Genomic DNA, 55,785 nt, shown 5'->3' on the forward strand with positions numbered 1-55,785 from the left:
GTAGTCGCTGAGTTTGGCGAGGTTGCATTTGAACGCGTAGTGGTAGGCCACGTCGAAGCGGGCGAGGGTGGGGAAGAGGCGCAGGTCAGCTTCGGTCAGTTTGTTGCCCACGAGCGTGGGGTGCGCTGAGAGGTGCTGTTCCAGATCATCCAGCGTGTTGAAGAGGTCAGTCACGGCTATGTCGTAAGCCTCTTGCGTGCGGGCGAAACCCGCGCGGTAGACACCGTTGTTGATCTTTGCGTGGATCAGGGTGTTCCAGCGGTCGATCTCGGCCACATGTTGTGGCGGGCACAGTTGGCGGTTGGTGTCGAACGTCGTTGCGAGCATGCGCACAATGTCCGCGCTTTCGTTCGAGACGATCTGTTGCGTGTCTTTGTCCCAGAGCACTGGCACCGTTATGCGGCCCGTGTAGGTCGGACGCTGGCGGGCGTAGACCTGATGCACCGCTTGTGCGTCTAGTTCGGTGTCGGCGTATTCTCCTTCACTATCAAACACCCAACCCTGATCGGTGCGGCGCGGTTTTGCGATGCTGATGCTGATTGCGTCCTGCAGGCCCAGCACGGCCCGGACCAGCAAGGTCCGGTGTGCCCATGGGCAATTCCACGCGACAAAGAGGTGGTAGCGGCCCGCGTCCGGCGTGAAGGGGCCGTCTGTCGTGATCCAGTCGCGCAGGGTGCTCTTGGCGCGTTCATAGGCACCGTTTCTTGTGGTGCCGGGACCGGGGTCTTCGGCCTCGTACCTGCCTTCGATCATCACGCCCATTGTCGTCTCCGCCTTGTTTGAAGGTAAGCTAACAGAGCGTAGGGCGCGCGCCACGCACGGGCGGGCTGCGTGCGCGCACAGGGTGGCCTTGCCCCGCCCGCGGGCAATGTCCTATAGACGCCCGGACCAACGAATTTGCGAGACAGGAGGCGCGCATGGCCGGCCACTCAAAATGGGCAAACATCCAGCACCGCAAGGGGCGTCAGGACAAACTGCGCGCCAAGCTGTTTTCGAAACTGTCGAAAGAGATCACAATCGCCGCCAAGATGGGCGACCCCGACCCCGACAAGAACCCGCGCCTGCGTCTGGCCGTGAAAGAGGCCAAGGGGCAGTCGATGCCCAAGGACAATATCGACCGCGCCATCAAGAAGTCGATTGCGGGTGAGGGCGAGGATTACGAGGAAATCCGCTATGAGGGGTATGGCCCGAATGGCGTGGCTGTCATTGTCGAGGCGATGACCGACAACCGCAACCGGACGGCGTCGACCGTACGCTCGACCTTTACCAAGAATGGCGGGAACCTGGGTGAGACCGGCAGCGTGGGCTTCATGTTCGAGCGCAAGGGCGCGGTGAGCTATCCGGTTGAGGCGGGCGATGCCGACACCGTCATGATGGCCGCCATCGAAGCGGGGGCCGAGGATGTGGAGAGCACCGAGGACGGGCACGTGATCTGGTGTGCGGATACCGACCTGAACGAGGTGTCCAACGCGTTGGAAGGGGATTTGGGCGAGTCCGAGTCCACCAAGCTGATCTGGCGCCCGACCACGACGACCGAGATGGACCTGGAAGGCATGCAGAAGTTGATGAGGCTGATTGATGCCTTGGAAGACGATGATGACGTGCAGAACGTTACCACCAATTTCGAGGCCAGTGACGAAGTGATGGCCCAGCTTGAGGGGTGAGTGCGGTTACACCTGTGTGACTGTATGGCTTTGCTAAATTGCTCAAAGCCTCTGTTTGACCTGCGCTTTGCACAGGTTGGAACAGGCTGAGATAACGCAAATGCTGTTATAGTCAGTGAGCCTGACTCGGGAAGTCGAAAGGCTGCTCCGCAGACGAAATCGTCACTCATTCAGTTTGCTGACCAGACCGGGCTCAAGTCGAAGGCGCTGGTCCAACACAGGCCCGTCCCGGCGGGCTGGTGTTTTGACTGCTGCCCCGAACAGAACTTCTGTGGAATGTGCTTGGCGACCATAATACGCTACCGAATGTTCGATGCGACACCACCCCAAGGGCTTGCGCTGGGCACGTTCAAGGTCGACTATGCGGACAAAGCTGCCATTAAACATCGAATGGCAAAGGTCAGTTTTGTGAATGAAAGTTTTTACGTCTAGCCGAAAATACTTTCGAGATTTCCGATTATACTAATCAGCAGGGCTACGCCGCAAATCAGGATCGCCAGCCAGAACACATACTGCAACACAAGCGCTGAAACGCCGACTCCAACGGCCATATATGAAAGCCGGTGTGGTTCATTCCGGTAAAGCCCTATCCCGCCGAGCACTACCGCGATGCCCGCCACGCAGAGCGCGGCAATTGTAATGAGTTGATCGTAGTCTTCGGGTGGCGGACTGCGGTCCGGGGCTGGTTCACCCGCCACTACACGTGCCGCAGATTGCACTATGTCTGCTGCAATTTCGCCAATGATGGCACCGCTACTCTTCTCTGGTGGCTCAAAAAACGCGGAAAGCTGAATGAGAATGATGACGAGACTTGCAATACCCAGCAAAAACCCAGCCAATCCAAATCTCGCTGGCCGCTCTTCGACTGTCTGATCCATCGCATTGCCCGTTCGTCAGTTCGCTGGGCTGCGATAAGCGCCAGAGACGGCGAAATTATGGCATCGGAACTCAACTGTGCCAGCACCGATGCCTTGTCGAATAGAAGAAACAGCCATCGTTAGCGAACGCAGCATCGTACGCTTTGGGCTCAAAGCAGACGGTCTCGGCATCGAAGACATCCAGCACGCCAACCTCCTGAACCCGAAAAAGCAAAACGCCGCCCTGTCGCTGGGGCGGCGTTGTTCTTGTGCCTTAGGGGCTGTTCTTCTGCGGATCAGAAAAACAGCTGGCGGGCGACCTGGCTCCAGCTTTGGGAGCTGTCGGCATGTGGGGCTGGGGTCTGGCGGCGTAACCGGCGCATCAGCCCTTTGAGATCGTTCAAGCGCGTGCGCGCAGCAGCACCGCCGGCGCGGCTTTGCACCGACAGGATCTTTTCCTGTGTTTGCAGCGCGGCCTCGATCAACTCGAGGTCCTGCTTGGTCAGATCGACGGTATGTGTATCGTCAAGCATCGGATTTCATCCTTGTTATCGTTGACCAGCATATGGGGTCTGTAAGGTCATACGCCAATCATCAAAGATCAGATCAACGTGATACCCGCATCAGTTGACACCTGCTGGCAGTAGTAAGGCATGTCGTTGCACGCCGGTCGGAGGGATATAGGGACTGTTTCCGCAATATGCTCTGCACATTTTTGCAAGGCTGATGTGCAAAAAGTGTATAGCTCGGGCAGGCTTGCGCACTGCAGTTGATTTGGCTACGTCTGAACGCCTTGCAATTTGAGCAGTCACATGGCGTCCTTCCTTCCCGGTTTTTTTCTGTCTTTGTCGTTGATCCTAGCGATCGGAGCACAGAATGCGTTTGTGCTGCGGCAGGGTTTGCGGCGCCTGCACGTGTTCTGGGTGTGTCTGACCTGCGCGACCTGTGATGCGGTTCTGATTGTTGCCGGGGTGGCGGGTTTTGGTGCCTTGGCAGAGGCGGTGCCGTGGTTTGAGCCGCTGATGCGATATGGCGGAGCGGCGTTCCTGATCTGGTATGGCTGGCAAAATGCGCGGTCTGCATGGAAAGGGCGCGCAGTGTTGGACGTTGCAGGCGAAAACACCCAGAGCCTGAGTGCCGCGATTCTGACCGTGCTGGCCCTGACCTGGTTGAACCCGCATGTCTATCTGGACACCGTTGTCCTGATCGGGTCGATCTCGTCCCAGTACCCGGACCGGTTGATTTTTGGCGTCGGGGCGGTTCTGGCCAGCTTTACGTTTTTCTTCTCTCTGGGCTATGGCGCGCGGCTGCTGGCGCCGCTTTTTGCAAACCCGCGCGCGTGGCGGGTGTTGGACGGAATCATCGCTCTGACCATGTGGGCCATCGCGCTCAAGCTTCTGCTGCTTTAGCGGCTTGCCCTTGGGGCGGGTTTCGGGGTTCATGCGCGCATGACCTCTGCCCCATCTCGTCCGCTGGTCGGCATCTTCTGGATGCTGGTGACCGGCTTCTGCTTTGTCGCGGTGACCGCATTGGTCAAGTATATGGGCGACCGCATTCCCCCGGCTGAGGCGGCGTTCTTGCGCTACCTGCTGGGTCTTGTGTTTCTTTTGCCAATGTTGCCCGCTCTGCGAGAGGCGCGGTTGACGACACGGCAGTGGCGGCTGTTTTCCTTGCGCGGCATTTTTCACACCGGCGGCGTGATCCTGTGGTTCTTTGCCATGACGCGCATTCCCATCGCCGAGGTGACGGCGATGAACTACCTTGCCCCCGTCTATGTCAGCATCGGTGCGGCGCTGTTTCTGGGCGAACGCCTCGCCCTGCGCCGGATCGCGGCCATCGTCGTAGCCCTGATCGGGACGGCGGTCATCCTGCGCCCCGGATTTCGCGAGGTCGCGCCGGGCCATATCGCTATGCTGTTTTGCGCGGTGAGCTTTGCAGGCTCATATCTGTTGGCCAAGATCATGGCGGATGAGGCGAAGCCTGCGGTGGTAGTTGCAATGCTCTCGATCGTGGTGACCGTATGTCTGGCGCCTTTCGCTTTGGCCAATTGGGTGATGCCGACTGCGACCGAGTTGGGTCTGTTGTTTCTGGTCGCCTGTTTTGCGACTGCGGGGCACTACACGATGACCATGGCCTTTGCTGCGGCACCCGTGACCGTGACGCAGCCTGTGACCTTCCTGCAGCTTGTGTGGGCCGTGTTGCTGGGTGCGGTGGTTTTTGCCGAGCCAGTGGACATTTGGGTGATCCTTGGCGGGGCGCTGATCCTGGCGGCTGTGTCATTCATCACATGGCGCGAGGCCGTGTTGAAGCGTCGCCCGATCACGCCGCCCAGCCCTGCAACCAAACTCTAACATTATTATTGATTGACTGATCAATAAAAAACCTGCAATGTGTGCCGCATCTTTGGAAAAGGGGATGCGCGTGCCGAAACTGGGGATGGAACCGATCCGCCGGGCGGCGTTGGTAGAGGCAACGATCGCCGAGATCGGAGAGGCCGGGTCGCTGGATGTGACCGTGAGCCAAATCGCCAAACGGGCGGGCATGTCGTCGGCGCTGGCGCATCACTATTTCGGCGGCAAGCACCAGATTTTCCTTGCTGCCATGGGGCAGATCCTACTCGACTACAGAGCCGAGGTGCTGGAAGCCCTGTCCAAAGCCCGCACGCCGCGCGCGCGGGCCGAAGCGCTGATTGAAGCCAGCTTTGCCCCATCCAGTTTTGCGCCCGCGACCGTCGTTGCGTGGATGACGCTTTATGCCCATGCCACCACACACCCGGAAACCCATCGTCTTTTGATGCTGTATCAGAAGCGCCTGCGGTCGAACCTGACCCATGCGTTGCGCGGGATCGGCGCGGACCCACGCAAAGATGCAGAGATGTTGGGTGCGCTGATTGATGGTCTGTACCTGCGGGCGGCACTGGCCAAGGATGAGACGGGCGACTCTGCCAAGGCGACAGCGCTGCGGGCCCTTGATATGCTGACGGGACCACATCAATGACTCGGCCTAACATTCTGATTTTCATGGTCGACCAGCTGAACGGCACACTTTTCCCAGATGGCGCTGCGGATTGGTTGCATGCGCCCAACCTTAAGAAATTGGCCGCCCGGTCGACCCGTTTTCGCAACGCTTACACCGCCTCGCCGCTTTGTGCGCCGGGACGTGCTGCATTTATGTCTGGCCAGTTGCCAAGTGCCACGGGCGTCTACGACAATGCGGCCGAGTTTCCGTCGTCAATCCCGACCTATGCGCATCATCTGCGCCGCGCGGGCTACCAGACATGCCTGTCCGGCAAGATGCACTTTGTCGGTCCCGACCAGCTGCACGGGTTTGAGGAACGGCTGACCACCGATGTCTATCCGCCCGATTTTGGCTGGACGCCGGACTATCGCAAGCCGGGCGAGCGGATCGACTGGTGGTATCACAACATGGGATCGGTCACTGGTGCGGGTGTGGCCGAGATCACCAACCAGCTCGAATATGATGACGAGGTTGCCTATCACGCGACCCGCAAGATCTATGATCTGGGCCGTGGGCACGATCCGCGCCCATGGTGTCTGACTGTCAGCTTCACACACCCGCACGACCCTTATGTGGCGCGCAAGAAGTATTGGGATCTCTACGAAGACTGCGCGCATCTGATGCCCGAGGTCGGCGCGATCCCGTATGAGGATCAGGACGCGCATTCACAGCGCATCCTTGATGCCAATGATCGCGACAACTTCAACATCTCGGACGAGGATATCCGTCGGTCGCGCCGCGCCTATTTCGCTAACATCTCTTATCTCGATGACAAGATCGGTGAGGTGCTGGAGGCGCTGGAGGGTACACGGCAGGAGGCGATCATCCTGTTCGTGTCCGATCATGGTGACATGCTGGGTGCGCGCGGGTTGTGGTTCAAGATGTCCTTCTACGAAGGGTCGTCGCGGGTGCCGCTGATGATCTCTGCCCCGTCGATGGCGCCGGGGCTGGTGGCGGATCCGGTCAGCAATATCGATGTGTGTCCCACTTTGTGCGATCTGGCGGGCGTGGACATGTCCGAGGTGATGCCGTGGACCGCCGGGCAATCGCTGGTCCCGCAGGGGCAGGGTGTTGAGCGCACCGAACCGGTGGCGATGGAATACGCGGCCGAGGCGTCATACGCCCCTATGGTGTCGCTGCGCTATGGTAAGTGGAAGTACAATCGCTGTACGCTGGACCCCGATCAACTGTTTGATCTTGAGGCCGATCCGCATGAGTTGACTAACCTTGCGGATGTGCCGGCCCATCAGGGCACGTTGACCCAGTTGCAGGCCAAGGCGGACGCGCGCTGGGATCTGGACCGTTTCGACGCAGATGTGCGGGCCAGTCAGGCCCGCCGCTGGGTGGTCTACGAGGCGCTGCGCGAGGGTGGCTACTATCCATGGGACTACCAACCGCTTCAGCAGGCGTCCGAGCGCTACATGCGCAACCACATGAATTTGAATGTTCTGGAGGAAAATCAGCGCTTTCCGCGCGGAGAATAAACCATTGCATGAAGGTCCTTGGTGCGGGGTGGCGATGGATCAACAAAAAGGCGCCAAAGCCAACGGGTCAACAAGGAGGGACCTTACCTATGCTCACGACGATTATATCTTTCGGGGTGTTACTGGCCTTTGTGCTGGTGGCATTCATCACGATCAAATACTGGAATGTGCGCCTGACCGGGCCGCAGCCCGTCAGCCTGTTCGTGTTCATTGCAATCCTGTTCACCTCGGGCCTTGATGTGGGCCTGATCATGTTTCCGATTGCCTTTGACTTCCCGCTTTATGCCGACACGGCGACGGAACCTGCCTATGCTTTCACGAACCCGCTGGCGCTTGAGTTCGGGTTCTGGGGCTTTCTGATCTGGGCGTTCTACTTTCTGACGGCATTCTATTTCTGCGCCATCGAGCCGCGGGTGAAGTTCTTTGAGAACGGGTTGGTCAAGCTGATCAACAATCTGGTCATCATCACGACCTGTGCCTTCACCGGTGCGCTGTTCCTGATCTACATGCCCTACTACATCCCCGAAGTTGGCGACGGCGAAACGGTGATCCCGGCGTTTTATATCATCTGCTTTGGTGTCATCCTTGCTGCATCGTATTCATCGACGGACATCAAATATGTGAAGATTCTGTCCGTCGCATCGACCCTTGTGTTCTTTGCGTTGATCGCGGGCATGTGGGTCAACGGCCGCATGGGCTTTGGTGAGTTCCTGTCCACGGGCAGCAACATCGGCGGCTACTTCGCCAACATCCACAAGTTCATCATCCCGCTGACGGATTATCACGAGTTCTATCTGTTCTGGTGGTTCGCATGGTCGATCATGATCGGGCAGTTCACGTCGCGTTTCGTAGGCGGTCTGACCACGTGGCAGCTGCTGGGGGCGTTGTTGATCTTCCCGTCGATCCCGCTGGGTGTTTGGTTCACGGTGGCCTACTGGTATCACCTGAACGCCATCGACATGACCGGGCTGGTCAACTGGTCGATGACCGTTGTGGGTATCTTGTTCGTGATCAACTCGTTTGACTCGTTGATCCGGCTCTACACCGACAACCTGAATGTCACCGCCGACCGCTTTGGTAAGGTGCAATACGTGCTGGGCAATGCCGCCCTGCTGTTCGTGCTGACCCTGCTGTTCCAAGGCCAGTGGTTGCAGATCCAGTGGGTCGGCACCGCCGTCATTGGCATCTACTTGGCGTGCCTTGCCTGGGTGCTGATGCGCCGTGACACGCTGGATGACCTGAGCAGCGTGCACGCGGCCCCGGCAGAATAGACATCGCGGGGGCGGTGGGCCTGTCCCGCCGCCCCATTCAACACATGAGGATTTGAATGCAAACCCAACCGACGGCGAGCCATTTCATTGGTGGCGAATATGTTGAAGATACGGCCGGAACACCAATCGACGTGATCTATCCGGCGACTGGTGAGGTGATTGGCCGGGTGCATTCCGCGACACCTGCTATTGTAGATCGGGCGTTGGAGGTTGCACGCGGCGCGCAGGCAGAGTGGGCGGCCATGACTGGAACCGAGCGGGGCCGCATTCTGCGCCGTGCCGCCGACATCATGCGCGAACGCAACCATGAGCTGTCGGTGCTGGAGACCTATGACACCGGCAAGCCGTATCAGGAGACGAGCGTTGCAGATGCGACCTCTGGTGCGGATGCGCTGGAATATTTTGGCGGCATGGCCGCGACCCTGACCGGCGAGCATATCCAGTTGGGTGAGGATTGGGTCTATACCCGTCGCGAACCTTTGGGTGTGTGTGTTGGTATTGGGGCGTGGAACTATCCCACCCAGATTGCGAGCTGGAAGGGGGCGCCTGCGCTGGCTTGCGGCAACACGATGGTGTTCAAGCCGTCGGAAACCACGCCGCTCTGTGCCTTGAAGGTCGCCGAGATTCTGCATGAAGCGGGTGCGCCTGCTGGCGTTTACAATGTGGTGCAAGGCCTGGGCGACGTGGGCGCGGCGCTGGTATCTGACGCCCGTGTCGACAAGGTGTCGCTGACCGGTTCGGTGCCGACCGGGCGTAAGGTCTATGCTGCTGCGGCGGCCGAGATGAAGCATGTCACCATGGAGTTGGGGGGCAAGTCCCCGATGATCGTCTTTGACGATGCCGATATTGAGAATGCGGTATCGGGGGCGATCCTTGGCAACTTCTATTCCTCGGGGCAGGTCTGTTCCAACGGAACGCGGGTGTTCGTGCAGAAAGGCGTCAAGGAGGCATTTCTGGCGCGGCTGTCCGAGCGGTTGGGGCAGGCGGTGATTGGCGATCCGCAGGACCCTGCGACAAGTTTTGGTCCGATGGTCAGTGAACGCCAGATGGAGATCGTGCAGGGTTACATCGCCAAGGGGCAGGATGAAGGCGCGCGGCTGGTCTGCGGTGGCAATCGGCTGCAGCGTGATGGCTTCTTTCTGGAACCCACGGTGTTTGCCGACGTGACCGATGGCATGACCATTGCTCGCGAAGAGATATTTGGCCCCGTCATGGCGGTGTTGGATTTCGAGGATGAGGGTGATGTGATGGCCCGTGCCAATGACACCGAGTTTGGTCTTGCCGCAGGCGTCTTTACCCGTGATCTGGCGCGCGCGCACCGTGTGGCTGCCGGGTTCGAGGCGGGCACCTGTTACATCAACACGTACAATGACGCGCCGGTCGAAGCGCCATTCGGCGGGGTGAAGGCGTCGGGTGTGGGGCGCGAAAATTCCAAAGCGGCCATTGAGCACTATAGCCAGGTGAAATCCGTCTATGTGCGCATGGGCGATCTGGAGGCGCCGTTTTGAGAACGCCCTTTTTCGGCAAGCCGCCCACCCACCCACCCCGTCTTGCCGAAAAAGGGTGGGAAGGGGGTGACCTGGGCATGCGTGTTTATGTGAAGGATTTTTGCTGAGAGGTGCTTGAGGGCGCGATCTGCGCCTCAAGACACCTGTTCGATGATGAGATGTGATGCCCCGATGCCTCAAGGACAAGCCGCGCGCATGCGCGGTGCTGCGCATCCTTGACCCACCGCGGAATCACGGAAGGTGAGACATGGAAGCAGATTATGTCATTGTAGGTGCCGGGTCGGCCGGCTGTGCTGTGGCCTACCGGCTGGCGGAGGCCGGAAAATCGGTGCTTGTGATCGAGCATGGTGGTACGGACGCCGGGCCGTTTATTCAGATGCCTGCGGCGCTGTCTTATCCGATGAACATGAAGCGGTACGATTGGGGTTACAAATCTGAGCCTGAGCCGTATTTGGGTGGACGCCAGCTGGTCTGTCCGCGGGGCAAGGTGGTCGGTGGGTCTTCGTCCATCAACGGCATGGTCTATGTGCGCGGGCATGCGCTGGACTATGATCATTGGGCGGAGAGCGGGGCCGATGGCTGGGCCTATGCCGATGTGCTGCCGTATTTCAAACGCATGGAGAGCTGGAACGGCAATGGTCATGGCGGCGATGCGGGATGGCGCGGCGCCGAGGGGCCGCTGCATGTCACACGGGGGCCGCGCAAGAACCCCCTGTTCCGCGCCTTTGTCGAGGCAGGGCGGCAGGCCGGCTACGAGGTCACCGATGATTACAACGGGCAAAAGCAGGAAGGCTTTGGTCCCATGGAGCAGACGGTGCACAAGGGGCGTCGCTGGTCGGCGGCGAATGCGTATCTCAAGCCCGCGCTGAAGCGGCCCAACTGCGATCTGGTGCGTGGGCTGGTCGAACACGTGGTCATGGAAGACGAACGGGCCGTGGGCGTTGCCCTTGCGAGTGGCAAGGTGGTACGGGCCCGGCGCGAGGTGATCCTGGCTGCGTCGTCTATCAACTCGCCCAAGATCCTGATGCTGTCGGGGATTGGTCCGGCTGCCCATCTGGCCGAGCATGGGATTGACGTTGTGGCGGATCGCCCGGGTGTCGGGGCAAACCTGCAAGATCATCTGGAGATGTACATTCAGTACGCCTCCAAACAGCCGATCACGCTCTACAAGCACTGGAACCTGTTTTCCAAAGCGTTCATTGGCGCGCAGTGGCTATTCACCGGCACGGGGCTGGGCGCGTCGAACCAGTTTGAAAGTGCTGCTTTCATCCGCAGCAAGGCAGGCATCGCGTATCCGGATATCCAGTACCACTTTCTGCCCATGGCCGTGCGCTATGACGGGCAGGCGGCGGCCGAGGGGCACGGATTTCAGGCCCATGTGGGGCCGATGCGGTCGCCGTCGCGCGGGGCTGTGACCTTGCGGTCTGCCAACCCTGCCGACGATCCGGTGATCCGGTTCAACTACATGAGCACGGAGCAGGATTGGGACGAGTTTCGCACCTGCATCCGCCTCACGCGCGAGATCTTCGCTCAGGATGCTTTTGCGCCGTTCGTGAAACACGAGATTCAGCCGGGTGCTGCGTATCAGAGTGATGACGAGCTGGACGACGCGATCCGGGAACATGCCGAGAGCGCCTATCACCCTTGCGGGACGTGCCGGATGGGGCGCGCCGATGATCCGATGAGCGTGGTCGATCCCGAAGGGCGCGTCATTGGTGTCGATGCCCTGCGCGTTGTCGACAGCTCGGTCTTTCCGCGCATCACCAATGGCAATCTGAACGGGCCGTCGATCGTGACCGGTGAAAAGATGAGTGACCATATCCTTGGGCGTCATCTGCCGCGCAGCAATGACGTGCCTTGGGTGCATCCCGAGTGGGAGACTGCGCAGCGTTAAGTATTGCTGAACAAACCGTTTGAAGTCTGGGCGTGACGTCTCCAAGTAAAGGGAATGTTAAGACTTTGTTCGGTGCTTGTTCTGTTGATGTTGCCCACGTTGGCCTGGGCCGATCTGCGCGGTGTTGTGCGTATCATTGATGCGGATACCGTGGATGTGGGCAAGATTCGGGTGCGTTTGCACGCCATTGATGCGCCGGAGCAAGATCAGCTTTGCCAAACCGATCAAGGTGCCGATTTTGCTTGCGGTGCTTGGGCCACGGCGCGGGTTGTGGAAGCCTTTGAGGGGCGGCGCGCCACGTGTGATCATGTGGACAGGGATCGCTACGGACGGGTGGTGGCCAGATGTTCGATGCAAGGCGTGGATATGGGCCGGCATATCGTACGCGAGGGATGGGCCTTTGCCGCGCGTGCCTATGGTCTGGACTACGATCTGGACGAAAAGGTCGCGTATGTCGCGGGCCGGGGATTGCATGCGTTCCAGTTGCAATCGCCCACGCAGTTTCGGCAGGCACAGGCGAAAGGCCGTGTGCCGCCGCACCCGTCCTGTGCGATCAAGGGCAACATTTCCGACAATGGGCGTGTTTTCCATATGCCGGGCCAGAGGTTTTATCAGCAGACAGAGATCCACGAAGCCAGCGGGGAGCGGTGGTTCTGTTCCGAAGCGGCGGCATTGCGGGCCGGGTGGCGCGCCGCGTCGTACTGACGGCTGACGCCCATCGCCCCTAGTTCACTGTGTAGGGCAGCAGACCGCGGGTATCGGGATCGACGGACAATTGCCGTTCCAGAGGGGGAACGGAGCGCTGGTGGCAGGTCTTGCGTTCGCAGATCCGGCACGAGATGCCGATGGGTTCGAAGGCCTCGGTGCGGGTTATGTCCATCCCATCCGCATAGACCAGTTGTCCTGCGTGCTTGACCTCGCAGCCGAGTGCAATCGCATAGCGGCGTGTGGGCGCTCCAAACCGTCCCCCGGTCTTGGATACGTCGCGCGCGAGGCTGATGTAGCGCACTCCATCCGGTGTTTCGGCCAATTGGCGCAGGAAGTGCCCCGGCTGTTCAAAAGCGCGGTGCACGTTCCAGAGCGGGCAGGCGCCGCCGAAACGTGCGAATTGCAGGCGCGTGGCAGAGTGGCGTTTGGTGATCGTACCTGCCTGATCGACCCGTACGAAGAAGAAGGGCAGGCCCTTGGCCCCCGGGCGCTGCAAGGTCGACAGCCGGTGGCAGACCTGTTCGATGGAGGCTCCGAACCGGGTTGCAAGTTGTTCCAGGTCATGCCGCGTGTCCTGTGCCGCTTGCAGGAAGCGGGTGTATGGCATGAGCGCGGCACCCGCGAAGTAGTTGGCGAGGCCGATCTTGGCGATGGAGCGCGCCTCGTCCGTTTGGAAGCGGGCGAAGTCGAGCGTTGCTTCGAGCAGCTTGTCCTGTTGCAGCAGGGCGACCTGCAACAGCATTTGGAAGGTCTGGCTTTCCTGGTTGGCACGGTTCGAGATGGTCAGCTTTTTGCTGTCGGTGTCGTAGTGGCGCAGGGTGTCCGTGTCGTCAAAGGTGACGTCGGCCCCGATATGGGCCAGTGCGGCCACGGCAGTTTGGCGAATGCTTTGGTCCGTGCCTTCGGCAGTGGCGAAATGTTCCGCAGCCCTGTCCACCGCATCGATGTAGTTGTCGCAGTAGTGGAAGAAGTCGCGCACTTCTTCCCATGGCGATGGGCGGGCGCGGGCGTCTTCGCGACCCAGTGCCTCGTCCAGTGACGCAAGCCGTTCGTGGGTTTGCCGGTAGGCGCGGTGCAGATCGAGGAAGGCGTGGGCCAGGGCCGGGGCGTTGGATGCCGCAAGCCTTAGGTCTGCCAAGGGCGGCATGTCGCCGGAGAACACAGGGTCCGCCAATGCCTCACGCATGTCCGACACCAGACGTTCGCCGTCACCCGAGCTGAGCTCGGTCACATCGAGCCCGAATTCCTGCGCGAGGTTCAGCAACACAGTTGTGCTGACGGGCCGGTTGTTGTTTTCCATCTGGTTGAGATAGGGCAGGGACACGCCCAGCTTGGCTGCAAAATCCTTTTGCGTAAGGCCAACGCGCGTGCGTACCTCGCGCAGTTTTGCTCCGGCATAGAGTTTGGGGGCGGTCATGGTGTGTCCGTTTTGCAGATTTGCAGTGGGCGTAGGCTAGTTTTGCAAAGTGCTCAGCGCAACCACTATGCGTGGGTCAAACGACGCTCGCGACGATAGACTGCGCCGATGGCGATCAGGGCGCAGATGCCCGTGATACACATGATGTAGAGCAACGGGTATGCTCCGGTTTCAGGCGTTAGCAGGAAACCGGCGAGCGCAGACAGCGCGGCCCCGCCGCCGATCATGATCGCCCCGCCGAGACCTGATGCTGTGCCCGCCAGATGCGGGCGGACAGAGAGCATGCCCGCGGTTGCGTTGGGGATCACCAGGCCGTTGCCGAGGCCCACAAAGGTCATCATCCCGAAGAATGACACGGGCGTGCCTGCACCAGCGAGGAAAATGGCCAGTGACAGGAATGTGCCCACTGCGTTGGCCAGCGTCCCCCACAGGACCAGTCGATTCACGCCGACCCGTGTGGCGAACCGGCCGCTGAGCCCGTTGCCAATAAAGTAGCCGATGGCGGGTGCGCCAAAGAAGAAGCCAAGCTGTGCCGGTGACATCCCGAACACTTCGGTTCCGACAAAGGGGGCGCCGCCCAGATAGGCAAAGAACGATCCTGAGCAGAAGGCAGCCGCCAGTGAATAGCCCCAGAAACGGGGTGAGCGCAGAAGCTCGGGGTATTCCTTGAACTGACCGACGAGAGATTTTGAGGAGGGTTGAGCCGTTTCGCCCACATCAGAGTGCACCAGCCACAAGAGCAGGCCGCCGGTCAGGAAAAAGAACCAGAAGACGGATTTCCAACCGAACACCTCGTCCAGAACGCCACCTATTCCCGGCGAAATCATTGGCACAACTGCCATACCCATGGTGACGTATCCGATCATCGAGGCGGAGTGGTCCTGGTCATAGAGATCGCGAATGATGGCGCGGCTGAGCACCATGGCGACGGCGATGATTGCCTGACACATGCGGAAGAACAGAAAAACCTCGGCATTCGGGGCAAAGATGCAGCCGAGCGTTGCCAGCATGAACAGTCCGATGCCCCACATAAGCACCTTGCGCCGACCAAGGTTGTCCGAGATGGGTCCAATGATGGTTTGCATGATTGCGGACACGGCAAGATACAGCGCGACCGACAGCTGCATCAGCCGATATTCGGTGTCGAAATACGCTGTCATATTTGGCAAGCTGGGCAGGAACATGTTCATGACCATGGCCGAGACCCCGGCCAGCAGGATCAGCGTTGCGATATGAGGCGGGGTTGTGCGGTCCAGAAAGCGGACCTTGGGCGACGCTTGCATGTCGGTTGAGGTATGCGCGGGAAAGTGAACTGTCCAGTGCAGCTGCGCACAGGGTAATGTGATTTGCTGATTTGCAATTTGCACAAAGGCTATTGCGAAAAGTTTGCAAATATTCTGATTGACGCTTCAACCGACGGCTATTGCACTTGTATAAGGCCCGAAACCACCAGCGGGGACAGCATGAAAGATATTCTGACCGAATTGGAAGCACGGCGCGCGGACGCGCGTCTTGGCGGCGGACAAAAGCGCATCGATGCCCAGCACGGGCGTGGCAAGCTGACGGCGCGCGAGCGGATTGATTTGCTGCTGGACGAGGGCTCGTTCGAAGAGTTCGACATGTTTGTCAGCCACCGCTGCACCGATTTCGGTATGGAAAATCAAAAGCCTGCAGGCGACGGCGTTGTGACCGGCTGGGGCACGATCAACGGGCGGCAGGTCTATGTGTTTTCGCAGGACTTTACCGTTCTTGGTGGTTCTGTTTCGGCGACGCACGCGGCCAAGATCTGCAAGATCATGGACAAGGCGGTTGAGAATGGCGCGCCGGTCATCGGCATCAACGACTCGGGTGGTGCGCGTATTCAGGAAGGCGTGGACAGTCTGGCTGGCTACGGCGAGGTGTTCCAACGCAACATCATGGCCTCGGGCGTGGTGCCGCAGATCAGCGTGATCATGGGGCCGTGTGCGGGTGGCGCGGTGTATTCCCCGGCGATGACCGACTTTATCTTCATGGTCAAAGACAGCTCTTACATGTTCGTGACGGGCCCTGATGTGGTCAAGACCGTGACCAACGAACAGGTCACAGCAGAAGAGTTGGGTGGCGCCTCGACCCATACCAAGAAGTCGTCGGTGGCTGACGCGGCCTTTGACAACGACGTTGAAGCACTTGCCGAGGTGCGCCGCCTCGTTGACTTCCTGCCGCTGAACAATCGGGAAAAGCCGCCGGTACGTCCATTCTTTGACGAGCCTGACCGGATCGAAAGCAGCCTTGATACGCTGGTGCCGGACAATCCGAACATGCCCTACGACATGAAAGAGCTGATCGTAAAGATGGCCGATGAAGGCGATTTCTACGAGCTGCAGGAAGAGTTTGCCAAGAACATCATCACAGGCTTCATCCGCCTTGAGGGGCGCACCGTGGGTGTCGTTGCGAACCAGCCGATGGTGCTGGCGGGTGTGCTGGACATTGACAGCGCCCGCAAGGCGGCCCGTTTTGTCCGGTTCTGTGATTGCTTTGACATTCCGATCCTGACGCTGATCGACGTGCCCGGCTTCCTGCCCGGCACCACGCAGGAATATGGTGGCGTGATCAAGCACGGTGCGAAACTGCTCTTTGCTTACGGTGAGGCGACAGTGCCCAAGGTGACGGTCATCACGCGCAAGGCCTATGGTGGCGCCTATGTGGTGATGGCGTCCAAGCATTTGCAGGCCGACTTCAACTATGCCTGGCCCACGGCCGAGATTGCGGTGATGGGCGCGAAAGGCGCGACCGAGATTATTCACCGCGCCGATCTGGGGGATGCGGAGAAGACTGCGCAGCATACAGCGGATTACGAAGATCGTTTTGCCAACCCCTTTGTGGCAGCCGAGCGCGGTTTCATCGACGAGGTGATCCAGCCGCGCTCGACCCGTAAACGTGTCAGCCGTGCGTTTGCGTCACTGCGCAACAAGAAGACGCCGATGCCTTGGAAGAAACACGATAATATCCCGCTCTGATGACTCGGTCCGGTTGGCATATCCTGAAGGACGATGCGGGCGTGACCCTGTGTCGTCATCTTCCGCCGCGGTTTGATTTTACGGTGAGTACGGTGCTGCCGAGTGGTCGAGCCGTTCGACTGGCGCATCAGATTCGGCAAGATCTGTGGCGAGCGCTTCAGATGCTGCGAGGATTTTCACCTGTGGTGCGCTTGGAGCAGATCGCCGAGGGTTGGCAGGTTATGGCGGGTGGGCGTGTTGCTGTTCCTGTCACCACAGCGGTCACCGCGCGTGCCCAAGCCGTTCTGGATGACCCAAGTAACCGTGCCCGGTGGGTGCGTTCCGCAGGGTGTGCAAAATGAGTCTCTGGAAAAACCAGGCGTTTGCCATCAGTCATGCAGATAACAGTGCGTTCGAAGGCGCTGGGCTGCGTCCGTTCTTTGAGTATCGTCAGCTTGGTATCGCTGAGGCGACCAAGGGCGCCTACGGTGCCCATGTCATCCGAGCCGTGCCGGGTATGGAAAGTCCGGGAACGTGGCACAGCCATGAACTGGACTTTCAGATGGTCTATGTCACACGCGGCTGGGTGGTTTTTGAATATGAAGGGCAGGGCGAGCATGTGCTGCGCGAAGGCTCTTGCGTTTTGCAACCCCCGGGCATTGTGCATCGTGAAGTTCGGCACTCCGACGACCTTGAATTGATTGAAATCACGTCGCCTGCAGACTTTACAACGCAAGAAGAAGATGCACGATGATGCGCGGACGGCCGCTGAATAGCACAGTGCGACGGGTTATCACCGCACGCACAGCAGCCCCGGAGGGAGGAGCCCGGACCCGCAATCGGGGATGGGTCCGGGGCTGCGTATACGCCGTGTGTTTGTCTGTAACATCTGCTTCTGCCCAAGATGTGCCGTCGGGCCAGCCCGTGTCGTTGTCCGAGGTTCTGCTGGATGCTGTAGGAGCGGAAAGCTGGGTGCGGTTCCGGTTCATCGCACCGGAGATTGCCAAGGATGTGGGCACGGTCAGCTACGCAAAAGCCGAGGATGACTTTCAGGCATTGTGCGATGGCTTTGCGCTCACTTACATGACCGATTTCGAGTTGACGGCTGACGTAGTGGTCATTTCGCTGATGGACCGTCCGGTGCCGTTTGGGACGTCTGATCCAGACGCGACTCAGTTTTTCGAAGCGTTCCGTCCCGGGGCGGATGGATGTGTTTGGGAGGCTTTTTGATGCACCGGCGGATTTTTGCATATGCGGCATTGAGGCCACAACCCGCGCAAGCGTGTGTGCCACCATATCATTCGCCCGGAAAATCACGTATAGGCGGAACAAGCGGTCTTTATGATCGCCTTACCTCGCATCGGGTGCGTTTTTTCGCGTGCCTGGAAGTTGACTACAGGAGAGACAGATGTCGAAGAGCATCAAAGTTTTGGGCATGGTTAGCCTCATGGTTCTGGTTGCAGCCTGCGGCCGCAACAACAACGACGACGATTTCGTGGTTGTCGAGCCTGAGCCCATCAGCCAAGAACCTGTCCACACCGGCAAGTTCAAGTAATTCCACAGGGCGGGCGTTTCAGCCCGCCCTGACATCCCCCTTTGCCGCGGGGGGCAGCACATGCTGAAACATCGCGGCTTTCCCGGTCGTTTGACGGGCACTGATTTCCAATTCACCATTCGTCGTCCGAACCCCAAGGGTGTGACACCGCTTCAGCGGCGCGAGCGCTTTGCCGATCGCAAACCCGCTGATCGGCGGGCCGATGTGGCGTTTGTGGCTGCCCTTTGGATGCACTTTGGGGCTGAACCGTTCGAGCGCGGAAATCTGGATGCCGGTCGGCTGTCGTGGCTGTTTGGTCGCGAGGTGATTCCGGCAACAGACCCCTTCGATCCCGCTGATTATGAAGCACTTTTGCAGATCGACGAAGGTATTGCTCGTGCTTCATTTCCTGACGCATTCGGGGAGCATTGCGATGGGTAATCGTGCAACTGTCGGCGCTTTTTCGCCATCTAATTCCCGTTATTGGCGAAACCCGGCTCATTTCCGCCCAGAGCCATCCTTGCCCTTCCTACGTGATAAAAAACCATGCAACCGTACAGTTACGGAGCCGCTTCCCCAGGTTATCTGCGGCGACGTGTACCATTTCCGTACCCCTTCCCCTGGTGGGCAGCGAATGTCGCAAGACATTATGCTGCCCACCTTTTTTTTGCTGCATCGCGCGGACATGGGGCGTGATATCACGACGTGCAACGCAAGTGCACGTGATCGTCGGCAACCCCGCGCCAACACCCGCGCGTTTCGGCAATGCGATGCGCATTCTTCCGAGTCTTGTCCGGGATCGTTGATCCCATATGGCGTTTGTCACACCAAGAAGGTGTCAAACAAAGGAAGACCAACATGCGTATCAAAGCCCTTGTTCTTGTCACTGCCGCGGCCCTTGGGCTGGCGGCCTGTGGTGACACAGTCGGCGAGCAGGCTGTTTTCGGCGGTGCCGCAGGTGGCGTCGGAAGCGCAGTGCTCGGAGGCAACGCGATTGCAGGCGCAGCCGTTGGTGCCGGTGCAAACGTGCTTTATTGCGACCGATACCCAAGCCGCTGCTAAGTTTTTCCCGCGTCTGACGCGCGGTTTCAGATCACACGCGGAACGCCGTCCTGTCTTCGGGCAGGGCGGTGTTTTGCGTTCCAGGACCCAAAGAAGTGAGGCCCCATGTTCAAGAAACTCCTGATAGCCAACCGGGGCGAGATCGCCTGCCGCGTGATCAAGACTGCGCGCAAGATGGGTATTCCCACCGTTGCGATCTATTCCAACGCGGATGCGCAGGCGCTGCATGTCCAGATGGCCGACGAAGCCATCCATATCGGTCCGCCGCCTGCGAACCAGTCCTATATTGTCATCGACAAAGTCATGGATGCGATCCAGCAGTCGGGCGCTGAGGCTGTGCACCCCGGCTATGGGTTCCTGTCCGAGAACGCCAAGTTCGCCGAGGCCTTGGATGCTGCTGGTGTCGCCTTTGTCGGTCCACCGAAAGGTGCGATCGAATCGATGGGCGACAAGATTACCTCGAAGAAGATCGCGCAGGAGGCCGGTGTCAGCACGGTGCCAGGCTACATGGGGCTGATCAAGGATGCCGACGAAGCTGTGAAGATCTCGAACGAGGTTGGCTATCCCGTGATGCTCAAGGCTTCGGCCGGGGGCGGCGGCAAGGGGATGCGGATCGCGTGGAACGATGAGGAGGCCCGCGAAGGGTTCCAGTCGTCCAAGAACGAGGCGGCCAACAGCTTTGGTGACGACCGTATCTTTATCGAAAAGTTCGTGACCCAGCCACGTCACATTGAAATTCAGGTGCTGTGCGACAGCCACGGGAACGGCATCTATCTGGGAGAGCGCGAATGTTCGATCCAGCGCCGGAACCAGAAGGTGGTCGAAGAGGCCCCGTCGCCCTTCCTGGATGAAGCCACACGCAAGGCCATGGGCGAACAGTCCGTGGCTCTGGCCAAGGCCGTGGGCTATGCCAGTGCGGGCACAGTCGAGTTCATCGTGGATGGCAGCAAGAACTTCTATTTCCTCGAGATGAACACGCGCTTGCAGGTGGAACACCCGGTGACCGAGTTGATCACCGGCGTTGACCTTGTGGAACAGATGATCCGCGTCGCGGCTGGCGAAACGCTGTCGATCACGCAGGATGACGTCAAGCTGCACGGTTGGGCCATCGAAAATCGGCTGTATGCCGAGGATCCCTATCGCGGGTTCCTGCCCTCGATTGGCCGTTTGACGCGCTATCGTCCGCCCGCCGAGACCGAAAGCTACACTCCCGGCGTGACGCCGGACAGCATCGTGGTGCGCAACGATACCGGCGTCTACGAGGGCGGCGAGATCAGCATGTATTACGACCCGATGATCGCCAAGCTATGCACATGGGGCCCGGACCGGGCCACAGCGATCGAAGCAATGCGCGTTGCGCTAGATAGCTTCGAGGTTGAGGGCATTGGCCACAACCTGCCGTTCCTGAGCGCTGTCATGGACCATCCGAAGTTTGTATCGGGTGACATTACAACCGCCTTCATTGCCGAAGAATATCCCGATGGTTTCGAAGGGGTCGAACTGGGTGAAGAGAACCTGCGCCGTGTCGCGGCTGCCTGTGCTGCCATGCACCGCGTGGCCGAGATCCGGCGCGCACGCGTGTCGGGCCGCATGGACAATCACGAGCGCAAGGTGGGCAAGGACTGGAATGTCAGCCTCCAAGGTCTGTCCTATGACGTCGTTATCGACGCAGACCACGAGGGTGCAACGGTGGCCTTCGAGGGCGGGTCGGCCCTGCGTGTGTCCGGTGCATGGACACCAGGTGATCAATTGGCCGAGATGACGGTGGATGGCGCGCCTTTGGTTTTGAAAGTCGGAAAGGTGTCGGGGGGCTTCCGCATCCGCACACGCGGTGCGGACCTGAAGGTTCACGTGCGCTCGCCACGCCAGGCTGAATTGGCTCGCCTGATGCCGGAGAAAACGCCACCGGACACATCCAAGATGCTGCTCTGCCCCATGCCTGGCCTTGTTGTGAAGGTCGATGTGGCCGAGGGCGACGAAGTGCAGGAAGGGCAGGCCCTCTGCACCATCGAGGCGATGAAGATGGAGAATATCCTGCGCGCCGAGAAGAAAGGCATCGTGTCCAAGATCAACGCGGGCGCGGGCGACAGTCTGGCCGTTGATGATGTGATCATGGAATTCGAGTGAGTTGTGCGTCCCACATAACTGGCTGGTCTTCAGCCAAGCCGTGGGATGCACGTGCTTTCCGCAGGTCCGTTGAGTGTGACATTCAAAACCTCACAGCAGCGGACCCAATCGCTCAGCCGTCAGACTCCCGTCTTTCGCGGATTTCGCGTTGTCGGCTCGGCAGTCGATCAATGCTGCGCATCAGTTCGCGTACACTCCAGGGGAAAGGTTTGCGTAGCAACACGCTGCCATCCTTGCTGACAAGCACCATCATGAAACCACGCGGGCGCAATTTCTGGCGCAAGGCGCTGTCTTTCGACGGATCGGTGTCCGTGAGTACAACCACATCACGCTCAGCCAACTCGTCGGCGCGTTCTTCCAGAAACTCTATCTGTTGCCGGAAGTTCGGGTCATTTGGGCTGTCCGCGAACACGACGATAGGCCGGTTTTCCCAGACGAATTCGTTCAAATCCTGCACATCTGTTGTGATGAAGATGGAAGATGCGGCCGTATCTCCGCTTTCCGCAATGACAGCCGAGCCGCCGAAAAGACCAACCAGAACAATGGGTAATACGTGTTTCATCTGCCCTCCTGCCTTCCCCAATGTAGCGGCTTTTTCGGCAATTACGACGGCTGCTCGCGTCAATTTTAGCTTTAATCGCTCGGCAAGCCTTTGCGTGCGACGCCTTAACCATGATCGCTGGGGTTTTGCCGGGCGATGTGCGGCCATGGAAAAGGACACGAACGGCATGAAGGTCATCTTGCATATCGGTGCGCATCGCACCGGAACCACCTCTTTCCAGGCTTATGTCCGCCGAAATTGCGACTTCATGCGCACCCGCCATATCGGTTTCTGGGGCCCGTTGCGCACTCGTAAGGGGTTGTTTTCAGGTATTCAGCCCGGTGCCGGCGTTGGAACGCGGTCGGCACGTCGGGCACGCGGACGCGTCTTGCTGCAGATGAACAAAGCTGAACGCAACGGGACCACGACACTCATCGTTTCCGATGAAAACATGCTTGGCACGATGCGCCGCAATATGCGTGCTCGGTCGTTGTACAACGATGTCGGTGAGCGCATGTCCCGCTATGCTGCTGCCTTTGACGGACAGATAGACACCGTCGTTTTGTCGGTACGCGCATTGAACCATTATTGGCGTTCCGCCGCGTCCTACTGCGTCGCTCGGGGTCATTCCGTGCCGACGCGTGATCAATTGGTTCGTGTGGCGTTCGGCCCGCGCACGTGGCGTGATGTGATCGCTGACGTTGCCTGCGCAGTACCCGGCGCAAAAATTGTCGTCGTGCCGTTTGAACGCACGGCAGGTCGACCGGATGCCATGTTCCGTGCTGCAACCGGCCTGTACGGTCCGCGCAACGCGGCAGAGACGTGGTTGAACCGCTCGCCCACTGCGCCGGAGCTGCGCAGCATACTTGCGGACCGGGGTGACAACCCGGACTGGATCAGTGGGTTGTCACCCCGATGGACACCCTTTGACCCGGCCGCCGCAGCAGCACTGCGCGAGGCATATATGGATGACATCCACTGGCTCACCGCCGGTGCCGACGGACTAGCAACACTGACAGAGGATTTGGGCCACAGAGGAGCAGGGCAAACCCTGCCGTATGGCCCGCTGACAAGAGGACAAGGACATGACGACCAAGAAAGACGAATGGCAGAACCTGGCTGAGGGCGAGCTGCGCGGCCGTCCGGTCGATGATCTGACGTGGGAGACGCTCGAAGGCATTAATGTCGCCCCAATCTACACCCAAGATGATCTGGCCGATGTTGATCACCTTGGCACCATTCCCGGTCAGGCCCCGTTCACCCGAGGGGTCAAGGCCACGATGTATGCGGGCCGTCCATGGACGATCCGGCAATATGCTGGCTTTTCCACAGCAGAAGAATCCAATGCCTTCTACCGCCGCGCCTTGGATGCGGGGCAGCAGGGCGTATCGGTTGCCTTCGATCTGGCAACACACCGCGGCTATGACAGCGACCACGAACGGGTTGTAGGCGATGTCGGCAAGGCAGGCGTGGCCATCGACAGTGTCGAGGACATGAAGATCCTGTTCGACGGTATCCCGCTCGACAAAGTGTCGGTGTCGATGACCATGAACGGCGCGGTTATCCCGATCCTCGCCAGCTTCATCGTCGCGGGAGAAGAGCAGGGCGTGGACCGCGCGGCCCTGTCCGGCACCATTCAGAACGATATTCTGAAAGAGTTCATGGTCCGCAACACCTATATCTATCCGCCCGAACCAAGCATGCGGATCATCGCGGATATCATCGAATACACCTCGAACGACATGCCCAAGTTCAACTCGATCAGCATCTCGGGCTACCACATGCAAGAGGCTGGCGCGAACCTTGTGCAAGAGCTGGCCTTCACCCTTGCCGACGGCCGTGAATACGTGCGCGCTGCCATCGCCCGTGGTATGGATGTCGACAAGTTCGCAGGCCGTCTGTCGTTCTTCTTTGCGATCGGCATGAATTTCTTCATGGAAGCAGCCAAGCTGCGCGCTGCGCGACTGCTGTGGCACCGTATCATGTCCGAATTCGAGCCGAAAAACCCCAAGTCCTCCATGCTGCGCACCCATTGCCAGACCAGCGGCGTCAGCTTGCAGGAACAGGACCCATACAACAATGTGGTCCGTACTGCGTTCGAGGCGATGAGTGCCGTGTTGGGCGGCACACAGTCGCTACACACCAACAGCTTTGACGAAGCCATCGCGTTGCCCACGCAATTCTCCAGCCGGATCGCCCGGAACACGCAGCTGATCCTTCAGAACGAGACGGGCGTGACCAATGTCGTCGATCCGCTTGCCGGGTCCTACTATGTTGAAAAACTGACCCACGATCTGGCTGAGGAAGCCTGGAAGCTGATCGAAGAGGTGGAGGAGATGGGCGGCATGACCAAGGCCGTGGGCTCCGGGATGCCCAAATTACGGATCGAAGAAGCCGCGGCCAAGCGTCAGGCAATGATCGATCGCGGTGACGAGGTGATCGTGGGCGTCAACAAGTTCCGCCTCGAAAAGGAGGACGAGATTGACATCCTCGATATCGACAACGCTGCGGTGCGCGACAGTCAGATCGCGCGTCTGACGCGCATCCGGGCGGAACGGGACGAAGAGGCGTGCCAAGCCGCGCTTGATGCGCTGAGCGCCGTTGCCGCAGCGGACGGCAACCTTTTGGAGGCCGCGGTTGAAGCGGCGCGGGCACGTGCAACGGTGGGAGAGATCAGCATGGCGATGGAAAAGGAATTCGGACGCCACCGGGCCGAGGTGAAAACGCTCGCTGGTGTATATGGTGCTGCCTACGAGGGCGACGAAGGGTTCGCTGCCATTCAGAAATCGGTGGAAGATTTTGCCGAGGTTGAGGGCCGCCGCCCGCGCATGCTGGTGGTCAAGATGGGGCAGGACGGGCATGACCGTGGCGCCAAGGTGATCGCGACGGCTTTTGCCGATATCGGCTTTGACGTGGATGTCGGCCCGCTGTTCCAGACCCCGGCCGAAGCGGCGCAGGACGCCGTCGACAACGACGTGCACGTTGTTGGGATTTCCTCGCAGGCCGCCGGGCACAAGACGCTGGCCCCGCAACTGGTGCAGGCGCTGAAGGACGCGGGGGCCGAGGACATCATCGTGATCTGCGGCGGGGTGATCCCACAGCAGGACTACCAGTATCTCTATGACGCAGGCGTCAAGGCGATCTTTGGTCCGGGCACCAACATCCCGGATGCCGCGCAACACATCCTGAATATCCTGCAGGGTGGTGAGGCTGCCGCCTGATCTATGAGGGCCGCCTCGCACGAGGCGGCCGTTGCTCCTGTCTTCTGAGCGGGCGCTGATAACCCCGGCACCGGGCGGATTGTCCGAGGCATATGTATACCGTGCACCATCGAACAGCGAAGCCTCTTCATTTCCGTTTACAGGGCTGCGATACATCGACTCCTGGAACCCGATGTGCGGTCCGCCAACGCGGAGCAGGAGGCCCCGATGCTGTTTGACCATCTTGTTGTCGGATCAACCGATCTGAGCGCCGCGCGCGCCCATGTCGAGGATGCGCTGGGTGTTTGCATGCAGCCCGGCGGTGCGCATGCGGTGTTTCAGACGCATAACGCGCTGATGGGGCTGGAAGATGGGCTCTATCTTGAAGCCATCGCGCCGAACCCGGCGGTGTCCGCACCCATCCGTCCACGGTGGTATGATCTGGATCGGTATGTGGGTGATGCCGCCCTGTCCAACTGGGCCTGTGCCGTGCAGGATATGGACGCGGCCCTTGCCGACGTGCCGGACGGCGCAGGGGCACCGGTGGCCGTCAGCCGCGATACGCTGTCGTGGCGCATGGCGGTGTCGGCCGACGGTACAACCCCATTCGACAATCTGTGGCCTGCCCTGATCGAATGGCCCGAGGGCGTACATCCCGCCGCCAACCTGAAACCAACGGGTGTGCGTCTGCGCCGGTTCACATTGGTGCATCCTGATGGTGAAGCTTTGGCAGCTGCGCTTGCCCGGCACCTTAGCGATGATCGGGTTGCGGTAGAGGTTGGACCGGTTGCTTTGCATGCGGCTTTTGATACGCCGAATGGACCACGTTCGCTGTGATCCGAGACGCGACACCAGACGACGCAGGCTGGATCACGGACATCTGGAATGACGAGATCGCGCACACGCACATTACGTTCACCACGACACTGAAAACCGTGGCCGATATCGAAGCCATGATCCAGGATCGCGTGGTGCTGGTGCTGCCGGAGAAGGGCGGATTTGCCACCTATGGTGAGTTTCGCGGTGGTCCCGGATACGCAGCAACGGTTGAACATACCGTCTTTTTGGCAAAGCACACGCGTGGCAAGGGATGGGGCAGGGCATTGCTGTCGGCCTTGGAAGGCCGCGCGCGCGATGCTGGTCATCATGTGACGGTGGCTGCGATCAGCAGCGTAAACCCGGCGGCCGTCGCATTCCACACGGCCATGGGATACGACACGGTTGCCAAAATGCCCGAGGTCGGCCGCAAGGACGGTATCTGGCTGGATCTGATCCTGATGCAAAAGCAACTGGGTGCGACCGTGAGTGCCAGCGCCAAGCCGCAGGATAGGGTATAGGCTCGCCCAATGTCTCTATGGGCTCGCATATCAGACGCGCTGGCAGCGCTGACCGCAGGCGAAGGTCTGGCGGAGGTTTTTGACAAGCTGCGCGCGCCACCCGAACGCAGCGTGGCCTTTGCCATCGCGGTGATTGCGCTTGGCGCAAAGATGGCCAAGGCGGATGGTCAGGTGACGCGGGACGAGGTCACGGCCTTTCGCGAAGTGTTCCACATTGCGGACAAGGACGAAGCGGGGGCCGCCAAGGTCTTCAACCTTGCCCGACAGGACGTGGCCGGGTTCGAAGACTACGCCACGCGCATCCACGCGATGTTCTCAAGCCAACCCGAAACACTGACCGATCTGATCGAAGGTCTGTTTCACATTGCCATGGCCGACGGGTTCTATCATCCGAACGAAGATGCGTTTCTGGAAGAAGTGGCGCATATCTTTAATATTTCGGACTCTCATTTCCGTGCACTTCGGGCGCGGTTTGTGCCGGATGCGACGCCTGATCCTTACTCGGTCCTTGGCGTTGATCCCGGTTGGGCACTTGAAGATATCCGCAAGGCATGGCGCAAGCTGGTGCGCGAAAACCATCCCGACGCCATGATGGCCCGTGGCGTGCCCGAAGAGGCGGTGCGCTTGGCCGAAAAGCGTATGATGGATATCAATCGTGCGTGGGAAGAGATTTTGGGCAGCAGCGATTGATGCGTTTCGCGACCTACAATGTCGAGTGGATGAACAGCCTGTTCGATGAGGACGGGCAGCTTCTCAATGATGATGGATGGTCCTCACGTCGCGATGTCACGCGTGCGACCCAAACGGACGCGCTCCGCACTGTGTTCCATGCGCTTGATGCGGATGCCGTCATGGTCATTGAGGCGCCTGACAACAGCCGCAACAGGGATACGATCAAAGCGCTCCAGACCTTTGCCCGGTTTGCGGATTTACGCGCCCGCGAGGCAGTCATTGGCTTTTCGAATGACACGCAGCAGGAGATTGCGCTGCTCTATGATCCTGATGTGCTGACTGTGCTTCATGATCCATTGATCCATCAGGATGCACCCCGGTTCGATGAGCGCTTCAGGATTGATCTGGATATCGACGCGACACAGGACGACGTTGTGTTTTCCAAACCGCCGCTTGAGCTCGAGGTTGAAACGGCGCAAGGCCTGTCGCTGCGTATGATTGGTGCGCATCTGAAGTCCAAAGCTCCGCATGGTGCGAACAATCGCGATGAGGTCATGCGCATATCAATCGCCAACAGGCGCAAACAGCTGGCGCAAGCAATCTGGTTGCGCGCGCGGATCAATGGACTGCTCGGGGATGGGCATCCGGTGGTCTTGATGGGTGATCTGAACGACGGGCCAGGGTTGGACGAATACGAGAACCTGTTTGGCCGTTCGTCGGTAGAAATCATCATGGGAACGGGTGATACCGCTCTTTTTGACCCCCACGCGCGTCAAGCATTGCAACGCCGTTTGGGGGCAATGCCGACAACGGCCCGTTTCTGGATCAGACCTGAGCAGCGCTATCTTCAGGCGCTGCTGGATTATATCATGGTTTCGCCCGATCTCGCGGGGCACGAGCCGGTTTGGCGTATCTGGCATCCGCTTGATGACCCGGATTGTTGGGCACACTCAGCACTCCGGGATGCGCTTGTCACCGCCTCTGATCATTTTCCGGTGAGTTTGGATATCGTGCTATAGTGCCCATATGAGGCCTATGAAACACATCAGTGTTGCCCTTTGTCTGGTCATCTCCGCCACTTCCGTTTCTGCCCAGGAAACCGAAGAGGACCGTGGTCTATCGCTGATGGAACGCGGCGCACAGATGCTGATGGAAGGGCTGATGCGCGAGATGGAGCCTGCGATGGAAGGGCTGCAGGATATGGCCGAAGAGTTTGGCCCTGCCTTGCGTGACTTCACGGCCCAGATGGGACCCGCCTTGCGCGATCTTCTTGAAGAGGTCGAAGACTGGAGCGTCTATCATCCGCCCGAGATACTGGAGAACGGCGATATCATCATCCGTCGCAAAACGCCGCAGGAACTGAAGGTTGAACCCGACCCCGACGCCCAGATCGACATTTAGGGCTGCCGTCTTTTTTTCAACGTGACATTGGCACTTAGTGACGAAGCCAGCGAATTCAGCCGGGCCTCGGCCACTTCGCCAAACAGGGGCATGGCGTCGGGGGACAGGCGTAGCTCCAATTCCCGTTTCTTGGGAAACCACCGAAACTCGCCCCGCTCGGCGTCTTTCTCCATCCACAGCATGGCACCAAAGCGCATGGCCTTGCCCAGTATCTCTGCGTCACGCTGCATCTTTTCGTCGATCAGATCGTAAAGCCCCTCGAAATGGGTGCCTTCGCGCTTGTTGGTGTATCGGTGCAGGAGGGCGAGACCGAGGAAAATGCGTTCCGAATGTTTGAGCCCACCAAGATTGGCGCGTGTGGCATTGTCGAAACAGACCTCGGCCCGATAGTCAGGATGCGCCCGCCAACTGACGTCGTGCAGAAGGCACGCGGCCTTGATCAGGCGTTTGCGGGGCAGGGGGGCTGATTTGAAGATCGGCTCGATGAACTGGTAGAGCAGCTTGCCAAAACCCGGCATGCGGGCATCCTTGGCTTCTGCAAAGCGGCACGCTTCGATCAAGGGGTCACGGTCGCGCAGACGTTGCGGCATCTGTTCATATAGCATCCCTTCGCGGATGCCGTAGCTTGAAACGGCGATGTCCTTGGGGCGGAACGCTTTGACCAGCCGGGCGAGCACTTCGGCGGCCAATGGCACCAGGGTCATCCGGGCAGAGGAGATGCCACATGCGCCCCGCAGCGCATCGTGATTGTCGTGTTCTTTGATGTATTTGACCGTGCGCTGCACGGATTGCGGTGACATCCGGTATTCGTGCAGTACGTTCAAAAGGTAGCCGCGCCGATGCATATCGATCCGCGCGATCGCCCGCCATGAGCCTCCCACAAGGAACAGGCGGTCGCGTTGCGGACCCATCTCGGTTTGCAGATGTTCCATGACGGCCTTGATATGGTTACGCCGCCCTTTCTTTCCGCCCTTGACTGTTTGCAGTTTCAAGGGGCCGAGGTCAGAGGTGACACGCTTGCCCACGATCCCGTCCGAGATTTCTGCCAGTTCCATGGAAGAGCCGCCGATATCGCAGACAAGGCCATAGGAGCCGGGCCACCCCAAAAGGACGCCTTGTGCCGACAATCGAGCTTCTTCGCGTCCGTCTATGACGCGGACATTCAATCCGGTTTCGCGCAGTACATCCGCACAGAAGTCAGGACCGTCGGTGGCATCGCGCACCGCGGCAGTTGCAACGACAGATAGGTCGGATAGGCCCATACCTTCGGCAAGGCGCTGGAAGCGTCTGAGGGATTCGAGGGCGCGCACCCGTCCTTCGGGGTTCAGGTGCCCTGTGTCGGACAGTCCAGCGCCGAGGGCACACATGATCTTTTCATTGTAGAAATAGGCAGGGGACCGGGCTGCCCCGTCAAAAACCACAAGGCGGACAGAGTTTGATCCGACATCAACCACACCGACTCGGGACAGGGCGCGAGCGGACGGGTCGTCAAACAGCGGGCGACCAAAAAGGCCACCGTCGCCTGCGTCTGGCGAAACAGAAACGTTCATGGACCCCCCGTGGCATCTGTTTACGCCCGTTGATGGACCAGCTTGCTACGTGCGTCAATGATCTGGTCGGCTGGGTGGCTCTGTTTCGGCTTGCGCCGAAAAGCGCCCACCCACCGACCCTTGGGTGCGTTAATCTTCGGTGTGGGTCAGCTTTGGCACGTCCGCGGCACCGGCTGATCCCCGTCCGGAGAGCGACGGGTTTTCCATGAAAAACCGGTGACAATTGAACGCGAAGGTGCCAGCGGGCAAGTCTGGGCGTTTGAACGTGCCGTCAGGTGCCATCACCCAACTTTGCGCGACATCGGCAAGGTTGGCCGCCATCACTTGGCTCACGATCTGTGCCTTGACGGTGTTGTTCTCGATCTCGACCAGAGTTTCTACACGCCGGTTCAGGTTGCGACCCATCCAATCCGCGGAGGAAATGAACACCCGGGCCTTCTTTGATGGCAGTCCACGACCATTGCCAAAGCACACGATACGGCTGTGTTCGAGGAAGCGACCGACAATGGATTTTACCCGGATGTTTTCGGAAAACCCTTTGATGCCCGGACGTAGCCCGCAGATGCCCCGGATGACAAGGCTGATCTTCACGCCCGCCTGGCTGGCGGCGTAAAGCGCGTCAATCACTTCGCTGTCGATCAGTGAATTCATCTTGGCCCAGATTTCAGCCGGTTTGCCTGCGCGTGCATACTCAGCTTCGGCGGCGATCATCTCCAAAAGGCGTGGCTTCAGCGTCGTCGGTGAAATCGCGAGGTTGTCCAGTCCTTCGGGCGGGGCGTAGCCGCTGAGGTAGTTGAACACCTTGGTTGCATCGCGTCCCAGCTTGGCATCGCAGGTGAACAGTGACAGGTCGGTATAGATGCGTGCCGTGATCGGGTGATAGTTGCCGGTCCCGTAGTGGGTGTAGGTGACCAGCTCCTTGCCTTCCCGCCGAACGACTGTGCTGATCTTTGCATGGGTTTTGAGGTCGAGAAATCCATAGACCACATGGGCGCCCGCACGTTCCAGGCGGCGCGACTGGCGAATGTTGGCCGCTTCGTCAAAGCGGGCCTTCAGTTCCACAAGTGCAGTGACGGATTTGCCGTCCTCCGCTGCTTCGCAAAGGGCTTCGACGATGGGTGATTTCTTGGACGTGCGATAAAGGGTCTGCTTGATCGCCACGACATTTGGGTCACGCGCTGCCTGCTGAAGAAAGCGCACCACCATGTCGAAGGTTTCATACGGATGATGCAGCAGCATGTCCTTTTGCCGGATGGCCGTCAGCATATCGCCTTCGAAATCAGTGACCCGTTCGGGCACGCGGGGGGTAAACGAGGGCCAGAGCAGGTCCGGCCGATCATCAAGCACCAGCTCGCTGAGGTCGGACATGCCCAGCATACCCTCAACCTCAATCACTTCGGCGTCGCTGACGCCAAGCTCTTCCATGATGACCGCTTTGAGGGCTTCGGGTGCGCCAGCCGAATGGGTCAGACGCACAACTTCGCCGCGACGACGGCGTTTGAGCGCGACTTCGAATTCACGGACAAGATCTTCGGCTTCTTCCTCGACCTCAAGATCACTGTCGCGCAGCACCCGGAACCCAAAGTGGGATTTCAGTTTGTAGCCGGGAAACAGGCTTGGGATGTTCAGAACAAGCAGTTCCTCAAGGGGCAGAAACCGATGACCCTGACCCGGCAGCGCCACAAAACGGTCAATCTGTCCAGGAATGGGCAGCAGCGCCTGCAGGGCACGCTTGTCCTTGGCGCGCTCAAGTTGCAGGGCAAGGGCGTGTCCGGTGTTGGGGATGAACGGAAACGGGTGTGCAGGGTCAATCGCCAGCGGGGACAGAACAGCAAAGACCCGGTTCAGAAACACCTCTGATAGGTATTCAGTGTCATCTTCGGTCAGGTCATCGCGCGTCAGAATTGAAATACCGCGCTCTTCCATCTCGGCCGTGAGGCCGGCCAAAACCTTGGTTTGATGCAGGATCAGCTGACGCGCGTTTTCGTTGATGAGAACCAACTGTTCAGCGGGCGTAAGACCATCGGCCGCGGGCGTCGTGCTGCCCGCGATGGCCAACTCGCGCAGGCCCGCGACACGCACGGTATAGAACTCGTCGAGGTTGCCAGCACTGATCGACACGAAACGCAGCCGCTCCAGAAGCGGGACGCGCGGGTTTTCAGCCTCTTCCAAGACCCGCCAGTTGAAGCCAAGCCAGCTGAGCTCACGGTTGAAGAAGCGGCCGGGGCCGGTTGTATCAAGGTCTGGCAGGGAAACCGGCTCGGGAAAGTCCGAACCGAGAAAATCGGCGTTGGTCATGCGCGGGTTATGTCGACGGGGTGTAAAGGATGAGTGACACTATCCGCCGGATCACCCCCGATTGTCCAGACACGCAGCGGCGAGGTTTCGCGTAACGGGTTTTTTCTGCGCAAGACTGGCGGTGTCTAGGTCTGCAACGATTTGGCGGGCAGCGGCAAAGCTGCGTTCCATATGTGTGACCAGATAGGGGATTACATCCGGTCGAGGTGTGAGCTGACGGTCAGAAAAGAGCTTTGCCAGCACCGCACCAAGAAGACTGTCGTCCGGCGCATCAAGCGCTGCGTGTCCTGCCGCGTCCACGCGGCTTTGCAGATCGGGCAGGGACAAACGCCACAGGTTGGGGGCGGTCACCCCGGTCATCAGCAGCGGATGGCCCGATGCCTGGAGTGCATTATGCAAATGAAACAGAGCAGTCTGCCGGTCGATGTCTTGTGCAATCTGATCGACATCTTCGACGGCGACGGGGCCGTCAAAGAGTGCGTCAACGGTGGCATTTTCCAATGCTGCGGCTGCAACAATCTGCGCGCCACTATCCGCCGCCCACACATGCGTGAGATGCGTTTTACCTGCCCCTTCGGGCCCCGTCAGGACAAGCTTTTTCAGCGGCCAGTTGCGCCACGCGTCGACCATGGACAAGGCAATAGCATTGGATGGCGCGACCAGGAAATCGTCACGCCCCAGTGCGACACGCACCGGCAAGTCAAACCCAAGTTGTCGGGCCATTGGACTATTCCTCGGCCTCTGGTTCGGATGTACCACTTACGCCGGTGTAAAGCCTGCTGTTTCGATATTGCTCAATCAGGAAGCGGACCAGCACGCCAAGGGCCGCGGCCATCGGGACAGCAACCAGCATGCCGACGAAGCCAAACAACGCTCCGAAAACAGACAGCGACAGGATCAGCCAGACGGGATGCAGGCCCACACTGTTGCCCACGAGTTTCGGCGTCAGAAAGTTGCCCTCAGCGATCTGGCCGATCTGGAACACCACGGCCACAGCCACGATCCACCACCATTCGCCCCAGAACTGGAACAGGGCCAGCCCAACCGCAAGGCAGCCACCAACGATAGCACCGACATAGGGAATGAAGGTCAGCAAGCCTGCAACGAACCCCACGACCAGACCAAACTGCAATCCGATCAGCATCAGCGCTATTGCATAATAGGCGCCAAGGATCAGACAGACGGTTCCCATCCCCCGGATAAACCCGGCAAGAGTCTTATCCACGTCACCAGCGAGGCGACGGATGACCGGCGCGTGGTCGCGCGGCAGCAATTCGTCCACGCGGGCAATCATCCGATCCCAATCCAGCAGCAGATACACCGCGACAACCGGAACGATGACAAACAGGACGATGACATTGATCAGACTGGCCGCGGACGTCAGCGCCGTTTCCAGCAATTGCCCTCCTCGTTCCGAGATCGTCTGACCCAGTGAATTCAGGCTTTGCCGCACGGTCGAGGTTTCGTCCAACAGGCTCGGGAAACGTTCGGTCAGGAATGTACCAAGGTCTCGGGCCAGCTGCGGCACAGCATTGAACAGTTGGATTGCCTGTTCGATCAGTGTTGGGATCACCAGCAAGGCCAGAACCACAAAGATGATAATGGCGCTGATGGTAATGATGCCCGTTGCGATGGCGCGACTGAACCCGTGCGCTTCAAGCCAATCCGCCACCGGATCCAGAAAATACGCGATGGCCGCCCCCAGGAAGAACGGCAACAGTTGGTCCCCAAGCGCATAAAGCAGAAAAAAGAAGATCGCCGCCGCGATCCCCCAATACTTGAATTGTTCGCGGACGGGCAGTGCCATAGTGTGTTCCGTTCCTTGAGTTGTGCTAACAGATGCGGGGTTTTGCGCGTTTCTTCAAGGGGGCGGTTGCGTGCTTTGATGCATGCGATGGAATGGCGCGACGCGTCAGGATTTTCCCAAACGGTCCAAGGGGCCGTTGCGGGTGTGCCGCCTTTGTCCTAATCAGGTCGAAATCTTGTGAGGGAGCGCGCATATGCGTTTGAGCCGTTATTTTCTGCCCGTGCTGAAGGAAAACCCCAGCGAGGCGCAGATCGTCAGCCACCGCCTGATGCTGCGCGCAGGGATGATCAAGCAATCAAGCGCAGGTATCTATTCCTGGCTGCCTCTGGGCTTCAAGGTGCTGCGCAAGCTGGAAAACATCGTGCACGAGGAACAAGTGCGCGCGGGTCACATCCCCATGCTGATGCCCACGCTGCAATCGGCGGATCTGTGGCGCGAAAGCGGACGGTATGATGACTACGGTCAGGAAATGCTGCGCATCAAGGACCGGCACGACCGCGACATGCTCTATGGTCCCACGAACGAAGAGCTGATCACGGATATCTTCCGCTCGCATATCGGCAGCTACAAAGACCTGCCGCTGACGCTCTACCACATCCAGTGGAAATTCCGAGACGAGATCCGCCCGCGTTTCGGCGTGATGCGGGGGCGCGAGTTCTTCATGAAAGACGGCTACAACTTCGACCTGACGAAAGAGGATGCGCTGCACGCCTATAACCGTCACTTGGTCACATACCTGCGCACCTATGAACGCATGGGCCTGCAAGCCATCCCCATGCGCGCAGACAGCGGCCCCATCGGCGGTGACAACACGCACGAGTTCCTTGTTCTGGCCGAGACGGGCGAGAGTGAGGTCTTTTACGACAGCGCCGTCACTGACCTGACCTTTGGTGATCGAGAGATCGACTATGACAGCGTGGAACAGTGCCAATCGGTGCTGGAGGAGTTCACCTCGAAATACGCGCGCACGGACGAAACCCATGACGAAGCGCTGTTCAATGCAATCCCCGAAGACCGCCGACGCGTGGCACGGGGCATCGAGGTTGGGCAGATCTTCTACTTCGGCACAAAATATTCCGAGGCGATGAACGCGGTTGTTCAAGGCCCGGATGGCAAACAGGTGCCGGTGCATATGGGCAGCCACGGAATTGGTGTGAGCCGCTTGGTGGGCGCCATCATCGAAGCCAGCCATGATGACAACGGCATCATCTGGCCCGAAGGCGTGACGCCCTATCATTGCGGGATTGTGAACCTGAAACAGGGTGACGCCGAAGCGGACGCTGCCTGTGATGCGCTATATGCAAGCCTGACGGCACTGGGGCTTGAGCCGCTCTATGATGACCGGAATGAGCGGGCAGGCGGCAAGTTCGCCACCATGGACCTGATCGGTCTGCCGTGGCGGATCACTGTCGGGCCGCGCGGCCTCAAGAACGGCGTGGTTGAACTGACCTCGCGCCGGACCGGCGAAAGCGAAGAGTTGCCGCCCGAAGAGGCAGTGAAGAAAGTGGCGGAGATTTACGCGGGGTTGTGATAACCTGATGCAAATGCAGGCTCTTTTCAGGTTGGTCTTATGTGCGGCGCTGCTGGCACTGCCCACGCTTGCCAGCAGCGATGACGCCACACCCGCTTCCGTTCACCGCAAACTTGAGTCCGCCTTTGCAGGCTGGCTGACCGCGCAGGGTACGTCCGGCATGATGGCATCTGGCGTGTTCGGGGCGGACGGCACCTGGAACGTCGATCTGTACAACGACACTGCTGACGGCGTGATCCGTTCGGGCGACTTGGCAAGCGTATCAAAGTCCATAACTGCCATATGCGTTATGCATCAGGTGGATGAGGGCCGTCTTGAATGGTCCGACTCCCTGCGGGATTTCGTCAGTCCCGCGCCGGATGTGACGGTGGCAGAGTTGGTCACACATACATCGGGCCTTGCTCCTGATGTTACCCAATTGGCCATGCTCGGGTGGCTTGGTCAGACCGCGGCGCAGAATGGCCATTTCAGCGCGCAAGTTTTGGATCTGGTGAATGCCCGGCCCACGCAGACCGGAACCCGTGGCGCATACGAATACAACAACGAGAACTACGCGCTGCTGGGGCTGGTGATCGAAGACGTCACGGGCATGTCCTATTTCGACGCGTGTAGCGACCTGTTGAACTTGCCCGCAAGCATTCAACCCGGAGACCGTGCCGGCGTGTTCCAGCCTTGGGGTGGTCTGGCGTCGGACCCCAACGGATACCTGACATTCCTCCAGACGCATTTCGGACCGGGCAGCCGCGTCGCCAACGATCCCTTTGCCCTGCCACATGTTGCGCTGGGCGGCGGTGCCTATTACGGCATGGGCATGGTGTTTCGACCCTTCCAGGATGGTCACAACTTCTGGCACTTTGGCGCTTTGTGCTTTCCCGGGCGTCTCAACATCGGCAGCTTTGCGGTCATCTGGGAAGGCAAAGTCAGCGTGATCGCTCTCTACGACGCCTGTTTGGACGGGGATGCCATGGGGAGCCTGGACATGGCGCTCAGTGCCGCTGTGTATGGCAAGCATCCATGATCCTGCGCGTGCTTGTACTGGCGGGCGGCGTAGTGGGCGGTACGCTCGCGTCGCAATTGCCCGAGTTTTCGCAGCAATACCGCCAACGTCTTGGCGGCGCCGTTGATGCTCTGGCCGAGGTGGTGGCAGATTTCGATGCCTCTGCCCAAGCCGAGGGACTGACCCGAACGGCGGCGCTTGCACAGATGCATGGCACCGCGTTTCTGGATCGCCGTAGGGCGGACATGACCCGCACATTTGCGCGCTATGACCAACTGCGGACGGATTTGGTTGTGCTGAACGGGGCCGGACCTTTCTTGCGCACCTATCATGTGGCCCGATCAACAGATACCGAAGTAGCCACGGCTGCCCTGTCCAGTTTCGAACCTGCGGTGCCGTTGACGGCGGCCGGGGGGATCTTTGCCGCAACCGGCCTTCTCACCGGACTCGTGACCGTCTGGGCGGCGCTCAAGCTCTTGCTGTGGCCCTTCGGACGGCGGCAACCTGCGCGCGGGACTTGACCTTGGGGGCGGACCCCGCCACATCTCGTCCCAACCCGAGCAGGAGCCGTAAATGGCCAAACCCACAGCCCCCTTTGCCCCATTCGAGTGGATGATAGCCTGGCGCTACCTGCGTGCCCGGCGCGCCGAAGGCGGGGTCAGCACCATGACCTGGATCAGCCTGATCGGCATCACGCTCGCCGTCTTTGCGCTTGTCGCAACCCTTGCGGTGCGCGCGGGTCTGCGCGCAGATTTCGTGGATGCGATGCTGGGTGGAAACGCCCATATCGAACTGCGCTATGTCGCTGTACAAGAAGACGGGCGTGCGCCGGATACAACGATCCCCAACTATAGTGACATCCTGCCAGGCATCGAGGCGCTGCAAGGTGTCGACGATGTGGCGCCGCTGGTCCGCGCGCAGGTCATGGGCAGCTTTCGGGGCAGCAATGCGCCGGCGGATGTCTATGGGATCAGCCGCGCTGACCTGCTCGAATACCCGCTTGTGGCAAATGCGGAAGGACAACAGGGCACGCTCGACCGCTTTGACGAAGGGGTGGCCGTCGGGTCGCAGCTTGCCGCACAGCTGCGCATAGGCATCGGCGACCGTGTCAAACTGATCTCGCCTGACGGTGCGCGGACCGCGCTTGGCATCACGCCGCGCATTTCGGCGTATGAGGTTGTCTACATCTTTTCGACTGGTCAGCCCTTCATGGACCAGTCGCGCATGTACCTCCCGCTGGCCGAGGCACAGAGCTTTTTCAATCGTGAAGGTGTGGTGGACCAGATCGACCTGCGCCTTGCGGAACCTGAAAACCTGACGCCCGTGGTTGATGCCTTGCGTGAGGTGGCCGGTGACCGCGCCTACAGCTGGACCTGGCAGGACCGCTTTGGCGGGATGCTGCGCGCGCTTGAACTGCAGAACAACGCGATCTTCATCGTGCTTGCCATCGTCGTGCTGATTGCCGCGCTCAACATCGTCTCGGGCCTGATCATGCTGGTCAAGAACAAGGGGCGCGACATCGGTATTCTGCGCACAATGGGGCTAAGCCAGGGATCAATCCTGCGCATCTTCTTTCTGTGTGGCGCTTGGGTCGGCACGGTTGGCACAGTGTTGGGTATCGCGCTGGGGGCACTCTTTTCTGCCAACATCGAACATGTCTACCGCTTGGTGAACATGTTGACCGGCAATGGCGTCACAGATCTGGAAGGCCGGGGGTTCATCTTTCCCTCTGCGGTTCTATCGGCGGGTGATGTGCTGTCAGCAGCGGTGCTGAGCCTGACGCTGAGCTGGCTTGTGACGCTGTTCCCGGCGCGGCGTGCCGCCCGCATGAACCCGGTCGAGGCGTTGCGTTATGAGTGATCAAGTCCTGTCGCTGAACGATATCACCAAGACCTACAATGCTGGCCTTCCGGGTCAGGTCGATGTCTTGCGCGGTGTGGACCTTGATCTGAAGCGAGGCGAAGTGGTTGCCCTTGTCGCCCCCTCGGGGGCCGGGAAATCCACACTGCTGCACATCGCAGGCATGCTGGACACGCCTGATACGGGCAGCGTCACGCTGAATGGTCAGAACATGACCGGGCAATCGGATCGGCGCAGAACGCTCGCCCGCCGGGCCGAGGTTGGGTTCATCTACCAGTTCCACCACCTACTGCCTGAATTCTCGGCCATTGAAAACATCACGTTGCCCCAGTTGGCGGCGGGAACGTCCAGAACGGATGCAGAGGTGCGCGCGTTGTCGCTGTTGGACAAGGTCGGCATCGCCGAGCGCGCCACGCACCGTCCGGCCGAGTTGTCCGGGGGCGAACAACAGCGCGTTGCGTTTTGCCGGGCGCTTGCCAATGGTCCGGCCCTGCTGCTGGCGGATGAACCGACAGGCAACCTTGATCCGGCCACATCGGATCAGGTCTTTGACGCGCTGATGACGCTGGTGCGGGACACGGGGCTGTCTGCCTTGATCGCAACGCACAATCTGGAATTGGCCTCACGTATGGACCGCACGGTTCGGCTGGACGCCGGGCACTTGGCTACGCCATGATGGTCGTGTTTCGCTAAACAGCGAGCAATTGTTTCTTTTCAAAACGGTTTCAGAAAGCCGGAATGAAAACCGTAGCTTGACGGCTGCGTTCGGGTTTGCTCTGTCTTGATCTCGCGGCAATGGCCGTGGGGGAAAAAGAAAGATGCCGGGAGTTTCGACGGCAGAGATTGAGCGCACCGTGCAAGCGGCACTGATGGCGCATGGCGCCGGAGCCTTTCCGGCGGCAGAGGTGGCGCGTGCTGTTGCACAAGCCGAAGCGGCCGGGAACCGGATCTGCGGTCTCTATTATCTGGAAAGCTATTGCCAGCAACTGCGTACCGGGCGGGTCAAAGGCGACGTCGTACCAGTGGTAACTGCACCGCGCCCGGCCGCTATCTATGTCGACGCACTGATGGGATTTGCCCAACCCGCTTTTGCATACGGGTTGGCCCCTGCGCTGGACGCAGCGCGCCAATTCGGGATTGCGAGCCTTGCGGTCGGCCACGCCCACACCTGTACCGCGCTGGGATATTTCACCGAACAGATCGCCCGCGCCGGATTTATCGGTTTGGGCATGACAAATGCTTCCCCCATCGTGGCACCGCCCGGGGGCAAGACGCGCATGATCGGGACCAACCCGATTGCCTTTTCTGTACCGGACGGACAGGGCGGCCTGGCCATGCAGTTCGATCAATCGACCACAACGGTTGCCCTGGGCAAGATCACCATGGCCAAGGCCGCCGGTGAGGCCATTCCCGAGGGATGGGCCGTCGATGCAAATGGCAATCCTACGACAGACCCGGAGGCTGCGCTGGCCGGGTCACTTGTGTCGACCGGCGGATACAAAGGTTGGGGGTTTGGGCTGATGGTTGAACTGCTGACTGCCGGTCTGACAGGTGGTGTGCTCAGCCGGGATGTGAAGCCTCTGAAAGCGCCCGAGGGACCACCGCATGATCTTGGGCAGTATTACATCCTGATCGACCCCAGCACATCGGGCGCCTTTATGGACCGCCTCGCGCAGTTCGAAGGGCTCCTCGCCGAAGACAGCGCCGGTCGTTTGCCCGGCCAGAACCGCGTTTTGGCTGATCCCGTCGACGTGGACCCGGTCGCATGGGCCCAAGCGCAAGAACTGGCTGGTACCGCGGACTGAATCAGGCGAGCTGGGTCAACCAGACGCCCAGGGCCATAAGGGCGATGCCCCCCATGCGGGCCATGCCAAGGGACGTCGCCTGCGCGCCAAACAACCCGAAATGGTCAATCGCCGCGGCTGAGATCAATTGGCCCAGCAGCACGAAGAATACGGCGTTCCCAATGCCAAAATGTGGGGCGATGTAGGTAATGCTAAGCACGTAGAAGGCGATCAGAACACCCGCTAGAAAGAGGTGTTTTGGCGCCGTGGACAACTTGGACAGCCCCTGCGCGCCCGTCAGGACGAACACGACCGCTGCCGTCCCGAAGGCGATGACAAACAGAACCGTTGCGGCGGCCGCTGGACTGCCCAATCGCGTGCCAAGCGCAGCATTCAGCGCAGCCAAGACTGGGATGCCGATACCGGCCAGCAGCATGATCACGGCATATTGGGCCATTCCGGCACCTCCATCTTTCTGATTTGGATTACGCACAAATCCCGTTCACCTGCACGCCATCCCAAGGCAAGCGCACGTCATGTTGCCGGGATTGCGGCAGGGGGGAGACGGGCATCGCTTGTGAGATCAGGGCGTGCAGGCGCTGTGTCCGCCCGCCTTGAGGGTCCAGCGCCCGGCAGCATACGAATTCCTCGACAATGGACCCTTGCTGTTCAAATCCAAAGTCGAGGAACTTCCGCTCCGCCGACACGTCAAAGAGGTAGGGATCGTCACTGAACCGATGCTCGCGCGCGGCCTTGAGAGGGGAGTATCCAGTGATCTCCCGGTTCTGCCACTGCCACACATGGGTCAACTCATGGGCCAACAGCATGGCTGCGATCAGGTTGATCTCTTGCGGATAGGCGGGGACGTAATCGTCCAGATACCAGTCCTTGTCGAACAGAACGTTCTGCCACAGGGCAACAGCTGCCGGTTTTGCGGTGATCGTGTCGCTGGTCGGGGGCGGTAGGATACGCTCACGGCAGGTGGTCCGGGGCCGGGCTTTGCGCTTGAACGTAACGGCGCGGGTCGGCGCCCCGTCAATCAGGCGCACCCGCTGATGGTTCAGCTGATCGCCATGGATGCTGTCTGCGAAAGCACGTTCGGCATCGGTCAGCGGACGGCCACAGGCGGCCAGCAGGCTCAGGATCAGAAACAGGCGCAGGATCATGCCCGCAGTAGGTGCGTAAACACCATGAAGTTCAAGACAATATGTCGTCAACATCGGGTTGACGCCGAGTAGCGTCGCTTGATACGTCGGCCCGGTTGAAAGCGCGCGTCGCGCGCATGCGAAGAACGGGAAAGACCATTTCGATGAAGTCATTGCGTGTCACGGGGTGTATCGCCGCCACTGCCCTCCTTTTGTCAGCCTGCGTCTCGCCAGAGGTTGTGCAGACCCGATCAGTCGAAGACGGTGACCTCACCTGTGAAGAGATCAAGGTACAGTTGGTTCAGTTGGAACAAATTCGGGAAGAAGCCTCCAAAGGACAACGTGCATCGGGTGAAAATGTGGCCGCAGCGATCCTGTTTTGGCCTGCAGTGATTGGCAACTATCAGAATGCCAAACAGGCGTTGGAAGCTGCCAACAAGCGCAATGACGTACTTGTGGCCCTTGCCAAGAAAAAGCGCTGCAAATTCTAAGCCGACAGTTCGAGTGTATCGGTGGCCTTCGTAATGATGGCCACCTATGTCTTCCGGCATCTGCCTACATCGTAACCTTGCACCAAAGCTCGTGACGCAAGGCCGATGTGTTTGGACCGGGTGTCGCGAACACACCTGCCACATCCAAGGACCTGCATTGTCTTGATAACGTTGGTCGTCGCATCTCCGTGATCAGAGGTGATGGGGAAGGGGGTTTTTGTGTCAAACCTCCGCGCCCACCTCTTTCCTATCATCGCGGGGGCCTTCTCCGCGGATCGCACCGCAGGCCACCACTCACGTGTTCCCGGCCTGCCTGGAAAGGAGAGTAGAGATGGAAAAGGTTATCATTCCGACCGTGTTTGGGTTTGCCGCCATGATGAGCCTTTGGGTCATCGTCGGCGCCACGGTCTAAGAGGTTTCCATGCCCGGTCTTCTGGACGTCCCGGGGATGGAGCAGTGCGGCGGAGGGCCTCTTTGGTTCCCCCTTTAACACATGCGGCCCCCGCCGCCGTTACAACGCCCAGAAAGTGCCGTGGTTGGGTAAAGGGTCCTTAACCTGATGCAGGCATATCAAAGACGAAGCGGATAAAGATGTGCTCCGCTTCGCGTATCGAGTGGTAGCGGAGGCGAAAGCCTCCGCTTTTTCAAGCGTGCCGCGCAGCGGCGCGCGTCGCCCGACAGTGTATCCAGCGCCCGCAGGGCGGGCGCGCGGCCCGATAGCGTATTGCGGAGCAATGCGCGAGAGGGTGCGTATCACTCGCAACACAAGTTGATCACTAGACCGAAGGGCGGAATCAAGCCGCAGGCGCCGCCCCATCGCCGGGCCGCCCCCCGGCACGGCGATACTGTTGATGTACGCGCGCCGCTCGGATCGAAGATGTACGTGGCAGCCATAAAGCTCTGCCGCGGAGAGGCCGGATCGCCGCACCGCGGCCCGGCGATGGGCCGCAGGTTTAGCTATTTGCAACTAAAAGCCGTTCTCAAAGCTGTTGTGAGTAGAACGCTCACTCAATATCTGCTCCAGCTCCGCATAGTCTTCCCAGTTGAATATCTTTCCAAAGAACTGGCTTCTGACGCGCTGATTGACCGGTTCGTCACTTATTTCGGAAGCCTCGCCACGTGCATAGTCAAACACTTGCTCGATTCGAGCGGCCAAACACGCCCAATTGCAAACCTCGCTCCAGTAATTATGATCATACCCAAAAATTTCAGCGCGCCTCTGATCGTGCCGCCTGCCTTCAAAACGCGATGCTAAAACCTGATACATTCGAATGATGCCCAGCAATCGACGTCCAGTAGTTTCATTGGAAAATCGAATGGCATCTCGATACTTACTAAGATTGTCCTCAATTGCAGGAAAATTCGGCTCTTGCGGGCTGCGATCAATTTGAAAATCGATCGCATCTTTACAAAGGCGCACGAGAGCGCTCGTGGCAAGTGGCAAATCAGATTGGGCGGCTCGCTCTTCCCTGAGGTACCGCTCATCTTCGATCTGTTGCGCAATGCGCGCCTGCCTAGTTAAACCAATCAGCGTTACCCAAGCCGCCAAAAAGACTGGAACAAAAGCCAGGCTGTCAATTTCTGTCCAAGACTTACCGTCATGATAGATGCGATAAATCTCGACTGAAGAGTATAAGATCGATGGCATGAACAATCCAAAAGCAATGCCCTCGAAGCGAAATACGTCATTCAAATTGTACTTCTGCATCAAACATCCAACTCCTCCACAAATCGCGCGTTCTCCTGGATGTACTGAAACCGCATCTCCGGCTTCTTGCCCATCAGGCGCTCCACAAGGTCCCCGGTCTCCCCCGGTTCATCCTCGTCAATCGACACGCGGATCAGCTTGCGGGTCGCGGGGTTCATGGTCGTGTCTTTCAGGTCCTTCGCGTCCATCTCGCCCAGACCCTTGAAGCGGGAGACGTCAATCTTGCCCTTACCGCCCAGACCGTGCTCCATCAGGTCGTTCTTCTCGACCTCATCCAGGCAATAGACCCGCTTGGCCCCTTGCGTTAGGCGGAACAGAGGCGGACAAGCCAGATACAGATGCCCCGCATCAATCATTGGCCGCATCTGGGTATAGAAGAACGTCATTAGCAGCGCCGCGATATGCGCTCCATCAACGTCCGCGTCGGTCATGATGATGACCTTGTCATAGCGCAGATCATCGATGTTGAACTTGGCCCCCAATCCAACACCAAGGGCCTGCGTCAGGTCCGAAATCTCGGCATTCGAGCCCAGCTTGGACGAGGCCGCACCCAGCACGTTCAGGATCTTGCCGCGCAGGGGCAGCAGGGCCTGCGTCTTGCGGTCCCGTGCCATCTTGGCCGACCCGCCAGCCGAGTCGCCCTCGACGATGAATAATTCCGTGCCATCGCGTGTTGATGAAGAGCAGTCCACCAATTTGCCGGGAAGTCGAAGTTTCTTAGTGGCGGATTTGCGTTGTGTTTCTTTCTCGGCCCTTCTGCGCAGCCGTTCTTCGGCGCGCAGAACCAGGAAATCAAGGATGGCCCCGGCAGATTTGGTGTCGGCGGCCAGCCAGTTGTCAAAGTGGTCGCGGACCGAGTTTTCGACCATCCGCTGTGCTTCAACCGTGGCAAGTCGGTCCTTGGTCTGGCCCACGAACTCAGGCTCACGGATAAAGCACGACACCAGCGCGCCAGCCCCGGTGATCAGGTCCTCGCGCGTGATGGTGCCCGCCTTCTTGTTGTTCACCAGCTCGCCATAGGCCTTGATCCCCTTCAGGATCGCGGCCCAAAACCCGGCCTCGTGCGTGCCACCTTCGGGCGTGGGCACGGTGTTACAGTAGGATTGGATGAACCCGTCGCGGCTGGGCGTCCAGTTGATCGCCCATTCCACCTTGCCCGGCACCTTAAACTTCTCAAAAGAAACCGACCCGGCAAAGGGCGCGTCGGAATAGGTGGTGGCCCCACCCATCGCTTCGGTCAGGTAGTCAGAAAGACCGCCGGGAAAGTGGAATGTAGCCTCTTGCGGCGTGTCCCCATCGGCAATGGCCGACTTCCAGCGGATTTCAACACCTGAGAACAGGTAGGCCTTGGACCGCGCCATTTTGAAGAGGCGGGCCGGTTTCAATTTCAGCGAACCAAAGATTTCAGCATCCGGATGGAATGTGACCGAGGTGCCGCGCCGGTTTGGAGCTGCACCCACCTTGGCCAGCGGGGCTTGGGGTACACCACGCGAAAACTCCATCGCGTAAAGCTCGCGATTGCGCGCCACTTCAACGCGCAAATGGTCGGACAGGGCGTTGACGACGGAGGACCCAACCCCGTGCAGACCACCAGATGTCTCGTAACTGTCGCCCGAGAATTTGCCGCCCGCATTCAGCGTGCAAAAGATGATTTCCAACGCGCTTTTGGACGGGTCCTTGGGATGCGGATCGGTCGGAATGCCGCGCCCGTTGTCACGCACGGACACATGGCCGTTCTCGTGCAGCTCCACCTCGATCCACGTGGCGTGCCCGGCCACAGCCTCATCCATCGAGTTGTCGATGATCTCGGCCACCATGTGGTGCAGCGCACGGTCGTCCTTGCCCCCGATATACATGCCCGGGCGCAGGCGCACGTGCTCCATATCCTCCAATACCTGGATAGAGGAGGCATCGTAGTCAGAAGGCCCAGTGGCCCCGGCAAGAAGATCGGACATGGTTGCTGCTCTTTGTTGGTTGGAGCGCACTATGCCAGAGCCGGTCAGACGGGGGAAGAGCGTATCAACCCGGCCAGTGTGCCCGTAGATGTCCCGACGTCTGCTGTTCGTCAATAACCTTGCGGTAGTGCTTCATACTGTGGTCCGGGCCAAAGACGGACCGGCGGGCGCGGGCCCTGTGTACGTGCCCCATATGGTGAAACGATCCCGGCAGATTACAGACGCTGTCGTCGTCGCGGTTGATGCACAAGCACAGGTTCGAGTGCTTGATGGCACCGCGGTTGCGGCGCGGGCGGGGCGCGGCAAACGCGATGCCCGGCACACCATAGGTGCGCACAAGGATTTGCGTCGCAGCGGCTCCCAACGAATGACCAATGACGTATTTCGGACGATGGTTCTTCCGTTCCAACCAGTCAAAGATCACCTTGGCATGGGCTAGAAACCCCTGGTGCCACACGGTGCCTGACGCGCCCTTTTCCGTGTCATCATCCGCCAGCCGGTATCTCTTGCCGCCGATGTTCAGAACCCGCAGGTTGTACTTGAGGTAATCCATCACCGAATTGGATCCGGGGATCAGCAGGATATCTCCCTTGAGGAAGATCGCCTGAACGTCATTTTCGTCCAGACCGTCCCGCCACGCGTTTGCCAATGAGGCATTGCTTCTGCCTTTGTAGGAGGCTTCGGCCATCTGAGCGGCCAGCTTGATATCGTATCTATGGCTCATGAAAATGTCTCCGTGCTTTGAAATGCGACAACTATGACGCGATCAAAGCCACTTGGGAAGAGATCAGCCGAGCCAGTTGGAGACGATATCCGCGACAGAGTCGGGTTGTTGGTGCAACAGCCAATGGTCTGCACCGGAAACATGCGCGCGGGTCAGCGACGGTGCGAAGTCTTCCAGACCTTCCGTCGATATTGGCAACAGCGCCGTGTCGCCATCTGCCCAGACCAGCAGATGCGGACAATGTACCTTCAGCCGATCCAGGGGCAGGTCGGGCATTTCTACGGGCACGCCGGGGTCAGCCACGATCAGAGGCGAGGCGCGGTACCAGTTGATCATGCCGCGCAGCCCCGATTGTCGCCACACGGCCTTGTAAGCGTTCAGCCGGTCGCCTGCGAGCCAGCTCATGTCCATCTTGGCCGAGAACAGCTTGAGAAGCTTCCCGAAATCATCTGCGGCAAGCGTATCCTCGGACCCCTCGCTGCGCAGGAAGTTGATGTACTGGGATGCCTCGGATTGTGCTCCACCCGCCGCCATCTCGCGCTGAAAGGGGACCGGGTGCACACCGTTGGCAATGATCAGGTGCGACACCAAATCGGGTCGGAACATGGCCAGGCCATAGGCGACAGAGGCGCCCCAATCATGGCCCATGACAATCACGGGGCCGCGATCGGCGATAAGGTGCACCATGTCACCAACCAGTTTCGACGTCGCATATTCACCAACATCATCGGGCGCATAGCTCGCACCGTACCCGCGCTGATCGGGGGCTACACAGTAATAACGATCAGACAGACGTGTCGCTATCTCGTCCCACGCACCGCCATATTCGGGAAAACCGTGCAGCATCAGGATCATCGGATGCGCCGGATCACCCCATGTCCTCACCGTGAACGTGTGCCCGCCAAGTTCGCGTGTGGTGACGTCCATCACTGACCCTTTGGCAGCGTTTCGAACCGCAGGCCCTTGGCCGTGCGCGGCGCAAACCCTTGCCAATAGGTGTGATCCTCGGTCGGGTTGCCCGCATCATCAAGGTCAACCAGCCCGTTGCGGGAATCGGGCACCAGCTCAAGATACTCGGCCTTGGCCGTATCACCCTTGAGGTGCAGATCGAAGAAAACCGTGGCGAAGTGCTGGGCGATGTTATTCATTCGCGTCGTATCCCACACTGCATCGGCATAGTGCTCGAAAGGAAGGAAATCGAGACCCTCAACAGGCTCCCAGCTTTCTATGGGGGCCGGGATCGGGGCCGCGGCGTTGTGATTGGCATAGTCAAACGTAAGCAAGTGTCGATCCGCGCCCACCGCGCCGGTAAACAGCTCCCGCATGGCGTCATAGACGGAAACATCGTCATCCCCGCCTGCCATAAACATCGTGGGCACGCGCAGGCCAGCCGTCCCGCTTGTATCCCAGAACCCCGCGTTGTTGCCCCAGGGTCCAATGGCGATGATTGCTTTGACGCGGTCATCCATCAGGGCCTCGTGACTGTCGGACATGGCCAGATGCGCCTCCAGCAGATCATTCGGCGCCCCCCAGCTGAACTCGGTCGAGGCTTGGGTGACACCCGCACCCCCAAAGATCAACGCACCATAGCCACCCATGGAATAGCCCACGACACCGGTGTGATCCGCGTCAATGATGTCACCCAGCGGCCCCTGCAATTCAGCCATGTGATCCAGCACAAAGGCTTGGTCCAAAGGACGATTGTACAGGGTCGATCCAAAAGCGGCTTGGTCGGAATAGGTGCTGTCCGTGTGATCAATTGACACGGTGACATACCCCTTGGATGCAAGGTTTTCGCCCAAATGGCTCATCAGGAAACGGTTCCCGGGATATCCATGGCTGATGATCACCAAGGGAAAACGGGTGCCGCTTGCAGGTTGTGCATCTCGCGCGGCGCGACCGTTCAACGTGACCTCAGTTGCTCCGTCACGCAGGATGGCGGTGTATGTGCCGCCTTGCTCTGTCCCCTCCGCTGCCGGATACCAGACTTCCAGTGTCAGGGGGCGATCATAGGTGGGCATGGTCTTGCCCTTAACATTCACGACATCGATGCTGTCGGGAATTGTCACGTCAAGGGTTTGCACACCGATTGGGAAGGCACCGTACTGCGCCAATGCAGGTGCGTCCGGGCGAATTTGATCAATCGAGTTCGCCCAAGCGCCAGCCGTGGTCAGGGTTGCGGCCAGCGCCGGACCTATTGCGCGTGAGAGAGTCATGGGGGCATCCTTTGGATAGATTCAACCTATGGTAATGCTTTTCCTACTGTGACAGAGCCACTCGCAGGTGCAAGTGGTGATCTGTGTCGCAATGCCTCTTCTCCGGGCGGGCTGTCGCGCAATATGCAAATCGGGGTTGAGGCGGCGCACCGCCTTGCCTAAATCTGGGCAATGTCATTTCGTCGATCTCTTGCCGTTGCCGCGGCTTTGGTCTTGTCCGCCAATGCGGCGTCGACCCATCCGCACGTGTTCGTCGATACCAAGCTGAAAGTTGTGGTCAGTGCCGATGGCACTTTGGAAGGCGTCGAGGTGCATTGGACCTATGACGAATTCTATTCTCTGCTTCTGATGGCAGATCTTGGACTGGATCCAGATGGTGATGCCGAACTCACGGATGCAGAGCTGGCCCGGTTGAATGGTTTCGACCTGCAATGGATCGAAGGATTTGAAGGGGACAGCTACGCGACGCGCAACGGAACCTCCGTGGCGCTTGGAAAGCCGTCCGGACGGGGCGTCTCGGTCAGCGATGGGCGGATCACGTCCGCGCATTTTCGACCCGCCCGTGGTCCGGCCGAGGGGGTCATTCTCAAGGCATATGATCCGACATTCTACACGGCGTATCACTTGATCGGCCCGGTCGCCATGGATGGCCCGTGTACCGCAACAATCCAGCCCGCTGACCTTGATGCGGCGTATACGCTGGTGGAAGAGCTGTTGTACGCCACGCCAACGGCTCAGGCCGAAGAGTCTTATCCGGAAGTCGGTGAGTCCTTTGCTGACACGGTCACGCTGTCATGCGCGGGCTAAGGATCGGCGTTCTTCTGGCCTGTGCCGCAGCGCTTCTCTGGCTCTTTGGCTTTGGCGGCATGGCAGATATCGGTCAATGGGCCGCCGCCCAGCAGCGTGAAACGCAAACGGCGCTTGCGGGTGGTCTGCGCGCCGTCCGGGCAGGGGAGCCGGGCGCATGGTTTGCCCTGATGGGCGTTTGCGCAGCCTACGGTTTCTTTCATGCGGCCGGGCCGGGACATGGCAAGCTGGTAATCGGGGGCTACGGCGCTGCCGAGCAGGTGACCGCGTGGCGCTTGTCATGGCTGGCGGTGGCATCTTCCCTGGCGCAGGCGCTGATGGCGGTGCTGCTGGTGGCGCTCGGGGCATGGGTTCTGGGATGGGGCCGCAGCGAATTGACGGACGCGGCCGAAAAAGTGCTGGCCCCCGCCAGTTACATGGCGATTGCGCTCGTCGGGCTCTGGCTGATGGTGCGCGGCATGCGCCGTGCGCGCAGTGTCGTTGTGCATTCCATTGACGAGAATGGGCATTGCAGCAGTTGCGGTCACGCACATGGACCCAGCATCGATCAGGCGGCTTCGGTGTCTTCATGGCGGGATGCGATTGCCATCATCGGCTCTATCGCCATACGGCCCTGCACCGGGGCCGTGTTCCTGTTGATCCTATGCTTTGGTCTCGGCATCCCGTGGGCAGGGGTCGCGGGGGCTTTGGTCATGGGGTTGGGGACGGCCAGCGTCACGGTCCTTGTGGCACTTGTCGCGGTCAGCGCACGGGAATCGGCGTTTTCGGGCTGGTCGGGTGCAGGCAGCATCCGCGCCATGGGTGTGATCGAGATCATGGCCGGCGCATTGATCGCACTCGTTGCGACAACGCTCGTTTGGCCGTTGCTCTAAGGGGGAAGGGCGGCATCCCGTCACCCGTGTGACGCTGGGGCTTTTCTTGCACAAAAAGCAGGCGTAAGGGTGGGACATGTCCACCCAAAAGATGTCATATGGCGCGCACGCGCGTGCAATCCTTGCCCTTGGCCTGCCGTTGATCGGTGGGCACCTCGGACAGATTGCGATCGGCGTGACCGACACGGTCATGTTGGGCTGGTACGGGGTCGAGGAACTCGCGGCCCAGGGCGTTGCAGGCAGCCTGTTTTTTGTTCTGTTCCTCATGGGGTCCGGCTTTGCCTGGGCCGTGATGCCCATGGTCGCATCGTTCCATGCCGAGCGTGACGAAACCAACCTGCGCCGTGCCACGCGCATGGGGCTGTGGTTGAGCTTGGGCTTTGCGGTGCTGGCATTGCCGGTCATGGTCATGGCCGAAAGCGTGTTACTGGCGCTGGGACAAACCGAACAGGTGGCGGCCCTCGGGGCCGAATACCTGAGCATCGCGGGCTGGGGGATCATTCCGGCCCTGCTCGTCATGACGTTCAAAAGCTATCTGGCCGCGCTCGAACGGACCCAGATTGTCCTTTGGATCACCCTGGCGGCTGCGCTGACCAACGCGTTGGCAAATTATGCGTTCATCTTCGGAAACTGGGGTGCCCCCGCATGGGGGATCGCAGGCGCGGCGGTGGCATCGCTGGTGACGCAATTCGTCATGGTGATTGGTGTTATCGGCTATGCGTTGATCGTGCTTCCCGAACACCAACTGCTCAAACGGCTCTGGCGTCCAGATTGGGAGATGTTGGGCAAAGTGTTTCGCCTTGGGCTGCCCATCGGTCTCACCAACCTCAGCGAGGTCGGGCTGTTTGCGGCCTCTGCGTTCATGATGGGGTGGCTCGGAACCATTCCGCTTGCCGCGCACAACATCGCCCTGCAGCTGGCATCCATCACCTTCATGGTGCATCTCGGGCTCAGCAATGTTGCAACGATCCGGGCGGGCAACGCCTATGGCCGGGGTGATCTGGACCACATGCTGCGCGGCGCCCGCACCGTCATCGTGATGAGCCTTGGAATGGCCGTTGCAACAATCGTCCTGTTCATCGCGCTGCCTGAACCTCTGATCTCACTGTTCATGGACCGTGATGAACCCGCGCGGAACCAGATTCTCGAAATCGGAGTGCTGCTGCTGGCCCTCGCTGCACTGTTCCAGCTGGTGGATGGGGCGCAGGTGATCGCGCTGGGCCTGTTGCGCGGAGTGCAGGATACAACGGTGCCCATGGTGCTTGCCGGGGTGTCTTATTGGCTGGTTGGGATGCCTGCCTCGTACATTCTTGGGTTCGTACTGGATTGGGGTGGTCCGGGCATCTGGCTGGGCCTCGTGCTTGGGCTGGCCTGCGCCGGCGTGGCGCTCATGCTGCGGTTCTGGACGGTGTCCGTGCCGCGACTGGGACGCACTACCGGACAGAGATCTGTCTCAGCCCAATGAAAAAGGACAGGGCAGTGAACAAGCCCCGTTCCTCTCTCAATTCCACTGTGTCTAAAGAATGAAATCCGCCGCTTCGACCGCATTGACCCAGACCAATTCGATCATCTCGTCGACTGCGCCATCACCATCACTGTCGATCTGCACAAAATCGCCGTCAAACAGCACCTCGGCCCGTGTGCCCGAGAACGTCTCGCTCTCAACGAATGTCAGGCCGCCAAAGGCGCTCAGGTCGATCTTGTCGATGATGGAGGTAAAGCCCCTGATCTCGTCCATCGTGCCATCTGTCGTGCCGCTGTCGCCCGGGTTGAAGACAAATACATCGCGTGCCTCGATGTCTTCGTAGTCAAGGATCAGGTCAGCCCCGGCGCCTCCTGCAACCCGATCTGCTCCATCGCCGCCAGATACGGTGTCGTTGCCTGTGCCACCCGACAAAACGTCGTTCCCATCACCGCCGTGCATGTCATCGTTGCCGCCGGATCCGATCAACCGGTCGTTCCCGTCGTTGCCGCGGATGCTGTCATCGCCGCCCTGACCGTAAATTGTGTCGTTACCTTCTCCGCCGTGCAGCGTGTCCTGCCCGGCTTCTCCCCTCAGCAGGTCATTGCCTTCATCGCCGCTGATAAAGTCATTGCCACCATTGCCGTTGATGTCGTCGTCGCCTTCGCCTCCGCGCAAGGTGTCGAAACCGCCTGCACCCCGCAACGCGTCATTTCCATCACCGCCAGTGACACTATCGTTCCCCGCGCCAGCCAGAACAGTGTCGTTGCCGCTGCCACCATGGGCATTGTCCGCGCCGCGGCCAGCGAACAGCACATCGTTGCCTTCATCGCCCCATAGGGTGTCGTTGCCGCCATCGGCACGCAGACTGTCATTGCCTATGTCGCCAGACAGCACGTCATTGCCTATGCCGGCCCAGATCGTGTCGTCACCTTCGTTGCCATACAAGCGATCATTGCCCGCACCGCCGTTGACGAAATCATCGCCTTCACCGCCGCCAAGCCTGTCTTCGCCGTTTTGACCAAGCAGGGTGTCGTTGCCACCTTCACCCCACATCTCATCAAATCCGACCTGACCGTTAAGATAGTCGTCGCCGTCACCACCGGCCGAGGTGTCGTTGCCACCGCCGCCAAACACCGTGTCATCGCCAGCCCCTGCCCAAATCTGGTCGTTTCCAGCGCCCGCGGTAAAAATTTCATGTGCCGCATCCGCCAAGGCAAAGCTGTAGTCGCCGGATCGCAGGGTTTCGGCGGCGTCCGTGCCGTACACCCGGCTTTCGCCGTTGACGAAATAATTCATCCACCCCGCAACATCGGTGACGCGCTCGTTCTCATTGCCGTCTTCATTTTCGAACCGGCCATCAACGATGTCGAAACCGAGGTGGTAGATCGCGTCAGCGACTGTATCGATGAAGTCGCGCCCCCGGAACTCCAAGGCACCGCCATCACCTTGAACAAGGTGAAACCCGGTTTCCTCGTTGCCCTCGTCGTCGCCGTGCCCCTCAATGAACGCCGCATAAAGGGCAGCGTTGTTCTGAATGTATGCGGACAGGATGTACAAATCTTCAGGTGTCAAAATGCCGTCGGTATTGACGCCGGTGGCGGTCATCGCCGTTTCGAACACTTCGTTCATTTGACGCGCGGCGTCCGCGCCGCCTTGGATGTCCTCGGGATAAATGTTTGCGATCAGGCCCGGTTCTGTCTCAACAAGCTCTGCAATGGTCTCCAGACCGTTGGGTGTGATCGGCGCGATGGGTGGCTGGGGCATCTGCATGTCTCCTGGCTGATTGATCGATCCAGCCAGTGCCGCCAAGCCGTTCCATTGCCTAGCATCACCTCCACCGCCGCATATCGTCGGCGGAAAGTGATCAAATTTGCCCTAAGAAATTACATAATTTCAGTGCCTATCCGCCGAGCGGATGCGACGGACTGTGTCAGCCTTTCGTCCCTTTCATCAGGCGGTCTGCCTTCTTGCGCACCAGTACGGATCTCAGATCGTGCATCGCCAGCAGCAGGGCGTCAGTCACGTCTTCCAACTGATCCTCTGTCGCGCGGCTTTGCGCCCAATGGGTGGTCAGGTTCAGGTAATCAATCGCGCGGTGAATGTCGTCAATGTCGCGATGGGCCAGCACCTGGGCCCGGTTTTTCATCCATGCCTCGATCCGCGCCAGGTCGTCGGGCGACAGGGTGCGATCGCCATGGGGCTTGATCTCGCCATTGCGGATGTTGACCACCGCGATCTGGTCCATCTCGATCCGGCGTTGCCGGTTCTCGGTATCCACCCGAAACACCGCCGCTCCGTTCTCGCGTACACGGAAGTAATAGTCAGGAAGCTCCGCGCCCATATGCCAACCCTCGTTATCTCAGCCCCGCACAGAAGGTCTGGATGCGGGTGCAGGCCTCTTTCAGGGCCTCGTCCGACGTAGCGTAGCTGACGCGGAAGTTTGGCGATAGCCCAAAGGCGGCACCAAACACGACCGCAACGCCGGTCTCTTCCAGCAGCGCTGTGCAAAATGCCTCGTCATCGACAATCTCTGTGCCTGCGGCTGATGTCTTGCCGATGCAGCCCGCGATGGACGGATAGACATAGAACGCACCGTCCGGGACCGGACAGGCGATGCCTTCTGCGGCGTTCAGCATCTCGACCACCAGATCGCGGCGGCGCTTGAATACATCGTTGTTGGGCGCAATGAACTCTTGCGTGCCGTTCAAGGCCTCGACTGCGGCGTATTGGCTGACCGAACAGGGGTTCGACGTGGATTGCGACTGCACCTTGCGCATCGCCTTGATCAGCTCTTCGGGTCCCGCGGCATAACCGATGCGCCAGCCGGTCATGGCATAGGCTTTGCTGACCCCGTTGACGGTCAGAGTGCGGTCATAGAGGCGCGGTTCGATCTGGGCTGGGGTCGTGAACTCGAAGTCGTCATAGACAAGGTGTTCGTACATGTCGTCCGTCATCACCCAGACATGGGGGTGACGCATCAGCACGTCGGTGATCTCTTTCAACTCTTCACGGGTATAGCCCGCACCGGTCGGGTTAGAGGGCGAGTTGAAAATCAGCCACTTTGTCTTGTCGGTGATGGCGGATTCCAGCTGATCGGCGGTCAGCTTGAACCCGGTCTGCAACGACGCCTCGGCGATGACCGGCGTGCCACCTGCCAACAGAACCATGTCCGGGTAGCTGACCCAGTAAGGGGCAGGGATCACCACCTCATCGCCCTCGTTCAGCGTCGCCATCAGCGCGTTGTACAGGATCTGTTTGCCACCCGTGCCGACGGTGACTTGTGCAGGTGTATACTCCAACCCGTTGTCCCGCTTGAATTTATCAACGATGGCCTGCTTCAGCTCTGGAATGCCGTCGACCGGAGTATACTTCGTCCTGCCCAGCGCGATGGCCACCACGGCCGCATCCTTGATGTTCTGCGGCGTGTCAAAATCCGGCTCACCAGCACCAAGGCCGATGATGTCCTTGCCCTGCGCTTTCAGCGCAGCCACCTGGCCTGTCAGGGCGACAGTCTGGGACGGTTTAACGCGGTCGAGTGTCGCGGAAAGGAATGTCATGTTGGCCTCGGGGCGTTAGGACGTTATCGAGACCCTCATAGGCGGCGTACCCCGCGCGATCAAGCGCCAGCGCCGAGAAGGAGAGCAATCCCATGGACGATCAGCAGGACTGGTACAGCGCCGAAGCGGCAACATTCGGTGACCGAGTGGCCGGCGCACGCGAGCAGGCCGGCATGACCCAAAAGCAGCTTGCCAAGCGTCTTGGCGTGCGGCTGGCGACACTGCGTGCTTGGGAAGACGATCTGAGTGAGCCGCGCGCCAACCGTCTGTCGATGATGGCGGGCTTGCTGAATGTTTCGATGATGTGGTTGATCAATGGCGAAGGCGAGGGGCTCGACGCGCCCGTGG

The 55,785-nt window shown here is 59.7% G+C and carries 55 protein-coding genes (2 of these 55 cut by a window edge); 35 read left to right on the top strand and 20 right to left on the bottom strand.

Annotated features, from left to right (window positions below; genetic code table 11):
• On the bottom strand, positions 1-762 hold the 5' portion of the coding sequence (locus AC53L6_RS14720; protein WP_496908379.1) for a glutathione S-transferase family protein. It extends 195 nt beyond the left edge of the window; only the first 762 of its 957 coding nucleotides appear in the window; the start codon lies at positions 760-762; the stop codon falls past the left edge of the window.
• Between the two features lie 155 nt (positions 763-917).
• On the opposite strand from AC53L6_RS14720, the gene AC53L6_RS14725 reads away from it, so the two are divergent.
• A complete protein-coding gene (locus AC53L6_RS14725) occupies positions 918-1,664 on the top strand; it encodes a YebC/PmpR family DNA-binding transcriptional regulator (RefSeq protein ID WP_299698946.1) in 747 nt (248 codons plus the stop codon).
• A 428-nt stretch (positions 1,665-2,092) separates the two neighbouring features.
• Here the strand turns inward: AC53L6_RS14725 and AC53L6_RS14730 are convergent, their stop codons facing one another.
• Together AC53L6_RS14730 and AC53L6_RS14735 are read right to left on the bottom strand one after the other, a co-directional pair.
• Positions 2,093-2,542, bottom strand: coding sequence for a hypothetical protein (locus AC53L6_RS14730; RefSeq protein WP_496908380.1), 450 nt, complete (start codon positions 2,540-2,542; stop codon positions 2,093-2,095).
• A gap of 275 nt (positions 2,543-2,817) precedes the next feature.
• Positions 2,818-3,054 carry a hypothetical protein gene (locus AC53L6_RS14735; protein WP_189369043.1) on the bottom strand — a complete coding sequence of 79 codons (237 nt, stop codon included), beginning with the start codon at positions 3,052-3,054 and terminating at the stop codon, positions 2,818-2,820.
• A 279-nt stretch (positions 3,055-3,333) separates the two neighbouring features.
• Here AC53L6_RS14735 and AC53L6_RS14740 point away from each other — a divergent pair, with 279 nt between their 5' ends.
• The 8 genes from AC53L6_RS14740 to AC53L6_RS14775 all read left to right on the top strand — a co-directional run bounded on the left by AC53L6_RS14740 (position 3,334) and on the right by AC53L6_RS14775 (position 12,401).
• Complete coding sequence (locus AC53L6_RS14740) at positions 3,334-3,930, top strand: LysE/ArgO family amino acid transporter (protein WP_496908381.1); 597 nt, start codon at positions 3,334-3,336, stop codon at positions 3,928-3,930.
• A 39-nt stretch (positions 3,931-3,969) separates the two neighbouring features.
• Entirely contained in the window at positions 3,970-4,872 is a 903-nt protein-coding gene (locus AC53L6_RS14745; RefSeq protein ID WP_496908382.1) for a DMT family transporter, read from the top strand.
• A gap of 70 nt (positions 4,873-4,942) precedes the next feature.
• Complete coding sequence (gene betI, locus AC53L6_RS14750) at positions 4,943-5,518, top strand: choline-binding transcriptional repressor BetI (protein ID WP_496908519.1); 576 nt, start codon at positions 4,943-4,945, stop codon at positions 5,516-5,518.
• Positions 5,515-7,023 carry a choline-sulfatase gene (gene betC, locus AC53L6_RS14755; protein ID WP_496908383.1) on the top strand — a complete coding sequence of 503 codons (1,509 nt, stop codon included), beginning with the start codon at positions 5,515-5,517 and terminating at the stop codon, positions 7,021-7,023. Before betI ends, betC begins: the two co-directional genes overlap by 4 nt.
• 89 nt (positions 7,024-7,112) lie before the next feature.
• A complete protein-coding gene (locus AC53L6_RS14760) occupies positions 7,113-8,294 on the top strand; it encodes a BCCT family transporter (RefSeq protein ID WP_299207177.1) in 1,182 nt (393 codons plus the stop codon).
• A 56-nt stretch (positions 8,295-8,350) separates the two neighbouring features.
• The gene (betB, locus tag AC53L6_RS14765; RefSeq protein WP_496908384.1) at positions 8,351-9,802 is read left to right on the top strand and encodes a betaine-aldehyde dehydrogenase; all 1,452 of its coding nucleotides are present in this window, start codon (positions 8,351-8,353) and stop codon (positions 9,800-9,802) included.
• Between the two features lie 247 nt (positions 9,803-10,049).
• A complete protein-coding gene (gene betA / locus AC53L6_RS14770; protein WP_496908385.1) occupies positions 10,050-11,696 on the top strand; it encodes a choline dehydrogenase in 1,647 nt (548 codons plus the stop codon).
• Positions 11,697-11,750: 54 nt separating this feature from the next.
• Positions 11,751-12,401: a thermonuclease family protein gene (locus AC53L6_RS14775; protein ID WP_496908386.1), complete on the top strand. Its 651-nt coding sequence runs from the start codon at positions 11,751-11,753 to the stop codon at positions 12,399-12,401.
• Between the two features lie 19 nt (positions 12,402-12,420).
• On the opposite strand, the gene AC53L6_RS14780 is transcribed toward AC53L6_RS14775, so the two are convergent.
• Together AC53L6_RS14780 and AC53L6_RS14785 are read right to left on the bottom strand one after the other, a co-directional pair.
• Positions 12,421-13,821 carry a helix-turn-helix domain-containing protein gene (locus tag AC53L6_RS14780; protein ID WP_496908387.1) on the bottom strand — a complete coding sequence of 467 codons (1,401 nt, stop codon included), beginning with the start codon at positions 13,819-13,821 and terminating at the stop codon, positions 12,421-12,423.
• A gap of 65 nt (positions 13,822-13,886) precedes the next feature.
• On the bottom strand, positions 13,887-15,104 hold the full coding sequence (locus AC53L6_RS14785) for a multidrug effflux MFS transporter (protein WP_496908388.1): 1,218 nt from the start codon (positions 15,102-15,104) through the stop codon (positions 13,887-13,889).
• Between the two features lie 180 nt (positions 15,105-15,284).
• On the opposite strand from AC53L6_RS14785, the gene AC53L6_RS14790 reads away from it, so the two are divergent.
• The 8 genes from AC53L6_RS14790 (at position 15,285) to AC53L6_RS14825 (ending at position 21,519) form a co-directional block, all read left to right on the top strand.
• Entirely contained in the window at positions 15,285-16,817 is a 1,533-nt protein-coding gene (locus AC53L6_RS14790; protein ID WP_299207189.1) for an acyl-CoA carboxylase subunit beta, read from the top strand.
• Positions 16,817-17,158 carry a hypothetical protein gene (locus AC53L6_RS14795; protein ID WP_496908389.1) on the top strand — a complete coding sequence of 114 codons (342 nt, stop codon included), beginning with the start codon at positions 16,817-16,819 and terminating at the stop codon, positions 17,156-17,158. Before AC53L6_RS14790 ends, AC53L6_RS14795 begins: the two co-directional genes overlap by 1 nt.
• Entirely contained in the window at positions 17,155-17,550 is a 396-nt protein-coding gene (locus AC53L6_RS14800; RefSeq protein WP_299207193.1) for a cupin domain-containing protein, read from the top strand. Before AC53L6_RS14795 ends, AC53L6_RS14800 begins: the two co-directional genes overlap by 4 nt.
• A gap of 116 nt (positions 17,551-17,666) precedes the next feature.
• A complete protein-coding gene (locus tag AC53L6_RS14805; RefSeq protein ID WP_299598680.1) occupies positions 17,667-18,026 on the top strand; it encodes a DUF6497 family protein in 360 nt (119 codons plus the stop codon).
• A 178-nt stretch (positions 18,027-18,204) separates the two neighbouring features.
• Entirely contained in the window at positions 18,205-18,351 is a 147-nt protein-coding gene (locus tag AC53L6_RS14810; protein ID WP_189369029.1) for a hypothetical protein, read from the top strand.
• Between the two features lie 60 nt (positions 18,352-18,411).
• Entirely contained in the window at positions 18,412-18,771 is a 360-nt protein-coding gene (locus AC53L6_RS14815; RefSeq protein ID WP_496908390.1) for a hypothetical protein, read from the top strand.
• Between the two features lie 417 nt (positions 18,772-19,188).
• Positions 19,189-19,392 carry a hypothetical protein gene (locus AC53L6_RS14820; protein WP_299207201.1) on the top strand — a complete coding sequence of 68 codons (204 nt, stop codon included), beginning with the start codon at positions 19,189-19,191 and terminating at the stop codon, positions 19,390-19,392.
• A 105-nt stretch (positions 19,393-19,497) separates the two neighbouring features.
• Complete coding sequence (locus tag AC53L6_RS14825) at positions 19,498-21,519, top strand: acetyl-CoA carboxylase biotin carboxylase subunit (protein ID WP_496908391.1); 2,022 nt, start codon at positions 19,498-19,500, stop codon at positions 21,517-21,519.
• Between the two features lie 112 nt (positions 21,520-21,631).
• On the opposite strand, the gene AC53L6_RS14830 is transcribed toward AC53L6_RS14825, so the two are convergent.
• Positions 21,632-22,228 (bottom strand): DUF4174 domain-containing protein, encoded by a 597-nt coding sequence (locus tag AC53L6_RS14830; protein WP_496908392.1) that lies wholly within the window; start codon positions 22,226-22,228, stop codon positions 21,632-21,634.
• Between AC53L6_RS14830 and AC53L6_RS14835 the strand changes: the two genes are divergently transcribed.
• The 7 genes from AC53L6_RS14835 to AC53L6_RS14865 all read left to right on the top strand — a co-directional run bounded on the left by AC53L6_RS14835 (position 22,227) and on the right by AC53L6_RS14865 (position 28,670).
• Positions 22,227-23,183: a hypothetical protein gene (locus AC53L6_RS14835; RefSeq protein ID WP_496908393.1), complete on the top strand. Its 957-nt coding sequence runs from the start codon at positions 22,227-22,229 to the stop codon at positions 23,181-23,183. The genes AC53L6_RS14830 and AC53L6_RS14835 overlap by 2 nt on opposite strands.
• Positions 23,146-25,281, top strand: coding sequence for a methylmalonyl-CoA mutase (scpA, locus tag AC53L6_RS14840; protein ID WP_496908394.1), 2,136 nt, complete (start codon positions 23,146-23,148; stop codon positions 25,279-25,281). Before AC53L6_RS14835 ends, scpA begins: the two co-directional genes overlap by 38 nt.
• A 207-nt stretch (positions 25,282-25,488) precedes the next feature.
• Entirely contained in the window at positions 25,489-26,097 is a 609-nt protein-coding gene (locus AC53L6_RS14845) for a VOC family protein (protein ID WP_496908395.1), read from the top strand.
• Positions 26,094-26,597 carry a GNAT family N-acetyltransferase gene (locus tag AC53L6_RS14850; RefSeq protein WP_496908396.1) on the top strand — a complete coding sequence of 168 codons (504 nt, stop codon included), beginning with the start codon at positions 26,094-26,096 and terminating at the stop codon, positions 26,595-26,597. Before AC53L6_RS14845 ends, AC53L6_RS14850 begins: the two co-directional genes overlap by 4 nt.
• Before the next feature lie 9 nt (positions 26,598-26,606).
• The gene (locus AC53L6_RS14855; protein WP_496908397.1) at positions 26,607-27,287 is read left to right on the top strand and encodes a TerB family tellurite resistance protein; all 681 of its coding nucleotides are present in this window, start codon (positions 26,607-26,609) and stop codon (positions 27,285-27,287) included.
• Positions 27,287-28,288, top strand: coding sequence for an endonuclease/exonuclease/phosphatase family protein (locus AC53L6_RS14860; protein ID WP_496908398.1), 1,002 nt, complete (start codon positions 27,287-27,289; stop codon positions 28,286-28,288). The genes AC53L6_RS14855 and AC53L6_RS14860 overlap by 1 nt, the downstream gene beginning before the upstream one ends.
• A gap of 16 nt (positions 28,289-28,304) precedes the next feature.
• Positions 28,305-28,670 (top strand): hypothetical protein, encoded by a 366-nt coding sequence (locus tag AC53L6_RS14865; RefSeq protein WP_299207218.1) that lies wholly within the window; start codon positions 28,305-28,307, stop codon positions 28,668-28,670.
• Here AC53L6_RS14865 and AC53L6_RS14870 read toward each other — a convergent pair.
• The 4 genes from AC53L6_RS14870 to AC53L6_RS14885 all read right to left on the bottom strand — a co-directional run bounded on the left by AC53L6_RS14870 (position 28,667) and on the right by AC53L6_RS14885 (position 34,325).
• Positions 28,667-30,220 (bottom strand): Ppx/GppA family phosphatase, encoded by a 1,554-nt coding sequence (locus tag AC53L6_RS14870; protein WP_496908399.1) that lies wholly within the window; start codon positions 30,218-30,220, stop codon positions 28,667-28,669. The genes AC53L6_RS14865 and AC53L6_RS14870 overlap by 4 nt on opposite strands.
• A gap of 129 nt (positions 30,221-30,349) precedes the next feature.
• Entirely contained in the window at positions 30,350-32,518 is a 2,169-nt protein-coding gene (locus AC53L6_RS14875) for an RNA degradosome polyphosphate kinase (RefSeq protein ID WP_299207222.1), read from the bottom strand.
• A 51-nt stretch (positions 32,519-32,569) separates the two neighbouring features.
• Positions 32,570-33,241: a P-loop NTPase family protein gene (locus AC53L6_RS14880; RefSeq protein ID WP_496908400.1), complete on the bottom strand. Its 672-nt coding sequence runs from the start codon at positions 33,239-33,241 to the stop codon at positions 32,570-32,572.
• A gap of 4 nt (positions 33,242-33,245) precedes the next feature.
• Complete coding sequence (locus AC53L6_RS14885; RefSeq protein ID WP_299207226.1) at positions 33,246-34,325, bottom strand: AI-2E family transporter; 1,080 nt, start codon at positions 34,323-34,325, stop codon at positions 33,246-33,248.
• Positions 34,326-34,518: 193 nt separating this feature from the next.
• Here AC53L6_RS14885 and proS point away from each other — a divergent pair, with 193 nt between their 5' ends.
• The 6 genes from proS to AC53L6_RS14915 all read left to right on the top strand — a co-directional run bounded on the left by proS (position 34,519) and on the right by AC53L6_RS14915 (position 40,518).
• Positions 34,519-35,856 (top strand): proline--tRNA ligase, encoded by a 1,338-nt coding sequence (gene proS / locus AC53L6_RS14890; RefSeq protein ID WP_496908401.1) that lies wholly within the window; start codon positions 34,519-34,521, stop codon positions 35,854-35,856.
• 13 nt (positions 35,857-35,869) lie between these two features.
• Positions 35,870-36,874: a serine hydrolase domain-containing protein gene (locus tag AC53L6_RS14895; protein ID WP_496908402.1), complete on the top strand. Its 1,005-nt coding sequence runs from the start codon at positions 35,870-35,872 to the stop codon at positions 36,872-36,874.
• Positions 36,871-37,374 (top strand): DUF2937 family protein, encoded by a 504-nt coding sequence (locus AC53L6_RS14900; protein WP_496908403.1) that lies wholly within the window; start codon positions 36,871-36,873, stop codon positions 37,372-37,374. Before AC53L6_RS14895 ends, AC53L6_RS14900 begins: the two co-directional genes overlap by 4 nt.
• 52 nt (positions 37,375-37,426) lie before the next feature.
• The gene (locus AC53L6_RS14905) at positions 37,427-38,713 is read left to right on the top strand and encodes an ABC transporter permease (RefSeq protein WP_299598641.1); all 1,287 of its coding nucleotides are present in this window, start codon (positions 37,427-37,429) and stop codon (positions 38,711-38,713) included.
• Positions 38,706-39,389 carry an ABC transporter ATP-binding protein gene (locus tag AC53L6_RS14910; RefSeq protein ID WP_496908404.1) on the top strand — a complete coding sequence of 228 codons (684 nt, stop codon included), beginning with the start codon at positions 38,706-38,708 and terminating at the stop codon, positions 39,387-39,389. Before AC53L6_RS14905 ends, AC53L6_RS14910 begins: the two co-directional genes overlap by 8 nt.
• 142 nt (positions 39,390-39,531) lie before the next feature.
• Complete coding sequence (locus tag AC53L6_RS14915) at positions 39,532-40,518, top strand: Ldh family oxidoreductase (RefSeq protein ID WP_496908405.1); 987 nt, start codon at positions 39,532-39,534, stop codon at positions 40,516-40,518.
• A 1-nt stretch (position 40,519) separates the two neighbouring features.
• Here AC53L6_RS14915 and AC53L6_RS14920 read toward each other — a convergent pair whose 3' ends face one another.
• A complete protein-coding gene (locus AC53L6_RS14920) occupies positions 40,520-40,954 on the bottom strand; it encodes a DMT family transporter (protein ID WP_299598634.1) in 435 nt (144 codons plus the stop codon).
• A 28-nt stretch (positions 40,955-40,982) separates the two neighbouring features.
• On the bottom strand, positions 40,983-41,663 hold the full coding sequence (locus tag AC53L6_RS14925; protein WP_496908406.1) for a hypothetical protein: 681 nt from the start codon (positions 41,661-41,663) through the stop codon (positions 40,983-40,985).
• Positions 41,664-41,806: 143 nt separating this feature from the next.
• Here AC53L6_RS14925 and AC53L6_RS14930 point away from each other — a divergent pair, with 143 nt between their 5' ends.
• Positions 41,807-42,133: a hypothetical protein gene (locus AC53L6_RS14930; protein ID WP_299769378.1), complete on the top strand. Its 327-nt coding sequence runs from the start codon at positions 41,807-41,809 to the stop codon at positions 42,131-42,133.
• A 967-nt stretch (positions 42,134-43,100) separates the two neighbouring features.
• Here the strand turns inward: AC53L6_RS14930 and AC53L6_RS14935 are convergent.
• The 5 genes from AC53L6_RS14935 to AC53L6_RS14955 all read right to left on the bottom strand — a co-directional run bounded on the left by AC53L6_RS14935 (position 43,101) and on the right by AC53L6_RS14955 (position 48,736).
• Positions 43,101-43,841, bottom strand: coding sequence for a hypothetical protein (locus AC53L6_RS14935; RefSeq protein WP_496908407.1), 741 nt, complete (start codon positions 43,839-43,841; stop codon positions 43,101-43,103).
• Positions 43,841-45,796, bottom strand: coding sequence for a DNA gyrase/topoisomerase IV subunit B (locus tag AC53L6_RS14940; RefSeq protein WP_496908408.1), 1,956 nt, complete (start codon positions 45,794-45,796; stop codon positions 43,841-43,843). The genes AC53L6_RS14935 and AC53L6_RS14940 overlap by 1 nt, the downstream gene beginning before the upstream one ends.
• 64 nt (positions 45,797-45,860) lie before the next feature.
• Positions 45,861-46,520 carry a hypothetical protein gene (locus AC53L6_RS14945; RefSeq protein WP_496908409.1) on the bottom strand — a complete coding sequence of 220 codons (660 nt, stop codon included), beginning with the start codon at positions 46,518-46,520 and terminating at the stop codon, positions 45,861-45,863.
• 63 nt (positions 46,521-46,583) lie between these two features.
• Positions 46,584-47,447, bottom strand: coding sequence for an alpha/beta fold hydrolase (locus AC53L6_RS14950; RefSeq protein ID WP_496908410.1), 864 nt, complete (start codon positions 47,445-47,447; stop codon positions 46,584-46,586).
• Positions 47,447-48,736, bottom strand: coding sequence for an alpha/beta hydrolase family protein (locus tag AC53L6_RS14955; RefSeq protein WP_496908411.1), 1,290 nt, complete (start codon positions 48,734-48,736; stop codon positions 47,447-47,449). Before AC53L6_RS14955 ends, AC53L6_RS14950 begins: the two co-directional genes overlap by 1 nt.
• Before the next feature lie 171 nt (positions 48,737-48,907).
• Here AC53L6_RS14955 and AC53L6_RS14960 point away from each other — a divergent pair, with 171 nt between their 5' ends.
• The 3 genes from AC53L6_RS14960 to AC53L6_RS14970 all read left to right on the top strand — a co-directional run bounded on the left by AC53L6_RS14960 (position 48,908) and on the right by AC53L6_RS14970 (position 51,880).
• Positions 48,908-49,543: a DUF1007 family protein gene (locus AC53L6_RS14960; protein WP_299207255.1), complete on the top strand. Its 636-nt coding sequence runs from the start codon at positions 48,908-48,910 to the stop codon at positions 49,541-49,543.
• Positions 49,531-50,415 carry a nickel/cobalt transporter gene (locus AC53L6_RS14965; RefSeq protein WP_496908412.1) on the top strand — a complete coding sequence of 295 codons (885 nt, stop codon included), beginning with the start codon at positions 49,531-49,533 and terminating at the stop codon, positions 50,413-50,415. The genes AC53L6_RS14960 and AC53L6_RS14965 overlap by 13 nt, the downstream gene beginning before the upstream one ends.
• Before the next feature lie 76 nt (positions 50,416-50,491).
• Entirely contained in the window at positions 50,492-51,880 is a 1,389-nt protein-coding gene (locus tag AC53L6_RS14970; protein WP_496908413.1) for an MATE family efflux transporter, read from the top strand.
• A 51-nt stretch (positions 51,881-51,931) separates the two neighbouring features.
• Here AC53L6_RS14970 and AC53L6_RS14975 read toward each other — a convergent pair whose 3' ends face one another.
• The 3 genes from AC53L6_RS14975 to AC53L6_RS14985 form a co-directional block, all read right to left on the bottom strand.
• Positions 51,932-53,644, bottom strand: a complete 1,713-nt coding sequence (locus AC53L6_RS14975; RefSeq protein ID WP_496908414.1) for a calcium-binding protein — start codon at positions 53,642-53,644, stop codon at positions 51,932-51,934.
• Positions 53,645-53,810: 166 nt separating this feature from the next.
• A complete protein-coding gene (locus AC53L6_RS14980) occupies positions 53,811-54,221 on the bottom strand; it encodes a hypothetical protein (RefSeq protein WP_299207263.1) in 411 nt (136 codons plus the stop codon).
• Between the two features lie 13 nt (positions 54,222-54,234).
• The gene (locus tag AC53L6_RS14985; RefSeq protein WP_496908415.1) at positions 54,235-55,437 is read right to left on the bottom strand and encodes a pyridoxal phosphate-dependent aminotransferase; all 1,203 of its coding nucleotides are present in this window, start codon (positions 55,435-55,437) and stop codon (positions 54,235-54,237) included.
• A 92-nt stretch (positions 55,438-55,529) separates the two neighbouring features.
• Here AC53L6_RS14985 and AC53L6_RS14990 point away from each other — a divergent pair, with 92 nt between their 5' ends.
• Positions 55,530-55,785, top strand: partial view of a helix-turn-helix domain-containing protein gene (locus AC53L6_RS14990; RefSeq protein WP_299598603.1) — the 5' portion only. 143 nt of this gene lie beyond the right edge of the window; only the first 256 of its 399 coding nucleotides appear in the window; the start codon lies at positions 55,530-55,532; its stop codon lies beyond the right edge, outside the window.

Source organism: Tateyamaria sp. LSS28 (assembly GCF_059611725.1).

What these genes read in the sequence shown, in the direction of transcription:
- AC53L6_RS14725 (WP_299698946.1), top strand. Translation starts at nt 918, where the DNA reads ATGGCCGGCCACTCAAAATGGGCAAACATCCAGCACCGCAAGGGGCGT.
- AC53L6_RS14730 (WP_496908380.1), bottom strand. Translation starts at nt 2,542, where the DNA reads ATGGATCAGACAGTCGAAGAGCGGCCAGCGAGATTTGGATTGGCTGGG.
- AC53L6_RS14735 (WP_189369043.1), bottom strand. Translation starts at nt 3,054, where the DNA reads ATGCTTGACGATACACATACCGTCGATCTGACCAAGCAGGACCTCGAG.
- AC53L6_RS14740 (WP_496908381.1), top strand. Translation starts at nt 3,334, where the DNA reads ATGGCGTCCTTCCTTCCCGGTTTTTTTCTGTCTTTGTCGTTGATCCTA.
- AC53L6_RS14745 (WP_496908382.1), top strand. Translation starts at nt 3,970, where the DNA reads ATGACCTCTGCCCCATCTCGTCCGCTGGTCGGCATCTTCTGGATGCTG.
- betC (WP_496908383.1), top strand. Translation starts at nt 5,515, where the DNA reads ATGACTCGGCCTAACATTCTGATTTTCATGGTCGACCAGCTGAACGGC.
- AC53L6_RS14760 (WP_299207177.1), top strand. Translation starts at nt 7,113, where the DNA reads ATGCTCACGACGATTATATCTTTCGGGGTGTTACTGGCCTTTGTGCTG.
- betB (WP_496908384.1), top strand. Translation starts at nt 8,351, where the DNA reads ATGCAAACCCAACCGACGGCGAGCCATTTCATTGGTGGCGAATATGTT.
- betA (WP_496908385.1), top strand. Translation starts at nt 10,050, where the DNA reads ATGGAAGCAGATTATGTCATTGTAGGTGCCGGGTCGGCCGGCTGTGCT.
- AC53L6_RS14775 (WP_496908386.1), top strand. Translation starts at nt 11,751, where the DNA reads ATGTTAAGACTTTGTTCGGTGCTTGTTCTGTTGATGTTGCCCACGTTG.
- AC53L6_RS14780 (WP_496908387.1), bottom strand. Translation starts at nt 13,821, where the DNA reads ATGACCGCCCCCAAACTCTATGCCGGAGCAAAACTGCGCGAGGTACGC.
- AC53L6_RS14785 (WP_496908388.1), bottom strand. Translation starts at nt 15,104, where the DNA reads ATGCAAGCGTCGCCCAAGGTCCGCTTTCTGGACCGCACAACCCCGCCT.
- AC53L6_RS14790 (WP_299207189.1), top strand. Translation starts at nt 15,285, where the DNA reads ATGAAAGATATTCTGACCGAATTGGAAGCACGGCGCGCGGACGCGCGT.
- AC53L6_RS14795 (WP_496908389.1), top strand. Translation starts at nt 16,817, where the DNA reads ATGACTCGGTCCGGTTGGCATATCCTGAAGGACGATGCGGGCGTGACC.
- AC53L6_RS14800 (WP_299207193.1), top strand. Translation starts at nt 17,155, where the DNA reads ATGAGTCTCTGGAAAAACCAGGCGTTTGCCATCAGTCATGCAGATAAC.
- AC53L6_RS14810 (WP_189369029.1), top strand. Translation starts at nt 18,205, where the DNA reads ATGTCGAAGAGCATCAAAGTTTTGGGCATGGTTAGCCTCATGGTTCTG.
- AC53L6_RS14815 (WP_496908390.1), top strand. Translation starts at nt 18,412, where the DNA reads ATGCTGAAACATCGCGGCTTTCCCGGTCGTTTGACGGGCACTGATTTC.
- AC53L6_RS14820 (WP_299207201.1), top strand. Translation starts at nt 19,189, where the DNA reads ATGCGTATCAAAGCCCTTGTTCTTGTCACTGCCGCGGCCCTTGGGCTG.
- AC53L6_RS14825 (WP_496908391.1), top strand. Translation starts at nt 19,498, where the DNA reads ATGTTCAAGAAACTCCTGATAGCCAACCGGGGCGAGATCGCCTGCCGC.
- AC53L6_RS14835 (WP_496908393.1), top strand. Translation starts at nt 22,227, where the DNA reads ATGGAAAAGGACACGAACGGCATGAAGGTCATCTTGCATATCGGTGCG.
- AC53L6_RS14830 (WP_496908392.1), bottom strand. Translation starts at nt 22,228, where the DNA reads ATGGCCGCACATCGCCCGGCAAAACCCCAGCGATCATGGTTAAGGCGT.
- scpA (WP_496908394.1), top strand. Translation starts at nt 23,146, where the DNA reads ATGACGACCAAGAAAGACGAATGGCAGAACCTGGCTGAGGGCGAGCTG.
- AC53L6_RS14845 (WP_496908395.1), top strand. Translation starts at nt 25,489, where the DNA reads ATGCTGTTTGACCATCTTGTTGTCGGATCAACCGATCTGAGCGCCGCG.
- AC53L6_RS14855 (WP_496908397.1), top strand. Translation starts at nt 26,607, where the DNA reads ATGTCTCTATGGGCTCGCATATCAGACGCGCTGGCAGCGCTGACCGCA.
- AC53L6_RS14860 (WP_496908398.1), top strand. Translation starts at nt 27,287, where the DNA reads ATGCGTTTCGCGACCTACAATGTCGAGTGGATGAACAGCCTGTTCGAT.
- AC53L6_RS14865 (WP_299207218.1), top strand. Translation starts at nt 28,305, where the DNA reads ATGAAACACATCAGTGTTGCCCTTTGTCTGGTCATCTCCGCCACTTCC.
- AC53L6_RS14870 (WP_496908399.1), bottom strand. Translation starts at nt 30,220, where the DNA reads ATGAACGTTTCTGTTTCGCCAGACGCAGGCGACGGTGGCCTTTTTGGT.
- AC53L6_RS14875 (WP_299207222.1), bottom strand. Translation starts at nt 32,518, where the DNA reads ATGACCAACGCCGATTTTCTCGGTTCGGACTTTCCCGAGCCGGTTTCC.
- AC53L6_RS14880 (WP_496908400.1), bottom strand. Translation starts at nt 33,241, where the DNA reads ATGGCCCGACAACTTGGGTTTGACTTGCCGGTGCGTGTCGCACTGGGG.
- AC53L6_RS14885 (WP_299207226.1), bottom strand. Translation starts at nt 34,325, where the DNA reads ATGGCACTGCCCGTCCGCGAACAATTCAAGTATTGGGGGATCGCGGCG.
- proS (WP_496908401.1), top strand. Translation starts at nt 34,519, where the DNA reads ATGCGTTTGAGCCGTTATTTTCTGCCCGTGCTGAAGGAAAACCCCAGC.
- AC53L6_RS14895 (WP_496908402.1), top strand. Translation starts at nt 35,870, where the DNA reads ATGCAGGCTCTTTTCAGGTTGGTCTTATGTGCGGCGCTGCTGGCACTG.
- AC53L6_RS14900 (WP_496908403.1), top strand. Translation starts at nt 36,871, where the DNA reads ATGATCCTGCGCGTGCTTGTACTGGCGGGCGGCGTAGTGGGCGGTACG.
- AC53L6_RS14905 (WP_299598641.1), top strand. Translation starts at nt 37,427, where the DNA reads ATGGCCAAACCCACAGCCCCCTTTGCCCCATTCGAGTGGATGATAGCC.
- AC53L6_RS14910 (WP_496908404.1), top strand. Translation starts at nt 38,706, where the DNA reads ATGAGTGATCAAGTCCTGTCGCTGAACGATATCACCAAGACCTACAAT.
- AC53L6_RS14915 (WP_496908405.1), top strand. Translation starts at nt 39,532, where the DNA reads ATGCCGGGAGTTTCGACGGCAGAGATTGAGCGCACCGTGCAAGCGGCA.
- AC53L6_RS14920 (WP_299598634.1), bottom strand. Translation starts at nt 40,954, where the DNA reads ATGGCCCAATATGCCGTGATCATGCTGCTGGCCGGTATCGGCATCCCA.
- AC53L6_RS14925 (WP_496908406.1), bottom strand. Translation starts at nt 41,663, where the DNA reads ATGATCCTGCGCCTGTTTCTGATCCTGAGCCTGCTGGCCGCCTGTGGC.
- AC53L6_RS14930 (WP_299769378.1), top strand. Translation starts at nt 41,807, where the DNA reads ATGAAGTCATTGCGTGTCACGGGGTGTATCGCCGCCACTGCCCTCCTT.
- AC53L6_RS14935 (WP_496908407.1), bottom strand. Translation starts at nt 43,841, where the DNA reads ATGCAGAAGTACAATTTGAATGACGTATTTCGCTTCGAGGGCATTGCT.
- AC53L6_RS14940 (WP_496908408.1), bottom strand. Translation starts at nt 45,796, where the DNA reads ATGTCCGATCTTCTTGCCGGGGCCACTGGGCCTTCTGACTACGATGCC.
- AC53L6_RS14945 (WP_496908409.1), bottom strand. Translation starts at nt 46,520, where the DNA reads ATGAGCCATAGATACGATATCAAGCTGGCCGCTCAGATGGCCGAAGCC.
- AC53L6_RS14950 (WP_496908410.1), bottom strand. Translation starts at nt 47,447, where the DNA reads ATGGACGTCACCACACGCGAACTTGGCGGGCACACGTTCACGGTGAGG.
- AC53L6_RS14955 (WP_496908411.1), bottom strand. Translation starts at nt 48,736, where the DNA reads ATGACTCTCTCACGCGCAATAGGTCCGGCGCTGGCCGCAACCCTGACC.
- AC53L6_RS14960 (WP_299207255.1), top strand. Translation starts at nt 48,908, where the DNA reads ATGTCATTTCGTCGATCTCTTGCCGTTGCCGCGGCTTTGGTCTTGTCC.
- AC53L6_RS14965 (WP_496908412.1), top strand. Translation starts at nt 49,531, where the DNA reads ATGCGCGGGCTAAGGATCGGCGTTCTTCTGGCCTGTGCCGCAGCGCTT.
- AC53L6_RS14970 (WP_496908413.1), top strand. Translation starts at nt 50,492, where the DNA reads ATGTCCACCCAAAAGATGTCATATGGCGCGCACGCGCGTGCAATCCTT.
- AC53L6_RS14975 (WP_496908414.1), bottom strand. Translation starts at nt 53,644, where the DNA reads ATGCCCCAGCCACCCATCGCGCCGATCACACCCAACGGTCTGGAGACC.
- AC53L6_RS14980 (WP_299207263.1), bottom strand. Translation starts at nt 54,221, where the DNA reads ATGGGCGCGGAGCTTCCTGACTATTACTTCCGTGTACGCGAGAACGGA.
- AC53L6_RS14985 (WP_496908415.1), bottom strand. Translation starts at nt 55,437, where the DNA reads ATGACATTCCTTTCCGCGACACTCGACCGCGTTAAACCGTCCCAGACT.